The 45,707-nt window shown below is 59.7% G+C and carries 33 protein-coding genes and 3 pseudogenes; 23 read left to right on the plus strand and 13 right to left on the minus strand.

Going from position 1 to position 45,707, the window contains the following annotated elements; translation table 11 throughout:
- The first annotated feature begins 898 nt into the window (after nucleotides 1-898).
- Nucleotides 899-1,342: a Rieske (2Fe-2S) protein gene (locus J3489_RS06510; RefSeq protein WP_206996886.1), complete on the plus strand. Its 444-nt coding sequence runs from the start codon at nucleotides 899-901 to the stop codon at nucleotides 1,340-1,342.
- A 268-nt stretch (nucleotides 1,343-1,610) separates the two neighbouring features.
- On the opposite strand, the gene J3489_RS06515 is transcribed toward J3489_RS06510, so the two are convergent.
- Nucleotides 1,611-1,751, minus strand: coding sequence for a hypothetical protein (locus J3489_RS06515; protein WP_206996887.1), 141 nt, complete (start codon nucleotides 1,749-1,751; stop codon nucleotides 1,611-1,613).
- 1,008 nt (nucleotides 1,752-2,759) lie between these two features.
- Here J3489_RS06515 and J3489_RS06520 point away from each other — a divergent pair.
- Genes J3489_RS06520 through J3489_RS06530 form a run of 3 tightly spaced genes read left to right on the plus strand, consistent with a single transcriptional unit; the run spans nucleotide 2,760 to nucleotide 7,307 of the window.
- Nucleotides 2,760-3,905, plus strand: coding sequence for an acyl-CoA dehydrogenase family protein (locus J3489_RS06520; RefSeq protein ID WP_242539811.1), 1,146 nt, complete (start codon nucleotides 2,760-2,762; stop codon nucleotides 3,903-3,905).
- A 21-nt stretch (nucleotides 3,906-3,926) separates the two neighbouring features.
- Nucleotides 3,927-5,135 carry an acetyl-CoA C-acetyltransferase gene (locus J3489_RS06525; protein WP_206996889.1) on the plus strand — a complete coding sequence of 403 codons (1,209 nt, stop codon included), beginning with the start codon at nucleotides 3,927-3,929 and terminating at the stop codon, nucleotides 5,133-5,135.
- A 6-nt stretch (nucleotides 5,136-5,141) separates the two neighbouring features.
- Complete coding sequence (locus J3489_RS06530) at nucleotides 5,142-7,307, plus strand: 3-hydroxyacyl-CoA dehydrogenase NAD-binding domain-containing protein (RefSeq protein ID WP_206996890.1); 2,166 nt, start codon at nucleotides 5,142-5,144, stop codon at nucleotides 7,305-7,307.
- Nucleotides 7,308-7,332: 25 nt separating this feature from the next.
- Here J3489_RS06530 and J3489_RS06535 read toward each other — a convergent pair.
- A pseudogene (locus tag J3489_RS06535) lies at nucleotides 7,333-7,557 on the minus strand (transposase); the annotation flags it as partial.
- A 173-nt stretch (nucleotides 7,558-7,730) separates the two neighbouring features.
- Between J3489_RS06535 and J3489_RS06540 the strand changes: the two are divergent.
- From J3489_RS06540 to J3489_RS06600, 13 genes and pseudogenes are all read left to right on the plus strand, one after another.
- Nucleotides 7,731-9,482, plus strand: a complete 1,752-nt coding sequence (locus J3489_RS06540) for a methylmalonyl-CoA mutase family protein (protein ID WP_206996891.1) — start codon at nucleotides 7,731-7,733, stop codon at nucleotides 9,480-9,482.
- Complete coding sequence (locus J3489_RS06545) at nucleotides 9,469-10,260, plus strand: enoyl-CoA hydratase/isomerase family protein (RefSeq protein ID WP_206996892.1); 792 nt, start codon at nucleotides 9,469-9,471, stop codon at nucleotides 10,258-10,260. Before J3489_RS06540 ends, J3489_RS06545 begins: the two co-directional genes overlap by 14 nt.
- An 11-nt stretch (nucleotides 10,261-10,271) precedes the next feature.
- Entirely contained in the window at nucleotides 10,272-10,700 is a 429-nt protein-coding gene (locus J3489_RS06550) for a cobalamin B12-binding domain-containing protein (protein WP_206996893.1), read from the plus strand.
- Complete coding sequence (locus J3489_RS06555; RefSeq protein WP_206996894.1) at nucleotides 10,697-11,959, plus strand: CaiB/BaiF CoA transferase family protein; 1,263 nt, start codon at nucleotides 10,697-10,699, stop codon at nucleotides 11,957-11,959. Before J3489_RS06550 ends, J3489_RS06555 begins: the two co-directional genes overlap by 4 nt.
- Entirely contained in the window at nucleotides 11,943-13,367 is a 1,425-nt protein-coding gene (locus J3489_RS06560; RefSeq protein WP_206996895.1) for an MmgE/PrpD family protein, read from the plus strand. Before J3489_RS06555 ends, J3489_RS06560 begins: the two co-directional genes overlap by 17 nt.
- A 53-nt stretch (nucleotides 13,368-13,420) precedes the next feature.
- Nucleotides 13,421-13,942: a hydantoinase/oxoprolinase N-terminal domain-containing protein gene (locus J3489_RS06565; RefSeq protein WP_206996896.1), complete on the plus strand. Its 522-nt coding sequence runs from the start codon at nucleotides 13,421-13,423 to the stop codon at nucleotides 13,940-13,942.
- Nucleotides 13,943-13,965: 23 nt separating this feature from the next.
- The gene (gene meaB / locus J3489_RS06570) at nucleotides 13,966-14,910 is read left to right on the plus strand and encodes a methylmalonyl Co-A mutase-associated GTPase MeaB (protein ID WP_206996897.1); all 945 of its coding nucleotides are present in this window, start codon (nucleotides 13,966-13,968) and stop codon (nucleotides 14,908-14,910) included.
- 211 nt (nucleotides 14,911-15,121) lie between these two features.
- Nucleotides 15,122-15,922, plus strand: coding sequence for a crotonase/enoyl-CoA hydratase family protein (locus tag J3489_RS06575; RefSeq protein ID WP_206996898.1), 801 nt, complete (start codon nucleotides 15,122-15,124; stop codon nucleotides 15,920-15,922).
- A gap of 12 nt (nucleotides 15,923-15,934) precedes the next feature.
- On the plus strand, nucleotides 15,935-17,077 hold the full coding sequence (locus J3489_RS06580; protein WP_206996899.1) for an acyl-CoA dehydrogenase family protein: 1,143 nt from the start codon (nucleotides 15,935-15,937) through the stop codon (nucleotides 17,075-17,077).
- The gene (locus J3489_RS06585) at nucleotides 17,074-18,189 is read left to right on the plus strand and encodes an acyl-CoA dehydrogenase family protein (RefSeq protein ID WP_206996900.1); all 1,116 of its coding nucleotides are present in this window, start codon (nucleotides 17,074-17,076) and stop codon (nucleotides 18,187-18,189) included. The genes J3489_RS06580 and J3489_RS06585 overlap by 4 nt, the downstream gene beginning before the upstream one ends.
- 428 nt (nucleotides 18,190-18,617) lie before the next feature.
- Complete coding sequence (locus J3489_RS06590) at nucleotides 18,618-19,751, plus strand: porin (RefSeq protein WP_206996901.1); 1,134 nt, start codon at nucleotides 18,618-18,620, stop codon at nucleotides 19,749-19,751.
- A gap of 227 nt (nucleotides 19,752-19,978) precedes the next feature.
- Nucleotides 19,979-20,596, plus strand: a pseudogene (locus J3489_RS06595) (electron transfer flavoprotein subunit beta/FixA family protein).
- 13 nt (nucleotides 20,597-20,609) lie between these two features.
- The gene (locus tag J3489_RS06600; RefSeq protein WP_206996902.1) at nucleotides 20,610-21,557 is read left to right on the plus strand and encodes an electron transfer flavoprotein subunit alpha/FixB family protein; all 948 of its coding nucleotides are present in this window, start codon (nucleotides 20,610-20,612) and stop codon (nucleotides 21,555-21,557) included.
- A gap of 317 nt (nucleotides 21,558-21,874) precedes the next feature.
- On the opposite strand, the gene J3489_RS06605 is transcribed toward J3489_RS06600, so the two are convergent.
- The gene (locus tag J3489_RS06605) at nucleotides 21,875-22,084 is read right to left on the minus strand and encodes a hypothetical protein (protein ID WP_206996959.1); all 210 of its coding nucleotides are present in this window, start codon (nucleotides 22,082-22,084) and stop codon (nucleotides 21,875-21,877) included.
- A 1,015-nt stretch (nucleotides 22,085-23,099) separates the two neighbouring features.
- Here J3489_RS06605 and J3489_RS06610 point away from each other — a divergent pair.
- Nucleotides 23,100-23,990, plus strand: coding sequence for an AraC family transcriptional regulator (locus tag J3489_RS06610; protein ID WP_206996903.1), 891 nt, complete (start codon nucleotides 23,100-23,102; stop codon nucleotides 23,988-23,990).
- Between the two features lie 670 nt (nucleotides 23,991-24,660).
- Here the strand turns inward: J3489_RS06610 and J3489_RS06615 are convergent.
- Nucleotides 24,661-24,894, minus strand: a complete 234-nt coding sequence (locus tag J3489_RS06615) for a hypothetical protein (protein ID WP_206996904.1) — start codon at nucleotides 24,892-24,894, stop codon at nucleotides 24,661-24,663.
- Between the two features lie 853 nt (nucleotides 24,895-25,747).
- Here J3489_RS06615 and J3489_RS06620 point away from each other — a divergent pair.
- The 4 genes from J3489_RS06620 (at nucleotide 25,748) to J3489_RS06635 (ending at nucleotide 32,689) form a co-directional block, all read left to right on the plus strand.
- Entirely contained in the window at nucleotides 25,748-26,644 is an 897-nt protein-coding gene (locus tag J3489_RS06620; RefSeq protein ID WP_206996905.1) for an NmrA family NAD(P)-binding protein, read from the plus strand.
- Nucleotides 26,645-26,823: 179 nt separating this feature from the next.
- Complete coding sequence (locus J3489_RS06625; RefSeq protein ID WP_206996955.1) at nucleotides 26,824-27,954, plus strand: efflux RND transporter periplasmic adaptor subunit; 1,131 nt, start codon at nucleotides 26,824-26,826, stop codon at nucleotides 27,952-27,954.
- A 12-nt stretch (nucleotides 27,955-27,966) separates the two neighbouring features.
- Complete coding sequence (locus J3489_RS06630; RefSeq protein WP_206996906.1) at nucleotides 27,967-31,128, plus strand: efflux RND transporter permease subunit; 3,162 nt, start codon at nucleotides 27,967-27,969, stop codon at nucleotides 31,126-31,128.
- 94 nt (nucleotides 31,129-31,222) lie between these two features.
- Nucleotides 31,223-32,689 carry an efflux transporter outer membrane subunit gene (locus J3489_RS06635; RefSeq protein ID WP_206996956.1) on the plus strand — a complete coding sequence of 489 codons (1,467 nt, stop codon included), beginning with the start codon at nucleotides 31,223-31,225 and terminating at the stop codon, nucleotides 32,687-32,689.
- 144 nt (nucleotides 32,690-32,833) lie between these two features.
- Here J3489_RS06635 and J3489_RS06640 read toward each other — a convergent pair whose 3' ends face one another.
- From J3489_RS06640 to J3489_RS06680, 9 genes and pseudogenes are all read right to left on the minus strand, one after another.
- Nucleotides 32,834-34,405 (minus strand): DHA2 family efflux MFS transporter permease subunit, encoded by a 1,572-nt coding sequence (locus tag J3489_RS06640; protein WP_206996907.1) that lies wholly within the window; start codon nucleotides 34,403-34,405, stop codon nucleotides 32,834-32,836.
- Nucleotides 34,406-34,946: 541 nt separating this feature from the next.
- Entirely contained in the window at nucleotides 34,947-37,241 is a 2,295-nt protein-coding gene (locus J3489_RS06645) for a putative bifunctional diguanylate cyclase/phosphodiesterase (RefSeq protein ID WP_206996908.1), read from the minus strand.
- Nucleotides 37,238-37,531, minus strand: a complete 294-nt coding sequence (locus tag J3489_RS06650; RefSeq protein WP_206996909.1) for a hypothetical protein — start codon at nucleotides 37,529-37,531, stop codon at nucleotides 37,238-37,240. The genes J3489_RS06645 and J3489_RS06650 overlap by 4 nt, the downstream gene beginning before the upstream one ends.
- A gap of 214 nt (nucleotides 37,532-37,745) precedes the next feature.
- On the minus strand, nucleotides 37,746-38,636 hold the full coding sequence (locus J3489_RS06655) for an AraC family transcriptional regulator (protein WP_206996910.1): 891 nt from the start codon (nucleotides 38,634-38,636) through the stop codon (nucleotides 37,746-37,748).
- A 719-nt stretch (nucleotides 38,637-39,355) separates the two neighbouring features.
- Nucleotides 39,356-40,726 (minus strand): amidase, encoded by a 1,371-nt coding sequence (locus tag J3489_RS06660; RefSeq protein ID WP_206996911.1) that lies wholly within the window; start codon nucleotides 40,724-40,726, stop codon nucleotides 39,356-39,358.
- A gap of 148 nt (nucleotides 40,727-40,874) precedes the next feature.
- Nucleotides 40,875-41,510, minus strand: coding sequence for a glutathione S-transferase family protein (locus tag J3489_RS06665; protein WP_206996912.1), 636 nt, complete (start codon nucleotides 41,508-41,510; stop codon nucleotides 40,875-40,877).
- 148 nt (nucleotides 41,511-41,658) lie between these two features.
- Nucleotides 41,659-42,729, minus strand: coding sequence for a phenylacetaldoxime dehydratase family protein (locus tag J3489_RS06670; protein ID WP_206996913.1), 1,071 nt, complete (start codon nucleotides 42,727-42,729; stop codon nucleotides 41,659-41,661).
- On the minus strand, nucleotides 42,726-43,688 hold the full coding sequence (locus J3489_RS06675; protein ID WP_206996914.1) for a nitrilase-related carbon-nitrogen hydrolase: 963 nt from the start codon (nucleotides 43,686-43,688) through the stop codon (nucleotides 42,726-42,728). Before J3489_RS06675 ends, J3489_RS06670 begins: the two co-directional genes overlap by 4 nt.
- 31 nt (nucleotides 43,689-43,719) lie before the next feature.
- Nucleotides 43,720-45,142: pseudogene (locus J3489_RS06680) on the minus strand (MFS transporter).
- Between the two features lie 176 nt (nucleotides 45,143-45,318).
- On the opposite strand from J3489_RS06680, the gene J3489_RS06685 reads away from it, so the two are divergent.
- On the plus strand, nucleotides 45,319-45,606 hold the full coding sequence (locus J3489_RS06685; RefSeq protein WP_206996915.1) for a hypothetical protein: 288 nt from the start codon (nucleotides 45,319-45,321) through the stop codon (nucleotides 45,604-45,606).
- Nucleotides 45,607-45,707 lie beyond the last annotated feature (101 nt).

Below are 45,707 nucleotides of genomic sequence, written 5' to 3' on the forward strand. Positions count from 1 at the left end.
ACGGAATCCTGAACCTCGCTGAGAATTTGACACGATGTTCCGAAAGTACAATACTGCGTAAAAGCAAGCGCTTAGTAACGCAATGTACGGGCCTGCCCCTCAATGGCGGCTCTGAGCCGCGGCGTAACCGACTTTAAGCTTAATCCGCGTACCTTGAGGTACGGCAGGTCCATACATGATGTATAGGTATCCTTAACATTCATAGCGAGCCTGAAGACACCGAGACTTATTGCGCGCTATATGACTGGCCAGATCGTGTGCGTAGATAGCGGCGCCGATGCGTTGTTCCGTCCCTCGTACGTTTAAAGCTACGGCCCCTACGACTGCATCTTTCGACGGCCCCCCTTCTTGCTCAGGAATCGATATGCCGGATATAGAACTCGTCTTCGACGACTATCGCGGTATCGCGACGATACGAGCTCCGCCTGTTCCGCAAGTGAGTAACGGTATGTGTTGCAGGCAAGTAAGCCGCCGCGCTTTCAGGGAAAGTGAGCGCGAGGTAGAAGTCACAATTTAACGCTTGTTGGTTGCCTGTTCGTAAAGACCCTCACAGATTCACCCACGGTACTGGGTCTTTGGTGACGCAACATGCGGCGCATCTAATGCGGCATCAAGCGCAATGAAGGAGAAGTCGATGGCTCGTGCTGGAAAGTCGCTGCGTTTAATGGTTGAACACTGGCTCGCCCCGGAGCCCCCGAATCGGTGTCGCGTCACTCAGTTTAAAAACAGGCACTCCACAGGGGAATGCTATGTATGCGTCGAGACATTCAACGCGACGGGGCGGGTTGCAATGTTCTTCTTTCGTCACCAAGACGGCACATGGCGCATATTCCCGCCTAGTCGAGAAAGGCCAACTATGCGCGCAAATTATTGAATCGGGACCCTCTAAGGTTGAAACATGACCGACGGTAAATCAACAAACGAGCAGGCAAGGGTGGTCCGGTCAGGGCCTATTCAAATGGTACCCACACACGGCGCTATGACTGAATCATGCTTCTACCATGTCGCTGAAATCGGCGAATTTACGAGCGCGAACCCGCTTCGTAAGGAAGTAAACGGGTGGCCCCTACTGATCGTCCGCGACGGAGAGGAGATCCACGCTTTTCGCAATCTCTGCACCCATGCCTGGGCTCCGATGAACGCAGCGCGGATCAGTGAAGGTGCGATCATCTGTCCCTTTCATGGTGCCAAGTTCGACGTGCGCACCGGCCGATGTCTGGACAGCGGGCTTGCATGCATGTCCGGTGGTGGCCTCGCCCCGCTCACCCGGGTCAAGACCAGGTTGGTCGGCGATCGCGTCGAGGCGGCGATATCCGCTTCCAGGGGGCGATGCCGTCGATGATCCGTCGCAAACGACGGCTAAAGCCTATCAAGTACCCACGGATACCGACACTTCGGTTGCATCAATGCCCCGAGAGTTGTGCCTAATCCTGTAAACGGACGCAGAGGCGATCTATCTGCGGCTAGCATGGGAGGCCTGGTACAGATCCCGGAACGGTTTCATTGCCCATCATGAGATTCCATGCCTGCAAGGAAATTTCCCAGCTGGTCGCCCGTCATGCAAAACGGCTCAAAAAAACAGGGGAATCTTGGATGCAAGCGTATCGCATTTATTCCGGCAGAAAGGCCAACATGCCGTCGATGGTGGCGCCCGGCACCCTATGAACACTTTCGGGCGTCGGCTCGCCATCAATCCAATCGGGGTGGTAGGGGATGGCCACGCGCTGGAACTGGACTCGGTTGGTCGGCATGACACGGGCTCCGCAAAGCAATGCCGACAGCTTCTCAGCCCACATGCTCACCAGGTGAGCATGGTCGAGCTTGGTGCCTAATCAGTTGCAGTTTTGGCTAACGCGTCGACATCGTGAGCATGGTTCGCGCGACAGTGGTGACCATCCCAAGCATGAGGGCTTTGTGTTCAAGCAGCCGCAAGGGGTGCGGTTCGGGCCGGGATAGGCGCCCATTCTTGATCGATCTGCCGGCGTGAACTCCCATGCCGTTTCTCCAAAGGTGGACGGGTTTCTAAGCGATTGCTTTGGATCGTAGAGGGTTATCGGCTCGCTGTCAGTTGCTGTCGCTTACGGCAACGGCGGCGACAAACCCAGGCGCGCCGTGCACGCCCGGCGACGTTCAAGGTGACTTGTTCTTGCTCGCATGAGCCGTGTTGGCCTTTCATCGGGCTGCCTGCGCGCGATGCTGGCCAGCACAACGCAGATGACCTTGGCATGAGGGCTCCGTGCGGCCACCGTGGCGGCGTGATCTGCAGGCTGACAGGCGGGAAACCGGACGAGGACTAGGGTAAATTCGGAGTGCTGAACCTCGCTGAGAATTTGACACCATGTTCCGAACGTACCATACTGCTGGAAAGCAAGCGCTTAGTCATAGAGAGGCTTTGATGGCAGGAATATTTGGTGGGTCGAGTTTTGGGTTCCCTGCCGCCGGTCGCCGTGGTGCCCGGAGCCGTTGTGAATCGTCTTCCCGTGGTGCTCAAACAAGGGGCTCGCGTGCAAACGAGAGATATCGAGAACCTTTCGCCGGCGATGCGCGCGGGCAAGCGTTCGGCGTGTTTGGGTGGGATGGTTTCGGAATGGGCGCAGGGTCGCCCTTCGTCCGAGGCATGGTCAAACCCGTTGGCGCGACTGTCTCGTTCGGTGGACGGATCGTCGATGCCGAGCGCGGCCGGGTAAGTGGCGGTCGTGCTTCGCCGCCGTCGACTGAGTGCTTCGTGTACTGAGAACAGCCGAATGGCAGGATTTCAAATGAATACGCTCGACCCCGGCATTTCAGAGGAACTTGAGGCATTCAGGTCGACCGTGAAAAAATTCATAACGACTGAAGTTGCGCCGAACCGGCAAAGATGGCGGCAGCAGCGCTGCGTGGACCGCCAAGCTTGGATTAAAGCCGGTCAGGCTGGACTTCTCGGAGTCAGTATTCCAATGGAGTTCGGTGGCGGTGGAGGCTCCTTCCGCCATGAGACGGTGATCATGGAGGAGTTTGCGCGTATCGGGTTCCTCGATTTCTATATTCCCCTCCACAACGCGATCGTCGCTCCCTACTTCGTGCGATTCGCGTCGCCAGCACAAAGGGAGCGCTGGCTGCCCACGTTTTCGAGTGGTGAATGCATCCTTGGAATTGCCATGACGGAGCCTGGCACCGGTTCGGATCTCCAAGCCATTCGGACCACTGCTCGGCGCGACGGTTGCTGCTACGTCATTCAGGGCCAAAAGTCGCTAATCAGCAACGGGCAATCGGCCGATCTAATCCTGGTCGCAGCAAAGACGGATCCCGCGAGGAAGGGTAAGGGGATCTCGCTTCTGGTGGTTGAACCGGGCAAGGTCGAAGGTTTTCGGCGCGGGCGCACCCTTGAGAAGGCTGGATTGCACGCCCAAGACACGGCTGAATTATTTTTTGATGATGTGCGGGTGCCCGAGGAAAACCTGCTTGGCGAAGTTCCTGACCAGGGATTCGCACAGTTGATGGACAGCCTGCCTCAGGAACGCCTCGTCATCGCGGTTCAAGCAGTCGCATCGATGGTCGCGGCGCTTGACGAGACGATAAGCTACGTGAAGGGGCGAACGGCATTTAACGAGCGGATATTCGATTTTCAGAACACGCGCTTTGTCCTGGCGGAGTGCGCCACTGCGACTCAGGTCGGAAAAGCGTTCGTTGAAAAGTGTGTGGCGCAGCTGGTCGATGGCCAATTGGATCCGTCGCTGGCGGCGATGGCAAAGCTATGGGCAACGGAACAGCACTTCCATCTTGTGGATCGCTGTCTGCAGCTGTTCGGCGGTTACGGTTACCTCTCTGAGTACCCAATTTCGCAAATGTGGGCCGATGCCCGTGTGCAGCGAATCTTCGGTGGAACGAGTGAGATTATGAAAGAGTTGATTGGCCGCGGTCTCTGAGTTTCAAGTACTGGAGTTGATATGAGTGATTGTTTCATTTTCGACCATGTCAGGACGCCGCGGGGGCGTGGGCGCGCGGACGGCGCCTTACATGAGGTCGCCCCTGTCCGGCTTGTCAGCGCGGTCCTTCAGGCGTTGCAGGAGCGGGTCGACCTACCGACGCACCTCGTGGACGACGTCATCATGGGTTGCGTAGAGCCCGTTGGCGAGCAGGCGACCAACATTGCCAGGCTTGGGGTGTTGTGCGCGGGATATGCTCAAAGTGTTGGTGGTATCCACGTGAATCGCTTCTGCGCGTCGGCACTGGATGCGATCAACATGGCGGCCGCCCAAATAATGGCCGGGCAGACGGATTTGATGGTGGCAGGTGGTGTGGAGTCCATGTCGCGGGTTGGCATGGGTGCTTCCGCGGGGGCTTGGTCGTCCGACCCTTCTGTTGCAATCCAGTCGTATTTCACACCTCAGGGCATCGGCGCGGATCTGATCGCGACTAAATGGGGATTCTCTCGTGAGATGCTGGATGGCTTCGCCGCGCGCAGCCACCAGCGCGCGGCCCGCGCCTGGGACGAAGGCAGGTTCGAGAAGTCGGTGGTGCCGGTGCGTGATATTTTGGGTTCGGTGTTGTTGGAACGCGATGAGCACATCAGGCCGACAACAACGGTGCAGTCCCTGGCCACGCTTAAGCCCGCGTTCGAACGAGTTGGTACCGAAATGGGTTTCGATGCGGTCGCGCTCCAGCGATACCCGGAGGTAGATCGCATCATCCACCTTCATCACGCAGGCAACTCCTCGGGCATTTGTGATGGCGCCGGGGGCGTACTGCTGGGTACAGCGGAGGCCGGTAAAGCAATTGGAGTGCGTCCGCGAGCTCGCATACGCTCATTCGCGGCTGTCGGCTCCGAGCCCTGCATCATGTTGACTGCCCCAGAGGCGGCGACGCGTAAGGCATTGGCGCGTGCCGGCATGGAACCAAAGAACGTTGACTTGTTCGAGATCAATGAAGCGTTCGCGTCCGTCGTGCTGCTGTACGCACAGCTACTCGAAATTGACCAAGAACGGCTGAATGTCAATGGCGGCGCCATTGCCATGGGGCATCCGCTCGGCGCCAGCGGCGCCATCATCCTTGGGACTGTCTTGGACGAACTCGAACGTCGAAACCTCTCCACGGCCGTGGTGACTTTGTGCGCCGGGGCAGGGTTGGGAACGGCCACGGTAATTGAAAGGATGTGAGTCGATATGAGCAATATTCGCTTCGAGATTCTTGAAGGCGGGATCGCGGTGATTGCCTGGGACGACTCGGATCGTTCCATGAACGTGCTTTATCCGCAAGCGTTGCGCGACTTCGAGGCCGCGGTGGACCGCGTGAGCGCCGATCCCGCGATCCGCGCCGCCATCGTTACCAGTGACAAGCCCAGCTTCATTGCCGGGGCTGATCTCGACTGGTTCCTTTCCCTGCAGAGCGAGGCCGCACGTGCCGACCCGGAACTAGGCTCGCAACTCATATTCAAGACGTTGTACGACACCTCGCTCGTGTTCCGGCGCTTGGAGAAATGTGGCAAGCCCTTTGTTGCCGCGATTAACGGGACGGCATTAGGGGGCGGATTCGAGCTCTGTCTGGCGTGCCATCGGCGGATCGTGGCCAACGACGAATCAATCCAGATCGGATTGCCGGAGTCCAAGGTTGGATTGTTCCCGGGAGCCGGCGGTACGCAGAGACTACCGCGCATGATCGGCCCGTTGCCCGCTTTGTCGCTGCTGCTTGATGGACGAGTACTCAGCCCCCGCGCCGCCTTGGCTCAGGGGTTGGTGGACGAGGTGGTCCCGCGTGAGAGTCTGATGTCAGTCGCATTGGAGTGGGCGCGCCAGGCGACTGAGGCGGACGCCCGCAAACCGTGGGACTTGCCGGGCTATCGGCCACCTGGAGACGATCCGACAAGCGCATTGGGAGCGGTTCACTTCTCGGTTGCGATCGCGCAGCAACGAAAGCGCACACTCGGCAACTATCCAGCGTCTGATGCAATCCTGAAAGCGGTATACGACGGGCTTTTGGTGCCGCTGGACGTCGCCTTAAAAATCGAGTGCCAGTATCTCACGAAGGTCATGCTCGACCCGGTTTCACTCAGCATGATTCGAACTCAGTTCGTGAGCCGCCGCGACGCCAACAAGCTTACGCGTCGTCCTCCAGCCCCGCCCACTCTTGTACGGAAGATTGGCGTCCTCGGCGCCGGGGGCATGATGGGTGCGGGCATCGCTCATGTGGCCGCGCGGGCCGGACTGGAGGTTGTCCTCCTCGACGTCGATGCCGCCGCGGCCGCCCAGGGCAAGGCCAAGACGGAGCGGCAGCATGCCCGAGCAATCGCGGCCGGGTCGATGACGCCACAGGAATCGCAAAACATTCTGGGCCGGATGCATGCATCCGACGACTATGGGCTGCTCGCCGATGCCGATCTTGTCATCGAGGCGGTGTTCGAAAATCGCGATATCAAGCGTGATGTCTTCAGTCGCGCACGTCGTGTCATGCGATCGGACGCCGTCCTGGCGTCGAATACTTCCACGCTGCCCATCAGCGGACTTGCTGAATTGTCCGGGCGCACCGACGATTTCATTGGCCTGCACTTTTTCTCCCCGGTTGAGAAGATGCCGTTGGTCGAGATCATCAAGGGCAAAGGCACCGTCAGTCGAACCTTGGCTCTCGGCATGGATTTCGTAAGGCAGTTGCGTAAGACGCCCATCGTCGTAAACGACAGCCGTGGGTTCTACACCAGCCGCGTATTTGCGACCTATGTAAATGAGGGTATGGGCATGCTGTCCGAAGGCGTCAACCCGTCGCTGATAGAGAACGCTGGCCGGGCGATCGGGATGCCGGTTTCGCCTCTGGCATTGTGCGACGAGGTTGCCATCGATCTTCTGTACAAAATTAACAATCAGACCAAGTCCGACCTGGGCGCGAAGTACGTGCCCGTCGTTGGCGAGGATGTGATCGAGACCATGGTCGAAACCTTCAAGCGCGTGGGAAGGAAGGGTGGCGCTGGCTTTTATGACTACCCGAGCGAGGGGACCAAGGTGCTATGGCCGGAGTTGAAAACGCACTTTCCGCAGGCGACAGTGCAGCCATCGTTCGAAGAAGTAAAGAATCGGTTGCTTGTGATCCAGTCGCTAGAGGCTGCTCGCTGCTACGAAGAGCGGGTCATCGATGATCCACGCGACGCGGACGTAGGTGCCGTTCTTGGCTGGAATTTCGCAATTTGGACCGGCGGGCCGATTTCGTACATTGACATGCAAGGCGTCCAAGAGTTTGTGGATATCTGTGACGATCTGGCAAGCAAGTATGGAGACCGCTTCGCCCCGAATAATCTGTTGCGTGGCATGGCGGCAAAGCGCGAACGGTTCTACGCAAATTAATCCGCCGAAGCTTCGGTCCTCCTGATTAGCGATGAACCTCAGCAACCCGGATAACCGAATCCCGGATCGGGTCGGTGGCCACGGCGGCTCTGGCGAGCCGTCCGAGGATCGATCTCAGGTCGTACCTCCGGTTGAAGCGGTATTGCACTTCTGCCAAATAGCGCGCGGCGTACTTTGCGAACTTGATCGCGTGGTAGGTGCCGGACATGGCGGTCTTCAGGTTTCCGAGCAGCATGTTGACTGCCGTAAAACTGCGTGAGAACGATGCCACGATTACCGACACATCGGTTACATCGATCCCCCGAGACTTGTGCCTAATCTTGCATACAGGGGCACAGGGGGCGCTCTGTGGCTAACATGGAACGAGTGAGGCTTCATCTGTATTTTCACCTTCCCAAAGCCCCAAGTATTGGAGAGTACGCAATGCCCAAGACTGACCCCATCACGCCATCTTCTCCAAGGAGGGACGAGATCAAGGATCGCCTGCGCCAATGGCGCGAAGGAACGCTGCCGAAGGGTATGACGTCGCTGGGACTTGATGGGAGCGAGGAAGTTGGCGAGCCGGGCACGCCGCTGCTATTGGAGGGGCATGATTTCCTGCAAGATGTCGGATTGCCGGGCGAGTATCCGTTTACGAGCTGGCTCTACCCGACTCGGGCTCTCAGCGGTGGCAAGGAGACCCGTACCCACCGTGCCGGGCGCTATTCCGGATACGGCACTTCTGGCGACTGCAGAGACTATTACCGTGACATGCGTGCCAAAGGCTTTGCCATCGGTGGTGCCAATATAGCTTCAGATCTTCCAAGCCAACTCGGTTGGGATTCAGACAATCCCCGAGCCATTGGGGAAGTCGGCCGGGTTGGTGTGGCGATAGACAGCTTGCGTGACTTCGAAGTGCTGTTCGAGGCGTTTAGGGACGAGTTTGAGATCGACAGAATTTCAACCAATTGGACGATAAACGCGCCGGCAATCGTTTACGTCGCGTTTTATTGTGCTCTGGCGATCAAGCGCGGCATCGCGCTCGATAAGCTTCGTTGCACACCGCAGAACGACATCCTGAAAGAGTATTGTGGGCGCGGGCAATACATTTTTCCGCCCAGGCCGTCGATGCGGCTCATCCGCGATGTCATCGTCTTCATGCACGAGCGCATGCCTCGCTCAAATCCTATCAGCATCTGCGCCGAGCATATTCGCTATGCCGGAGCAACTACAGTTCAGTCTTTCGCGTTTGCGTTTGCTAACGCGAAGGAGTACGTGCGTACGGGAATCCGAGCAGGTTTGCCTGTCGATAGTTTCGTGAAGCGGTTTACATATCGTGGCTTCGGTGACTCCACGTTGAATTTCCTGTACGGCATAGCCGCTCCGCGCGCGGCGAGGCGGATCTGGGCGAGGATCATGCGAGAGGAGTTTCACGCCCGGGAGGATCGCAGTTGCATCCTAAGGGGGGGGGAGCACGCCTGGGGAAACTCGTACATGCGCATGACTGATGTGCGCCCTGTCAACAACATCGCACGCGCGACGATCGAGGCGATTATTCAGGCTACTGCGAGCGGCGAGATTGCAGGGGGAGTCCCGTTCGACGAGCCTCTGGGGCTTGGGCATAGCCTCGAGGCCCAACAGGTCTCTCGTGATATTGCCCGGATAGTTCAGCATGAAGCGCAGTTGAGCGAGTGCCTTGATCCCTTTGCCGGTTCTTACGTCATCGAATCCCTCACAAACAAGATCGAAGAAGAAACCGTCACTGAACTCGAAAACGTCGAGCGCCTTGGTGGTGCAATTGCTGCCATTGAAACGGGCTACTATCGGACGCAGGTCTCTGCGTCGGCGTGGGAAGCTCAACGTCTTATCGAATCGGGTGAAAACATTTGGGTGGGCGTGAACCGGTTCAACGGGCCGGAAGAAATCGACACCAACGTGAGCAGAACGCCGGAGTATCGAGCATCGACCATAGACACGGCGGAGGAAAGGCAGCTGAAGGACCTCCGGGAGCTCCGTCAGCATAGGGACCACAAGGCCGTAGCCTCGTCCCTGACGGCATTGGCCGGGGCCGCGCGAGACGAGCAAACCAATCTGCTTCCGCATTTGATTGACTGCGCGCTAGCGTACGCGACTATTGGCGAAATCTGTGACGTGCTACGCGACGTTTTTGGGGAGGCAGCAAGTGGCGCCTACTGAATTCGACGTGGCTACGAGTCCGGCATCCGAGTTGATCTCGGATTTGCGAAGCCGCCGTCTGCGCTTGATTTTGAATCGACCCAATGCGAGGAATGCGCTGACTCCAGCTCTCCTGGACGGGATTTCACGCATCGTTTCTGCCACGGAAGCGAACGAGGATATCGACTTGGTGACGCTTGAGGGCGCCGGGCAGCAAGCGTTTTCCGCTGGCTTTGATATCAAGGTAATGGCGTCTGGCGGTGTTGATCCCAAGAGAGACTACGTGGGCGATGCGGTGAATGCCATACGTAGCTGCCCGGCGCCGACCATTGCCCTGATCGATGGCTATTGTTTCGGTGCGGGGCTCGACTTGGCACTCGCGTTCGATTTCAGAATCGCGACTGCACGCGCGAGCTTCGCGATCCCGGCAAATCGTCTTGGAACCGTCTACGACCCCAAGGGCGTTAGCCGCATCATTGGTGCAACGGGTGCGGCTACTGCACGCCGGCTTTTTATTCTCGGAAAACGGTTTGATGCAAACGAGGCAATGGCTGCCGGGTTGATATCACTTGTGGTTGATGAAGGTGGACTTGAGCAAGCCGTCGCGGACTGGGCGGACATGACCGGTCAGTCGAGGTACGCGGTTCGTTCGCATAAGCGCATCATCCAGACTCTTCTCGCACAGGCCGATCGATCAGACGAGTTTTGGATGCCGCTTCAGGCACTTCGGGCGAAGGCGCTCGATGGGAAAGAGCGACACCAAGCCATCAATACTTTCATCAATCGCGGAAAGCGCTAGGCGGAGTTGCTATGCCTGAAACTGATATTGCATCAAGACCCATTCGTGTCCTATTCGCGAAGGGGGGGCTCGATGCTCATGAACGAGGCATCCATGTTGTGGTGCTCGGATTGCGAGACATGGGATTCGAGGTGATCTACCTGGGATTGCGACGCTCGCCCGAAGAGATCGTGCGTGCTGCTTCCGATGAGGATGTGGACGTTGTCGGAATCAGCTCGTTGTCCGGAAGTCATAGGAAATTTGTCGGAACCACGTTGCGCTTGCTTCGCGAATCCAACATCTCGTGTGGCGTTGTTCTCGGAGGCCTGATTCCTCCTGAGGATCGAGTCGCTCTCATTGATGAGGGCGTTGACATTGTTTTTCCTCCCGGGACCCTGGTACAGGATATCGCGGAGCAATTGCGAGCATTGGTTGTGAACAAGAGGATTCGACAGCAATGAACAAGTATTCCGACGAAGCGAAAAATGCCACCTCGGGCGACTCAAAGAAGATCCGTGGGCCGCTCCATGGGATCACTGTCGTTGATTTGAGTTGGCATTTGGCGGGCCCCTATTGCACTCTGATCCTGTCGGATCTGGGAGCGCGCGTCATCAAGGTGGAGCCGCCCAGCGCCCACGGCGGGTACGACCCATCAGGATTCGCGCGTCATAAGTTTGGGGATGAAGATGCCCATTACATGGCGTTGAATCGGAACAAACAGAGCGTCGTTATCGATCTCAAGTCAAAAGAAGGTCGCGCCGCGTTCGAATCGTTGGTGGCGAAGGCGGACGTTGTCTTCAACAACTTTCGTGCCGGAGTTATGCGGCGACTGCGGCTCGACTATGAGAATTTGCGCAAGGTCAATCCGTCGATTATCTGTGCCTCGTTGAGTTCGTTCGGAAAGGATGGACCCTATGCGAGCCGACCCGGCGTGGACCTCGTCGTTCAGGCTCTGTCCGGGGGCATGAGTATAACCGGCGAGATCGGACGTGGGCCCGTCAGGGCAGGAATACCGCTGGGAGATCTGGCAGGCGGAATGTGGGCGGCGATTTCCATCATTTCTGCAGTCCGGTCGCGTGAAAAGGGACTCTCCAAAGGAATGGATTTGGATGTCTCGCTCCTGGATGGCCAGGTCGCGATGCTTCCTTATATGGCTGCATACCATTTCCTTGACGGTTATATACCGGGCCCTCAAGGATCTGGTGGGCACGCCCCGACGTACAGGGCTTTCCAATGCGCCGATGGCCGTTATGTCGTCATCGCCGTGTCAGACCAGAAGTATTGGGAGCGTCTGTCAAAGGCGATTAATGATCCGCGGATCATGGATAGCCGCTTCGCTACACCTCACAGCCGTCAAGCCCATCGGCAAGACTTGGAATCGATTCTGGAAGAAGACTTCCTGCGCTTTGCGAGCGCTGAGTGGTGCGACCGGCTCACCAAGGCGGACGTGGGGCACAGTCGCGTCAATCGACTGGACGAGGCGCTGAGCGATCCGCAAGTCGTGCACCGGGGGATGATCATCCCCATTCAACATCGATCGGGGGCGATTCACCGGTTTGTCGCGACACCCACGAGGTTTCCTGAGTTTGAAATGGAACACACGCCGGCGCCCTTGATCGGTGAGGATACCGATACCGTCCTTCGAGAATTCGGCTTGTCTTCCGAAGCGATCGAGGTGATCTTGAAGCAAAAGGAGGCGACCCATGCCAAGCAGTGGTAACGCACGTCAAGGCTCGAGTCAGAATCCCTTGGAGGCACTTGCCAGGTTCGCTGCCATCGATCTCCGACCGGAGCGGAAGTCCGTCATGCACGCAACCGCCCGCGCGATCATTGATTTCTTTGGAATGCTTATTTCAGGCACGGTTAGTGAGGAGGCGATACCCATTCGTAACTATGCCAGGAGTACATGGCAGCCTGGTGAATCTACGGCGCTAGGATTGAGCGGGCATTTCGGGGCTGAGTGTGCCGCTTTCATCAATGGCGCTACCGCGCACATTCTCGACTGGGATGATTGTCTTGAACCTTTCGGAGGACACCCTACAGCGGTAGTACTCCCCGTACTGATCGCGCTGTCAGAGTCGGGGAGTGTCAGCACGCGGGAGATCTTCGAGGGCTATATCGCCGCAGTCGAGGCAGCCGCCGCATTGGGTCGGTGTCTGAACTGGACTCACTACGAGCGAGGTTGGCACCCGACGGCCACGCTTGGAATTTTTGGGGCGACGATTGCTGCAGCCAGGCTATTGAAACTTAACTTCGAAATGACCACGCGAGCGCTTGCGATCGCCGCTTCCTTGGCGTCCGGAATTAAAGGGAATTTTGGGACGGCAATGAAATCTGTCCAGGTCGGATTGGCCGCCAGCAAGGGAATCATGGCGGCCAAACTGGCGGCCGCCGGCGTTTCGGCGAATGAGGGAATATTTCAAGGCGCCCACTCCTTTCCCTCGGTTTTCGATGGGACGCCAATCGTCGACTGGAGCCCGCTACAGCGCATCGGCATGGATTGGGCTTTGCTCTCACCGGGGCTGATTTTCAAGCTCTACCCTTGCTGTGGAAGCACTCATGCGTCTATCGATGCAATCCTGAGTCTGCGGAGTCAATTCGATATCGATTGGAAGCGGACCCGCGAGATCGAAATTGGCGTGCACCCGCGTCGATTACCGCACGTGAACCGGCCTCGGCCCAAAACTGGCCTGGAGGGAAAATTCAGTCTTCAGTACACGGCCGCCGTTGCGCTTGTGGACGGAGAAGTACGACCCGACCACTTTCTTAAAGAAGCCTTCGATGATCAGCGCGTGCAGAGTTTGCTGGAGCGCGTCGTCGTGAAAGAGCTGCCGCCCGCCGAACAGACGATCGTCGAGGGGCGGGATGATTGCTATGCCGCCACGGTGCGCGTTTTCACGGACGAAGCCGAGTATTTGTTGCATGTCGATGCGCCGAGCGGATCAATCCCAGAATTTCCGGTCTCCGATAGTGAACTCGAGCGGAAGTTCAGGTCCGCCGTTTCTCCGGTAATCGGCCGGGACAATGTCGACCCGCTGTGGGGCCAAATGAACGACTGGTTGATCGGCAAGACGGGCACGCAAGCATTCTTGAATCACGTCAATCGATTGATTCTTAAGAACAACTGAATCAAATGATCGACGGCGATTTACCTAGGAACAATGAGTAACAAGGTCACGGTATGGTGAAGAAGGTAGAGGCCGATTTCCAGGACGAGGCTGTGTCGCCTGTGTCTCGATGGCTCTGTGGAATTGACGTCGGACGGACGATCACGGCTGCGGCTGCGATAAATCTCGAGACTGGCGCCTGGCGCTATGCCAAGGCGCTGACGACTCGACCTGATTCCTCAGTCGGAGTCCAGAATGCAGTGCGAACAGCTGTCCCGGACCGTACGGGGGAAGGCATCGAGCTTTGCCGCGCCACCACGTTGGCAACCAATGCGTTGATTGAAAGACGTGGCGCAGTAACCGGGCTGGTCACGACTCGCGGATTTGGGGACTTCATAGATATTGGTCGGGAGACTCGCTACGACATCTACGATCTCAAGGTGCCGCTCCTCACCCCTTTGGTGCCGTCGGAACTGCGCTTCGAGATCGATGCCCGCGGCAATCCGGTTGGATCGGGTAGCCGGCGTTGTCGCTGGGCTGATCGTGGCGAGCTTCGTGATGTTCGCCGGCGTGTTCGAGTTTCGGGATTGCAGTGATGCTAGAGAGTATTGAGTCCCTTATGGTTTCGCCCGAAGTCTTGACCAGCGCACGCCGTTTGATTGCGGGCGATTCTCAAATCCTCGCCCGGGCGATTTCCTGGGTAGAGAACGGGTTGGATGTCGGGAGCGATATTTATCAGGAGATTCTTCCTCATTGCGGAAATGCACTGGTCGTTGGTGTGACGGGCCCGCCAGGCTCCGGAAAATCCACATTAGTGGGTTCATACGTGAGCGTATTGCGCAATCTTGGACGAAAGGTGGCTGTAGTCGCAATTGACCCCTCCAGTCCACTAACGGGCGGCGCGTTGTTGGGCGACCGGATTCGAATGTCAAAACACGCTGAGGATCGAGGTGTTTTCATCCGGTCATTGGGATCGAGAGGCGATCTCGGCGGTATGACGTGTTCAACGTATCAGATCGTGGATCTGATCGACGCGGCGGGTTGGGACGTCATTATCGTTGAGACGGTCGGCGCGGGTCAGTCCGACTCGGATGTCGCTGCCCTGGCAGATGTCAGCGTGGTCCTTTGTGCTCCGGGTGCGGGTGACCAGGTCCAAGCGTTGAAGGCCGGCGTATTGGAGGTGGCAGATGTATTGGTCGTCAATAAGTCAGATATGCCCCAAGCGATGCTGACTTCTCAGCAGCTAAGGACGATGCTCGAAACCCGGAGGATCACGGGAGGAAAGGTTGCCGAGTTCGTGAACACAACGGCGATTCTTAACCAAGGTTTGTCGGAGTTTCACGATGCGATCACCCGAGTTGCCCAAAGGGAAGTTGGCCATCCAAAACTTCGAGTCCAAGAACGAGCCAGGCGCACGCTGCTTTCCAAGGCTGCGAAGGTATCGCGGGACAGGATTCTTAAGTTGGCAGGATCTGAAGTTGAGAAGATCTGTTCCGACTATTTGGCGGGAAGGATGTCGCAAAGCGAATCTGTCGAGCGATTGATATTCCTGTGTACGGGATGAGGCTACTAGAACTCTAGGAGGTCGATCTCAACACGAGCGGATAAGTGACCGAGCGCGCCAACGCCGCGGGTAGGCAACGAAGTGGCAAAGGCATTTTGGACAACGCCGAGTTCGGCGACGTTGCCGTGGCTGTGGATACGGGCTGGCCATCGATAGTGGCGTTGCTTGTCCTGAATTCCAGTCAGGGGACCATTTGCATTCAGGAGACTTCATGACCGGCTTTCTGCTCGAGACGCGTGACGACGCCGTTGTCACGCTCACCATGAACCGTCCCGAGGAGCGCAATGCGCTGACCGAGGAGCACCAGATGCTGGAGTTCGTCGACGCTTGCGAGCGCATTCGCCGTGACCTCACGGTGGGGGCCGTGGTGCTCACGGGCGCCGGCAGTGCCTTCTGCGCCGGTGGCAACCTCAAGAACATGCGCGACAAGAAGGGCTTCTCGGCCGGCTCGCCGTCGGACATCCGCGAGGCTTACAGGAACAGTATTCAGCGCATTCCGCTGGCGCTGTACGAGCTGGACGTGCCGACCATCGCCGCGATCAACGGGCCGGCCATCGGCGCCGGCCTGGACATCGCCTGCATGTGCGACATGCGCATCGCCTCCGACCGCGCAAAGTTCGCCAGCAGCTTCGTCAAGCTGGGCATCGCTGCCGGCGACGGAGGCGCCTGGCTGCTGTCGCGCGTTATTGGCCAGCCGCTGGCTATTGAGATGATGCTCACCGGAGACACCATCGATGCGCAGCAGGCGCGCGAATACGGCCTGATCGGCCGCGTGGTGCCGCATGGCGAGGTGTTGCCGCAGGCAATGGACCTCGCCCGCCGCATCGCCGCGAACCCGCGGCGCGCGGTGCGGCTGTCCAAGCGGCTGCTGCGTGAGAGCCAGGCGATATCGCTGGCGGCCTCGCTGGAGATGGCGGCGGCCTACCAGGCGCTGGCGCACTACACCAGCGACCACGACGAGGCGGTGCGCGCCTTTCTCGAGAAGCGCGAGCCGATATTCACCGGTCAATAAACCTGGATCACCATGCACTTCGACGACGTCCCCGACCTGAGCCCCTATGAGGCTACGCGCGAGCGCGTGCGTGAGTTCTTGGCCGTGCATGCGCGACAGGGCACCTTCGTGCCCTGGAAGACCACTTGGAGCACTTTCGACGCCTCCTTCACCCGCAGCGCCGGCGAGCACGGCTTCATCGGCATGACGTGGCCGCAACACGTGGGTGGCTGCCAGCGCTCTGCGCTGGAGCGCTATGTGGTGGCCGAGGAGATGCTGGCCGCCGGCGCACCTTGCGGCGCGCACTGGATCGCCGATCGCCAGTCCGGCCCGCAGATCCTGCGCCACGGCAGCGACCGTGCACGCCAGGAGATTCTGCCGCGCATCGCGCGAGGGGAATGCTGGTTCGGCATCGGCATGAGCGAGCCCGACGTCGGCTCGGACCTGGCGTCGGTGCGCACGCGCGCCGACAAGGCGCCCGGCGGCTGGCGCATCAACGGCAGCAAGATCTGGACGACCAACGCGCATCAGGTGCACTACATCATCGCACTCGTGCGCACCGAGCAGGCCACCGCGCGCAAGCATGACGGGTTAACGCAGCTCATCGTGGACATGGATGCGCCCGGCATCACGGTGCGGCCGGTGCGCGACCTTTCGGGGCACCACGAGTTCAATCAGGTGCACTTTGACGACTGCTTCGTCCCCGACGACATGGTGGTCGGCGCGCCGGGGCAGGGCTGGCAGATGGTCACCTCGGAGCTGTCGCTCGAGCGCTCGGGGCCTGACCGCTTCCTCAGTGCCTACCAGTTGCTGGACGCGCTGGTCGAGCGCATCGGGCCCGAGCCGCAGCCGCACCAAGCCATGCTGGTCGGCAAGCTGGTGAGCCAGCTCACGGCGCTGCGCCGCATGTCGATCTCGGTGGCCGGCATGCTGGAGGCCGGTCACAACCCGGCCGTGGAAGCTGCCCTGGTCAAGGACTTGGGCACGACTTTCGAGCAGCAAACGGCCGAGCTGGCGCGCCTGGCGGTAGAGGCGCAACCGCGGCAGCACGCGGCCGCAGATCCTTATGCCGAAGCTCTGGCGCAGGTGATGCTCACCTCGCCAAGCTTCACGTTGCGCGGCGGCACGCGCGAGATCCTCCGCGGCGTTATCGCACGCGGATTGGGGCTGCGATGATCGACATCATGACGCAAGAGAACGACGAGGTCGCCGCCATCGTGCTGGACCAGGCTGCGCGCCTGTTCCAGGGCGAGGTGACGCGGCAGTTGCTGGCGGACGCAGATGAGGGCGCCTGGCAGCAGGCGCTGTGGCAGCAGGTGGCGGCCGCAGGCCTGCAGTTGGCGCTGGTGCCCGAAGCGGATGGCGGTGCCGGGCTGTCGCTGTCCGTGGGCCTGGCCGTAATGCGCCGGGCAGCCCAGTGCGCGTTGCCCTTGCCGTTGGGCGAGACCATGCTGGCGCACGCGCTGTGGGCGGCCGCCGGCGGCGAACTGGCCGACGACGTTCACGAGCAGCCGGCGACCCTGGCACCAGAGCCGGGATCCGAGAACGGCGGCCTGCGCATGACCCTGCGCCGCGATGCGGATGGCTGGCAATTGAGCGGAGCGCTGCAGGGCGTGCCCTGGCCGGAGCAGTCGTCGTTCGTGCTGCTGTGCGCGCGCGAAGAAGGTGCCCAGACGATGCTGGTGCGGCTGCCTTGCGCCGGACTGCCCTGGGCGCTCGATGCCAACCTCGCGCACGAGCCGCGGGGCAACTGCACGCTTGATGGCCACGCGGTGGCCGCGGCCGACGTCCGTCCGGCACCGCTCGACCTGCGCGACGCCGGCCTGCAGCCGCACGGCGCGCTGCTGCGCGCCTGGCAACTGTCGGGCGCCATGCAGCGCTGTTTCGACCTGGCGCTGGCCTATTCGCGCGAGCGTGTGCAGTTCGGCAAGACCATCTCCGCCTACACGCCGGTGCAGACCATGCTGGTGGAGATGGCGGGGCACATCGCCGCTGCCGGCGTGGCCTGCGAGGGAGCGGCAAAGATGGCCGGCGAAGACTTCCTTCGCGCCGTCGCCGTCGCCAAGTCGCGCGCCGGCGAAGCGGCCGGCGTAGTTGCCGCGCATGCCCACCAGGTGCACGGCGCCATCGGTTACACGCAGGACCACGGACTGCACCATTTCACGCGCAGGCTCTGGTCCTGGCGCGACGAGTTCGGTAGCGAGGCGCACTGGAACCGCCGCCTAGGAGCGGCCGTGTGCGCGCAGGGCGGCGCCGCGCTGTGGCGCGCACTGGTGCGCAGCGCATGACCCGTCGAACGGTATTGACATCGGCCTGCTTCACTCGTTTTGAACGATGCCGGCGAAAGCCGGTACGCCACAGGTGCCAGCGGCAGCGCACGATCGGGAGTTGCTGGCACTCTGGCGCGATGACCATCCAAGGGGGATGAATGAATGCCGTAATGCAAGAAATTGGGCGCACCGGGATGTCCTTCGTATCGACGAAACGGCCGAGCGGAAGCCAGCGCGCGACTGCGGTTATAAAACACTCCGACGTATTCGAACAGGGCCCGTTGTGGCCTCGCGGTTTCCACGCTGATCGTTTCGATCGCTTCACGAATCGACCGAGGAAACGCCTCGAAAAAAGGCGCCAGGATTGCCTCTAACTACTGACCCACAAAAAATCGTTTGAAGAGCCGGTATTAATCGGCCTTAACCATTGAAGAGGAGACGTGTCCGTGAAATCCCTTAATAAGCGGTTTTCTTTATTTGTACTGCTAATTATTTATGCAAATGCAGCGTATGCACAAGGCAGTGTCACCTTGTACGGCCTCATGGATGCCGGCGTGAATTACATCAGCAATGATCGTGGCAAAGCCAACTGGACGCAGACCAACGGCATGGTAAATGGCAATCGTTGGGGCCTGAAAGGTGCCGAAGACCTTGGCAGCGGCATGAAAGCGCTATTTCAGCTGGAGAATGGCTTCTCCGGCAGCGGAACATTGGCGCAAGGTGGTCGCTTATTTGGTCGCTACGCTTGGGTCGGGCTGAGCAGTGACACGTACGGCATGGTCACGATGGGTCGCCAGATCGATCTAACTGTTGAGTATATCGAGCCACTCAGCAGCCTTGCGTTCACGGGAATCGCACATCCGTTCGATAACGACAACATGCTTAACGAGGTCCGCCTCAACAACGCGATCAAATATACGAGCCCCAACTTGGGCGGGTTTAAATTCGGGGCACAGTACGCGTTCAGCAACAGCGCCGACGGCTTTGCCGCCAATCGGGGCTGGGGTCTTGGCGCGGGTTACACGAGAGGGCCGCTCGCCTTGGGTGTATCGTACTTGCACCTCAATGCGCCGGACTCGAATACGTCCGGGGCCGTTGTCGGGGATTACATTAATGAAAATGTCACGACCACGTCGGCGCTGCAACAAAACGGGCTCCCGTCCGCTGTATTGCGGGAGCAGGTCTGGGCCGCCGGCGTCAACTATCAACTCAGTACAGTAAGACTCGGCTTCGTGTATAGCCATTCGATGCGCAACTCGGCGGCAGACACGCTCAAGTTCGACAACTACGATGTGAACGTGACCTATCAGATCACCTCGGCGTTCTTCCTCTCGGGCAGCTACACCTTCACGGATGGCAAACTGGACCCGATCGGAGCAGAGCCGAAATACCACCAGGCGTCGCTCATGTTCGACTATTTTCTGTCCAAGCGCACCGACGTTTATTTGCTGAGCGTTTATCAGCACGCGGCAGGCGCAGCGACTATCGCAGCGATTGCGCCCGACGCCTATGGTGGCACTGGCCGGTCGACCAGCAAGAACCAAACGTTGATCCGACTTGGGCTGCGTCACAGATTTTAATTGGATATCGCAGAAACGGACGCGCGCCCGCATTCCCGACTCAAATCGGTGGCGCGTCCGGCAGACGCCAAAAAATGATGCTGGGCGTCACTTTTTGAAAACTGTCAATGCGACTCGGTGCGTGGCGTCAAGGATGAACTGCCTGGGGGGCATCGTCACCGATTAACCAGTTTTCTTTTGTATTTTTGCGAGAAAGTTCAGCAGCATGGGGGGGGCAAGTATCGGATATGCGTGACCGATGCCATAGCCGGATATCTTTGGAGATTTTCGCGAGAGTTCTTGTAGCGGTAATACGCGTAGTCGACTTCAACGTGAAGGTCCGGGTGAAGTCGGACGGCGCGGACCGCGCGATCCTCGTCGAATCGAACGAAGACCTGCAGCCGCTCGCCGTGGCGAAGTTCCTGAAGGCGGTGGTCGATAAGGAAGCGCCGCAGCTCGTCATTCTTGGCAAGCAGGCCATCGACGATGATTAGAGCCAGACCGGCCAGATGCTCGGCGCGCTCGCGAACCGGCCGCAGGCCACGTTCACCTCGAAGGTGACGATCGCCGACGGCAAGGCGACGGTGGCCCGCAAGGTCGACGGCGGAGCCGAGACGCTCACGCTGCCGGCTGTGGTAACGACCGATCTGCGCCTCAATGAGCCACGCCATGTGACGCTGCCCAACATCACGAAGGCGAAGAAAAAGCCGCTCGAAACGGTGAAGCCCGAAGACGTCGGTGTGGATGTAGCGCCGCGTCTGAAGACGCTGAAGGTGGCCGAGCCGCCCAAGCGCAGCGCCGGCGTCATGATGCCAGACGTGAAGACGCTGGTCGAAAAACTGAAGACCGAAGCCAAGGTGCTGTAAGGGGAGCGCAAAGATGACGATTCTGGTAATTGCCGAACATGACAACGCGTCGATCAAGGTTGCGACACTGAACACGGTGGCCGCTGCAGCAGTGACGGCAACACTGATCGACGCGGAAATTCATTTGCTGGTCGCAGGTTATCAGGCGCATGACGCGGCGGAGGCGGCGACGAAGGTCGCGGGCGTGAGCAAGGTGCTGTTGGCCGATGCGCCGCAATTGGCGGACGGTCTCGCGGAAAACCTCGAGGCCACGACGCTCAGCATTGCAAGGGCCTATTCGCACATTCTGGCGCCGGCGACCGCATACGGGAAGAACATTGCGCCGCGCATCGCGGCGAAGCTGGACGTGGCCCAGATTTCCGACATCACCGCAGTTTGCAGTGCGGACACATTCGAGCGGCCGATTTACGCGGGCAACGTAATCGCGACGGTGCAGTCGAGGGATCGGATCAAGGTAATCACGGTGCGCGCAACGAGCTTCGAACCAGTGTCGGCGGAAGGAGGGGCCGCGGCGATTGAGAGGATCGACGCGGCGCCCCACTCAGGCATCTCGCAGTTTGCGAGCCGAGAGGTCACGAAGCTGAACCGCCCGGAACTGACGAGCGCGAAAATGATCGTGTCGGGCGGCCGCGGCCTTGGTAACGGCGAGAACTACATGAAGGTGCTAGAGCCGCTCGCAGACAAGCTCGGTGCAGCACTGGGCGCTTCGCGCGCGGCAGTGGACGCAGGCTATGTGCCGAACGACTACCAGGTGGGGCAGACGGGCAAAATCGTCGCGCCGGAGGTTTACGTGGCCGTCGGCATTTCGGGCGCGATCCAGCACTTGGCCGGTATGAAGGATTCGAAGGTCATCGTCGCGATCAATAAGGATCCTGAAGCACCGATCTTCAGCGTTGCGAACTATGGTCTCGTCGGCGATTTGTTTGCTGTTGTGCCTGATATGGTATCGATGCTTGAATAAAATATCTCGATGGGTATACAAAAAATTGATCCGTCGGCTCCCGCACCATCGCGTAGACCGCCACTCTTACTCCAGCCTAGCGCGGCTTTCTCAATGCAACGCCCCGGTCTGCCACGCATTGGCGCGAAGCCGATGCAAAGCATCAAGCTTGCCTCTAACACCTCGATATACCGCCGTTTGAACCGGCGACGCGGGCATCGCTGCGATAGTCGTGCCCACGTGGTTCGCGCCGATGAGAACACTTGCGCGTGCGGCACACTGCCCAACCTACTGCACGGACTGTAATGGCTAATGAATCCGGCTCATCGTTGGGCCTCTCATCGATGAGCGTTCGTGGCACCGTTTCCGCCGTCTGCTTCGATCAGCCCCTGGTGCTTCGCATTGATCGGCGCCGCGACCAATACCGCCTCGGCGAAGCGTCGCAATGCATCCAGCGTGCCATGCACGCTTCTGTACTCCTGTGTGCCGATACGTGCATCGAGCGTGACAGCCATCCCCGAGGCGACGGCTAGTTCAATAATGTCCATCGTTCATCTCCACCACTTACACGTGGATGCTTCGCAACCGTGGCGTGTCATTGAACTGCGCCGCGCCCTGGTGTCGATTCGCACTTAAGCGAAAAGTCCACGGTTTCCTCTCGGGTCTGGTCAGTCCAAAGACAATGTCGGTTTCTTTGGCGCGGGAGGAAAAACAGTCCATGAGCCGTCGTCCAGCCGGAAGAAAAAGACCCTCAACGCACCCCTCGCTCCGGTTGCCTCCAAGCATACGCAGCGGCCGGATAACGACTGCTTGCGCGGCGATCGCGCTAGCCGATAGCTGCCCCCCGACGCGAGACCAAGCCACTTGTCGATGAGCCAACGCAACGACTGTCCGCCCGTACCCATTTCTGCCTCCTGCTGCCTATTGCCGAATCGCTCGCTACCATTTGCGGCCTCGACCGGGTGGCAACACAGCTTGGGTTTTTTCGTGTCGCACCGGCCGGAAAAATGAAATTTAGCTCGGCTTCTCGCTCATGGAACGATTGTTTTTATCTTTATGGAATTCGCGAAAGCCATTTTTGCGAAGCTTGATATTCCCCCACGCGAACGGGAGATCATTGCGCTTGCCGTGAGCTATTGTCGAAAGTGGTGTTCGGGGTCCGCGGAGCAACGGAACAGGGAAGTCAGCTAAGCGTGTTCATAAGAGGGTCGTCCAGCGAACACCTGCGCCGCTGGCTTCGGCTCGATACAGATCAAGGTTGCTGACGTCTCGTTAAGATGGTCCGATAAATTTATCGATCAACGTCTCCTAATCGTACGTCCGCCTTGTTCCACAGGGCTATTCATGTGAAGATCTTGGCTTAACCGAGTTCGCTGTTCCGTTGCTCCCCGGACCCTGAAACCCGTGAGAATCGGCAGTACGGGAACGATGCCACGGATACCGATGCACCGGTTACATCAATCGCCCGAAAGTTGTGCCTGATCCTGCAAGCAGACACCCAAATGGTTCGATCTGCCGCTACCATGGGATGGTTCAACTTCCGGATCGGCATTGTTGCCTACCATGAGTATCCAAACCTTCAGGGAAATTGCCCGGCTGCTCGCCCGTCATGCGAAAGACGAAGGTCGAAGCACCACGCCTATCGACAGCCTGGTGGTAGGACGGTACACATCCCGTTCACCGTCGATCCATTGCCCGCAATCGCCGATATTCGGGATGGTGGTACAGGGCAGAATGAGCATCGAACTTGGTGGGACGATCCAAAATTTCGGGTTGGGTGACTATCTGTTTGTGTCGTTCGATGTTCCCGTGGCGTTTCGGGTGATAGAGGCTAGCGAGGAACAGCCGTGTCTTGGACTAGGTATGGCGATTACCCCGGAGCGTCTACACGAAGTGCTCGCGAGGGTGGACTTGCCGCCACACCCCACGGCAACCGAAGGAGCATGCAGTGTCATTGTCGCCCGTGCGAGCCTCGACTTGCTGGATGCGACGCTTCGCCTGTTGCGCCTGCTGGATGCTCCGGGCGACATCCGGCCGATGACGCCCCTTATCGAGCAGGAGATCATTTACCGGCTTTTATCCGGGCCGCATGGCGCACGCGTGCTGCAACTGGCCGTAGCCGACAGTCCGGCCAACGGGGTGGCCAAGGCGATCGCCTGGCTGCGTAAGCACTACATGCAACCGCTGCGGATCGCGGAGCTTGCCGGCCAGGTCGGGATGAGCGAGTCCTCATTGCATCATCATTTCAAGGCAATCACCCACCTCACGCCGATGCAGTACCAAAAGCAACTCCGACTGCACGAAGCACGTCGACTAATACAGATCGAGCGTCGGAACATCGGCAGCGCCGGCTACGCAGTCGGCTATCAGAGCCGCTCGCAGTTCAGTCGTGAATACAGTCGGCTATACGGGGTATCGCCGCAGCAGCACATGGATGGCAGCAGTACGACCTAACGGAGGGGTTGCGCCCTCGTTGATCCCGAAAACTTCCGGGCAGCTCGGCAGGCTCCAGCATGGCTCTCTGGTGGGCTGAAGCAAGAAAGCCACGATCTGAACGTCGCCGTGGGGCCTCAGCCCGAGACAGCGTCGCACTGCGAATCCGCGACAAGTTGCATCGTAAGATGTTCTAGCGCCGCTGCCGTACGGCCATCTCGCAGTTCGCCGGCTTCGTCGAATGCTTGACATGCGTGCCGTACCAAGACTGTGGAAAGGAACGCCGCCTGAATCCGGCGTCGAGGAATGGGTACGGCTCCGCCTGCAGCGACTAGCAGCAGGAAATGCCGCGCTAACGGTATTGAACCTAACTGCGTCTGAGTGCGTGTCGCGTGCTCGTAATGCCGACGCCATTCAAGGCTAGTCGAATTAGGAAAGTCTGCCCAGACTAGGCTGCCGAGCAGCCGTTCCTTGAACAACCGAAACAGCGCCTCGGCTTGCGAGTTCACGCATGTGAAGCAATACTGATTGTCAATCGCCATGACGGCGTCGCTAATGCTGTCGAGGATCACGCTTTCGAGCGGTTGCGCGCGGGGCGGATTGCTGTTCCCGTCGGCGAATGCGGCACGCTTCGTACCCAGACACACAGACACATCTTCACCTGCAACGCGAAACACCGACCACTGAATCGTCAGCGGCGTGTCCTTACCGCACCGGTGCCTGAGTTCGATCGCTTGTAACGCTTCTCCTCCGACCAGCCGAGTGCGTCGCCGGCGCCGAGACTTGCCTGCAGGAGAACGCCCGATCCGTTCACCGTGCAGACGATATCCGGCGAACTCGCGAATGCGTCGTACAGAGAAAGCTCATCAACGCGGCACCCTTGCAAGGGCACGCCATTGCGCAACTGATAGTGAGTCGACTGCATGACAGCCGACATCTTTAAAATAGGTCATTTGAATGCATGATCCGATGGGTCGTCTTGACCGTTGGTGCCGCGTTACAAACGGCAACCTCGCGCGTTCGCGGCCGGATTGCGGCATCAATCGGGCCGCGCTACCAATAGGTTGAAAAGAGCCATCCCAGTGTAAGGATGCCGGCGAGGATAACTAACACGCTCAGAATCTGCCTAAGTGATTCCGGCATCCGTTATCTCCGTGCCGACTACGTGCTGGTCCGTGCCCGGACCATAAGCCTTTGTGTAAGGGAAGAAGGAGGCGAATTGCGGCACTCGGGCTCCTTGCTCGTTGAATGCTTGCGCAGCCACCCTCGGCTTCGTGTCGCTGACTCTGTTCGCGAGGAACCGGCTCAACGCTCAGCAAGCGAAGGAGACGGTTGCATAACTCGGGGCTTTGGGAAGGTGAAAATACAGATGAAGCCTCACTCCTTCCATGTTAGCCGCAGAGCGTCCCCTATGCCTGCGTGTGCAGGATCAGGCACAACTCTCGGGGAATCGATGTAACCGATGTGTCGGCAATCGTGGCATCGTTCTCATGCAGCTTGCACAAGTTTTGCTGCATACCGCTGCCGCGTTTTCCGAGCGCGTCAGTTTCATTTTCCACATCACTGCGCACACGAATAGTCAATGAAGCGAACTATCACTTCGCCAGCTTCGCCCGAACCGTCAGCCGGGCACCCACCGCTGACCGCTACTAGGTCGCATTCGCCAATTACTTTTGAGCGACGGTGACAGTGCGCTTGATGCATGACCAGCGTATGTACCCCACCTTCGCTGAAATGGCTCATCACTCGCTGACCAAACTACTGTAAGAGAAATTCAAATGAGTAATTCAAACAATCCGCTTGTATTGGGCGCGACTGGGCAAGTAGGAAAACTCGTCGCAATGAATTTAAGAAGTAGAGGTGCGAATTTTTTGGTGGGGACGCGAAGAAAAACAGATCTGGAGGCGCTTGCAGAACAATATGGAGCGTCTCGCTATATCGATCTCGATGATCCGAGAACTTTCGATGAGGCGTTGAAAGATGTCACTGGAGTTTTCCTTATAAATGGATATACAGTCGACATGCTCGTGCAGAGCAAAACACTGATTGATGCGGCCAGTCGGAACGGAGTGAGTCATATTGTGCATCTGGGCGCATTTACGCGAGAGCACGACACATACCTACCGGTTTTTGCTTGGCATCAGATGATCGAAACGTATCTTCGCGACAGCGGTGTTGCGTGGACGAATTTACATCCCAATATGTTCATGCAGAATTTGCTAGCGTTGTGGCGGGTCAACGGTGGTCGGTACAGCGTATACACTTCCAAACCCATTGGGTTTGCCGCCTTGGAAGATGTAGCAGAAGCTGCAGCAGTCATTCTCATGGAAGGTCCGGAAAAACACCATGGAAGGGACTATTGGTTTTCAGCAGATGCACTTGATCCGCAGCAAGTGGCTGAAACACTAACCGCGGCTACGGGTTATAAGTTCACAGCAGAGGTTCGTGATCACGAACTTCTTCTGAAGGAAATGGTACTGCCAGCGGTTTCAACCTTCGAATCAGCCTATGCAAAGGGAGGAATCGAATTGTTTCGCGAGGTCGAGCACGGAAGAATGGCCTACATCGGAAGCGTGGCAGACGATACGAAAAGAATTCTAGGTCGCGAGCCGTTGATGCTCCGGGATTGGGCAAAGCTGCACGCCGATGAGTTGTTGGAAATTGCGAGCAGCTAATTTTCTAATTTCCATTTTGATTTGAGTTCGGCCGTGCGTCGTGTAAAGAGCGGCCCACTTGATGGACTAAAGCGCGGCGAACTGTGCACCGATTTCAAGTCAAGGAGAAGTTCGTGCCTTACTCCCCGCGTTATCGCGCGCTGTTGCGCGCGGGATTTTACTTTTTTGCCGCCGCCGCCATGGCCGCGGTTCTCCCAGCCTGTGGCAACAGCAGCGCGAAGGCGGGGGCGCCGCCGCCGGCCGAGGTCAGCGCGGCTCAGGTCGTGGTCAAACCCGTGCGCCAGTGGGACGAATTCACCGGCCGCATCGCCGCCACAGACGCGGTCGAAGTACGCGCCCGGGTCAGCGGCTACATCGAACAGATCGCGTTCAAGGAAGGCGCCGAGGTCAAGGCTGGCGATCTGCTGTTCGTGATCGACTCGCGCCCGTACAAGGCCGCCTACGACAGCGCGGCGGCGCAGCTCGAACGTGCGCGCGCGGCGGCGCAACTGGCGCGCGCGCAAGAGCAGCGCGCACGGACGCTGATCGCAGCCAACGCGATTTCGCGCGAGGAAGTCGACACGCGCGACGCCGCCCTGGCCCAGGGCGACGCCGACGTGCACGCGGCCGAGGCGGCGCTGGCCACGGCCAAGCTCAATCTCGGCTTCACCGAAGTGCGCTCGCCGATCGCCGGGCGCGTCAGCCGCGCCATGCTGACGGTCGGCAATCTGGCCCAGGCTGACCAGAGCGTGCTGACCAGCGTGGTCTCGCAGGACCCGGTCTATGTCTACTTCCAGCCGGACGAGCAGACCTATCTGCGCTACGCGGCACTCGCGCGCAAAGGCCAGCGGCCGGATGCGGCCAATCCGGTGCGCGTCGGCCTTGCCGACGACACGGGCTTTCCGTATTCCGGCACGGTCAACTTCGTCAACAACCAGGTCGACTCGGCCACCGGCACGATCAACCTGCGCGCGGTGGTGCCGAATCCCGACCGCGTGTTCACCCCGGGTCTGTACGCGCGCGTGCAGCTCGAGGGCAGCGCCGAATTCAGGGCGATGCTGATCGACGACAAGGCGATCATGACCGACCAGGACCGCAAGTACGTCTATGTGGTCGGCCCGAAGCACGAGGCCATGCGCAAGGACGTCACGCTCGGCGGCTTCGCCGACGGACTGCGCATCGTGCAGTCCGGGCTCGCGCCGAACGACATGGTCATCGTCGCCGGCCTGCAGAAGATCTTCTTCCCGGGCGCGCCGGTGAACGCCAGCAAGGTGGCGATGGGCGCGCCGCCGGCGCCGCCTGCGGCGCTGTCCCCGATCGCAGCGAAGTAAGGAAAGCGCGCCATGAATATTTCCAAATTCTTCATCGATCGCCCGATCTTCGCGGCGGTGCTGTCCATCGTCATCTTTGTCGCCGGCCTGATCGCGATCCCGCTGCTGCCGATCAGCGAATACCCCGATGTGGTGCCGCCGACCGTGATCGTGAAGGCGACCTATCCCGGCGCCAATCCCAAGGTGATCGCCGAAACCGTCGCGGTACCTCTGGAGGAGCAGATCAACGGCGCCGACCACATGATGTACATGAAATCGGTAGCCGGTTCCGACGGCGTCTTGCAGATAACGATCACGTTCGAGCCAGGCACCGATCCTAGCCAGGCCCAGGTCGACATACAGAACCGCGTGGCCCAGGCGCTGTCGCGCCTGCCTTCCGAAGTGGTCGCGCTCGGCGTGACTACGCAGAAGCAATCGCCGAGCTTCGCCGTCCTGGTCACACCGTACTCTCCGGACGGCCGCTACGATGCGCTCTACCTGCGCAACTACGCCAACATCAAGATCAAGGACGAACTCGCGCGCCTGCCCGGCGTTGGTCAGATACAAATGTTCGGCGGCGGCGACTACGCGATGCGCGTTTGGCTCGATCCGAACAAGGTCGCCTCGCGCGGCCTGACTGCAGGCGACGTGCTGCGCGCGATGCGGGATCAGAACATCCAGGTCTCGGCCGGCCAGCTCGGCGCCGAACCGCTCAAGGGCGGCAGCGATTTCCTGATCGCGATCAATGCGCAGGGCCGCCTGCATTCGGCTGAGGAGTTCGGCAACATCGTGCTCAAGACCGGCGCCAACGGCGAGGTCGTGCGCCTCGCCGACGTCGCACGCATCGAACTCGGCTCCAGCGACTACACCTTGCGGGGGGCGCTCGACGGCAGGTACACCACGGCAATCGCTGTGTTCCAGGCACCTGGCGCCAACGTGCTGGCCGTACGCGATGAGGTGATCGCGAAGATGGACGAACTGGCCAAGCAGTTCCCGCCCGGCATGACCTACCGCTCGGACTACGACAGCACGATCTTCGTGCGCGATTCGATCAAGTCCGTGGTGCACACGCTGGGCGAGGCGATCCTGTTGGTCGTGCTGGTGGTGATCCTGTTCCTGCAGACCTGGCGCGCCTCGATCATTCCTCTGATCGCGGTGCCGGTGTCGGTGGTCGGCACCTTCGCCGTGCTGTATGTGCTCGGCTTCTCGATCAACACGCTGACCTTGTTCGGCCTCGTGCTGGCGATCGGCATCGTCGTCGACGACGCGATCGTCGTGGTCGAGAACGTCGAGCGCAATATCGAGGAAGGGCGCACGCCGCTGGAAGCCGCGCACCAAGCGATGAAAGAGGTCTCCGGACCAATCGTGGCGATCGCGCTGGTGCTGTGCGCGGTGTTCGTGCCGATGGCCTTCCTGACCGGCGTGACCGGTACCTTCTACAAGCAGTTCGCGGTGACCATCGCGATCTCGACGGTGATCTCGGCGATCAACTCGTTGACCTTGTCGCCGGCGCTCGCGGCCAAGCTGCTGCACGCGCACGGCGCGCCCAAGGATGCGATCTCGCGCGGGATCGAGCGCGCGTTCGGCTGGGTGTTCGGCCCATTCAACCGTTTCTTCAAGGCGAGTTCGGACAAGTATCAGGGCTCGGTGTCGCGCATCCTCAAGCGCCGCGGCGTGGCGTTCGCGGTCTATGCAGTGCTGCTCGCGGGCACCGGCCTGATGTTCAACACCGTGCCGCGCGGTTTTATCCCGACCCAGGACAAGCTCTACCTGATCGCCGGCGTGAGGCTGCCGGAGGGCGCTTCGATCAGCCGCTCCGACACGGTGGTGAAGCAAATGGTCAAAATGGCCCTGGAGACCGAAGGCGTTGCTCACGTGGTTTCGTTCGCCGGCCTGAACCCGACCCAGTTCACCAACACGCCTAACTACGCCATAGCCTTTGTGATCCTGAAGAAGTTCGATGAGCGCCACGTCAGCGCCAAGCAGATCGCCGACGCGATCCAGGCCAAGCTCAACACGATCCAGCAAGGCCTGGCCTTCGTGATGATGCCGCCGCCGATCCTCGGCCTCGGCAACGGTGCCGGCTATTCGCTGTTCGTCGAGGATCGCGCCGGCAGCGGCTATGGCGAGTTGCAGCAAGCCGTGGGCGCGTTGCAAGGTGCGTTGATGAAGGTGCCGGGTATGGGCTTCCCGTTCTCGGGCTACCAGTCCAACGTGCCGCAGCTCGACGTGGATGTCGACCGCGTCAAGGCCAAGACCCAGGGCGTGGCGCTGAGCGACCTGTTCGAGACCTTGCAGGTCTATCTCGGCTCGACTTACGTCAACGATTTCAATCTGTTCGGCCGTACCTGGAGTGTGTATGCGCAGGCCGATGGCGACTACCGCAAAAAGATCGGGGACCTTGTCAACCTGAAGACGCGCAACGCGCAGGGCGACATGGTGCCCATCGGCTCGATGGTGAGCATCAAGCAGAGCTATGGCCCCGATCCGGTGATCCGCTACAACGGTTATCCGGCCGCCGATTTCGTCGGCGACGCCGATCCGGCTCAGCTTTCCTCCGCGCAGGTCATGGACAAGATCACCGAGGTTGCCGGCAAGGTACTGCCGAAAGGGATGAGCATCGAGTGGTCCGACCTGAGTTTCCAGGAAGCCTCCCAGGGCAAGGCCTCGTTGCTCGTGTTCCCGGTCTCCATTCTGCTGGCCTTCCTCGTGCTCGCTGCGCTGTACGAGAGCTGGGTGCTGCCGCTCGCGGTGATCCTGATCGTGCCGATGTGCATGCTCTCGGCGCTGGCCGGTGTCAAGCTCTTCGGCGGCGACAACAATACCTTCGTGCAGGTCGGCCTGGTGGTGCTGATGGGCCTGGCGTGCAAGAACGCGATCCTGATCGTGGAATTCGCGCGAGAGCTGGAATTCCAGGGCAAGGGCATCGTCGAAGCCGCGCTCGAAGCCTGCCGCCTGCGCCTTCGCCCGATCGTGATGACCTCGGTGGCCTTCATCGCCGGCACCGTTCCGCTGGTGCTCTCGCACGGTGCCGGCGCGGAGGTGCGCTCGGCCACCGGCATCACCGTGTTCGCCGGGATGATCGGCGTGACCCTGTTCGGTCTGTTCCTCACGCCGGTGTTCTACGTCGGCCTGCGCAAGCTGTCCGGCCGCAAGCTGGTCCAGCATGGCAAGGGCAGCATGGCGCATGGATAAAGCCCGGCAAGTGCCTGGATCGCTGCTCGGATCGCCGGTGCAGGCGCATCCGGGTGGTGGGCCGAAAAAAAATTTCCCTGGAGATGCAAACGCCATGCGCAGCTCAACTCTGTCCCTGCTGATCGCCGCCAGCCTGACCGTGGCCGGCTGCGCGGTCGGCCCCGATTACCAGCGCTCCGACCTGCCTGTGCCCGAACAGTACGCGCGCAAGGAGGCTGCGCCCACGTCGAGCGCCGCCGGCACCGCTGCGCCGGCCCCGGCCGACATGCAGTTCTGGCAGGCGTTCGGCGATCCGCAGTTGACCCAACTCGTCGAACAGGCGCTGGCGGCGAACAACGATCTGCGCAGTGCGCTGGCGAACTATGATCGCGCCGCCGCGCTGTTGCGCGAGGCCAAGTTCGACTACGTGCCGACCATTACCGCCAGCGCGCAGGGCGGGCATCAGACGCTGAGCGAGGTGCAGGCCGTGCCCGGTGCGCCACGCTCGTTCCGCAGTTATGAAGTCGAGGCGAACGCGAGCTGGGAACTCGATCTGTGGGGCCGCGTGCGCCGCGAAGTGGAGTCGGCGCGCGCCGACACCGCCGCCAGCCGCGCCGATCTCGCCGCCTTGCAGGTGTCGATCGCCGGCGAGACCGCAAGCACCTACGTGCAACTGCGCGGTCTGCAGGAGCGCTTGCGCGTGGCGCGCGAGAACGCCGACAACCAGCGCGAAACATTGAACCTCGTCGAAGCACGATACAAAGCCGGCAGCGACACCGACTACGAGCTTGCGCTCGCGCGCTCCCAGTTCGAGACCACCTCCTCGCGCGCGCCCGCGCTCGAGGCACAGGTGGCGGTGGCCGAGCATCGCCTCGCCGTGCTGACCGGCCGCCCGCCCGAGGCGCTGATCGCCGAACTCGATGCGCCCAAGCCGCTGCCGGCCCTGCCCGCGGACATCGATCCCGGCACGCCGGCCGACCTGATCCGTCGCCGTCCCGACATCGCCGCGGCGGAAGAACGATTGCACTCGGCGACCGCGCAGGTCGGGGTCGCCACGGCCGACTTGTTCCCGAAGTTTTCCTTAAGCGGGCTGATCGGCACGCAGGCGTTCGCCCCCAGCGCACTGTTTCACGGCGGTACCGGCATGAATTCGGCCTTCCTCGGCATCGACTGGTCCTTTCTCGACATCGGCCGCGTGCGCGCGCGCATCGCCGCGAGCCGCGCCGATGCGGCCGGCTTGCTCGCGCAGTACCAGCAGACCGTGCTGCTCGCGCTGGAGGACACCGAGAACGCGCTGATCCGCGACGCGCGCACACGCAGCGAGGACGCGCAGCTCGAGCGCGCCGCGCGCGACAGCGCGGAGGCGGCACAGCTGGCCCGCGTGCGCTACCAGGCCGGGATCATAGGTCTGTTCGAAACGCTCGACGCCGAACGCCAAATGCTCTCCGCCGAGGATGCTGCAGCCGACAGCCGCACGCGCAGCGCCACGGCCGCGGTCGCGCTCTATCAGGCGCTGGCCGGCGGCTGGCCGCAGAAACTGCCGGAAGCGGAAAAGCTGTCCTCGACGGCTTTGTCACGTTGACGCTGTGTAGTCTTGAGATACGGCGATGAAATCGACGAAATCGCTTTGTCACGGCGCGGCAGCTCATGCGGTCGATCTCGCCTCGAAAGCGGCATCACGAAGCAGGCCGTGGTCGATGGCGGCACTTCAACAATGGATCGATTTTTAATGTGCTGCCGACGCTGCACCGGAATCCCCTCGCGTGACCGGACGCGTTATCCATACGAGCGGGATGATGAGGATGAAAATGAACGTCGAAATGTAAAAGAAATCATCAAGGCCCATGACTGCGGCCTGGTTGGTCACGGTCGCGTCAAACAGCGCCAGCGCAGAATCTTGACTGATGTGCAGCCCATTCTGGATGGATTCAATGGCGTTGGTGAATACAGGATTGTCGACGCTTGCCTGTTCGCTAAGGCGGACGTGATGGAGTATCGTCCGGTCGTTCCACACGGTGCCGGATATCGAGGTCCCGATCGCACCGCAAAAGATGCGGACGAAATTCGACAAGCCTGCCGCCGCAGGAATACGTTCGGGAGGAAGGCCGGACAGGATGATCGAAACAAGCGGGACAAACCACAGCACAGTTGGGATACCCTGCAGGAGAGTCGGCAGCACGAGGTGTATCGTGTCCACGTTGCTCACGTATTGCGTTCGCATGAAAAAGACGCCGGCAAATCCGATGAAAGCCGCAGTGGCCACGGTGCGAGGGTCGATCTTGTTGAGCACGCGCCCCATGAAAGGTGAGAGGATCACAGTAAAGATGCCAACGGGCGCGGTCACCAGGCCCGCGTCGAACGCACTGTACCCAAGATAACTCTGCATCCACTGCGGCAGCAGCACGAGATTGCCGAAATACGCTGCATAGGAGACCGAAACGGCTATCGTGCCGCCGCTGAAATTGCGCAAGGCAAAGAGGCGCACGTCAACAACGGGGTTCTCGTCTGTCAGCTCCCATATCAGGAAGAATGCGAAACCGATGACGGCCGCTATGCCCAGCGCCACAATGAACGGCGATCTAAACCAATCCAGATCCTTACCCTTGTCGAGCATCACCTGAAGCGAGCCGACCCATGCCACTAGCAGAAGCAGTCCCACCACATCGATAGGAAGCTTCTTCGTCGGCGTTTCCCGGGGCCGATAGATGATCCACGTTACGGCCGAGGCAGCGATTCCCACCGGGATATTGACGTAGAAGATCCATGACCAGCTGTAATTGTCTGTGATCCATCCTCCCAGGATAGGCCCGGCAATCGGCCCCACCGTTGCAGTCATCGCCCACAGCGCCAGTGCCAGGCCGGCCTTGGCCTTGGGATATGAGCTCAGCAAGACGGATTGCGACAGGGGAATCAATGGGCCGGCCACTACGCCCTGCAGGACTCTTGCCGCGAGCAGGAACGGCAGGCTGGACGCAATTCCGCAAAGCCACGAGGCCAGAACAAACATCAGGATGGATCCGACGAGGAGGCGAACCTGTCCGAAGCGCTGCGTGAACCAGCCGGTCAGCGGCATCGAGACTGCATTGGCGGCGGCAAAGATCGTAATGACCCACGTACCTTCATCGACGGACACTCCAAGGTTGCCGGAGATCGTCGGTATCGCGACGTTGGCGATCGATACATCGAGCGCGGACATGAACGTGGCCAGCGCGACAACGATGGTTGCGATGACCAGCTTGCCGCCTGTCAGCGGTGGAATCCCGGTTGTCGGCCCGCGTGAATCAGGTTCTTGCGCCATCGACTATAACGCGTGTAAGACGTGACTTGAAAATGAAACTGAAGTAATCGGAAAGCGCTGCTCCGGCATGCGGCGAACCCGTGAGAATCGGCAGCACGGGAACGATGCCACGGATACCGATGTATCGGTTACATCAATCCCCCGAGAGTTGTGCCTGATCCTGCAAGCAGACAAGATCGAGCGTCGGAACATCGGCAGCGCCGGCTACGCAGTCGGCTATCAGAGCCGCTCGCAGTTCAGTCGTGAATACAGTCGGCTATACGGGGTATCGCCGCCGCAGCACATGGATGGCAGCAGTACGACATAACGGAGGGGTAGTCGGGCGTGGACACCAGCTTGTCGAGCGCCCGAAGCCCGCGCCCAAGCGCATCCCGATTTTCATATTCTTCAAATTCACTACATTTTCCCCGTTGCCGTCAGGCAAAAAAAGCTTGTCAGCCCGCTTGCGATGAACTACGCACCGAAACGTGGAGATCCTCGCCTCGAGAAGCCTCGAGAATACTCACCGGAATTCATGATGCAAGAATGTTATTCGCGCTCGTCACGTTGAGCAGGTCGCGCGCAGCCATCCCGCCACTTCGTTGGCCGGCATCGGCCGGCTTATCAGGTAGCCCTGGATCGCATCGCACCCCAGCTCACGCAGATACTCGCACTGGTCGTCCCGCTCAATGCCCTCGGCCACGACACTCAGTTTGAATTTGTGTCCGAGCGCAATGACCGCGCCCGCAATGGCGGTGTCGTTCGAATCGTGCGGCAGGCCGCGCACGAAGGTCTGGTCGAGCTTGATGCTGTCCACTGGCAACCGCTTCAGGTAGGCGAGCGAAGAATATCCCGTGCCGAAGTCGTCGATCGACAGGTGCACGCCCAGTTCACGGATCTGTTCGAGCAGGGGGACTGCCTGCGGCTGCATCAACGCGCTTTCGGTGATTTCAAGGCGCAACCGCTCTGCGGCCAGACCGGTAGCTTGCAAGGTCTGCCGCACCTGCTGCGGGAAGCCCTCGTCGACCAGCTGGCGCGCCGACACATTGACTGCCACCGAGAGTGGGCATGGCCAGCCCATTGCCTCCTCGCAAGCGCGCCTGAGCGCAAACAGGCCAAGCGTGCGGATCAGGCCGGTTTCCTCGGCCAGCGGGATGAAGCGGTTAGGCGAGACATTGCCGAGTTCCGGATGCGACCAGCGCATCAAGGCTTCGAAGCCCGTGATGCGCTGGGACGCCAAATGATAGATGGGCTGAAAAACCAGTGAGAGTTCGTCTTGCTTGAGGGCCCGAGCCAAACTGGCCTCCAAGACCAGACGCTCGTGCTGGAGCGCATCCGCGCGGGCCGAACAAAACTGGAAATTGTTCTCGCCATTCAGTTTGACGCGGTACATGGCAATGTCCGCACTCCTGAGCAAGGTCACCGCATCTGTGCCATCGTCCGGAAAGATCCCCACGCCGATACTGGCACCGAGCCGATATTCCCGCCCTTGAAGTCCGAATGGCTCGCCGGTGCGACGCAGCACTTTGCGCGCCAAATGTGCAAGCACTTCTGCGTCGCCTCCATAGTCCAGCACCAGCACGGCGAATTCGTCACCGCCCAGCCGAGCTACCGCGTCTGTCGCGCGAAAGCAGCCGCGCAGGCGCTGCGAGAACTGTCGCAGGAGGGCGTCGCCGGCGTCGTGGCCCAAAGTGTCGTTAATTCGCTTGAAGCCGTCCAGGTCAATGAACAGCAACGCCACCTGCTGTTTGTCTCGCTGCGCCCGCGCGATCGCCTGGCGCAGCCGTTCGTTGAACGAGGTGCGGTTCAGGAGACCGGTGTGTTGATCGTAGCTGGCGAGGTAGCGGATGCGCTCGTCGGAGCGCCTGCGCTGAATGAATTGCCCGATCTGCGCGCCCAGCGTGCGACTGATCGCCGGCAAGGATGCGTCCGGCTGGCGGGAAAAGCGGCTAAAGAATTCCAGCACGCCGATTACACGCCCGTCACCTCGCACCGGGAAAGCGAAAGCGCCGCGCAGACCGATCTCGATGGCGCATTCGCGGCGCAAAAGACTCTGATCCCTGTTGACATCGGTAACCCAGCGGGCCTCGCCGCTGCTAAACACCTCGCCGATCAGACCCGTGCCTGGTGGAAATGAGACGCGCCGTGAGGCTTCTTCAAACGCGCCATAGGCTTTGCGGTCAACGCTCAAGCCTCTGAGCAGGCGCATCTGGTTCGTCGCTTCATCCAGCGACCAATACGCGCCCCATTCCCATCCGAGCGTCTGGCAGATGATGCGAATGATCTTGCCCGCGATCCGCGGAAGTGCATCGGTGCCGGCCAGCAGGCGGGCAACCTCCAGCTCTACGCGCTGCTGCATCTGGATGCGCTTGAGCGACGTGATATCGCACAGTACGCCACGCAACCGGCGCGGAACGTTGCCATCGGGTCCGCCGATCAACCGCAACCATCGCAGGCCGCCATCTTCGCGCACCACTCGGACTTGTGCGTCGAACGCCTTTCCCTGGGTAAATGCAGCGCGCACCATTTCGGTGATGCGCCGGCGATCGTCGGCGTGTAAGTTGGTGCGGTAGTCAGGCAGGGCCTGCCCGGATGGTGATGCAGCAAGGCCTAGCAGGCGGCGCGCTTCCTCGGAGAAGTCCGGACCCTTGGCCAGCAGGTCGAACGACCACATGCCGAAATGCGCCATCCGCTCGGCCTCGGTCAGAGCAGCGATTCGCTCTCGCAGGTGAGCTTCGCGTTTAGCGAGCTCTTTATTTAGGTGTTCAGCTTCCGACGGGGCCGAGTCTGCAGGTCCGGCCGTCCCCAACCTGATGGCTATGCGCAGCGGGGCGGGTTCGATTGAATCGAGCGTCATGGCAAGACGCCTTCTGGTCTTGTTTTTACTGCGTCGGCATTGATCGCCAAGACCTGCTCGATAATCCGATGATCGTCTTGTGTCAACGAGTCGGAATGAAACTGTTGGAGGTCCTGCAGGGCGCTCTGCAATCGAATCCTGGCAAGCCGGTCGGTGGTCAATATCGGCCATGCATGCATGAGATATGCAAGTGGAATGACCCTTCTTCGCTCGCACCAACCATCAAAGAGATAGAGGCACAACCGATCCATTTCTTCTGCGTCATCCTGCTTTGAATAGATCCGTGTCATTTCTCTCACTTCCGCGGAATACGGACAACGTCGCCTCAAAGCTCCCAGATCAGTGCCCCGTGCCGATCACCGAGCGCGGCGGGTTGGGTAATGAAAGAACTCTGGGATATGTGGATCTACGAAACCGCCACGGCCTTCAATCTCCCATCGCGCCTGTACACCAGTTCCGACTTTAGCTCGGAACCTGAAGGAGCTCGCGAGGAGCTTCCTCCGTTCATGCATGAGTGCTGCCATTCATGTGGTGCTGCGGTGATACCCCGTATAGCCGGCTGTATTCACGACTGAACTGCGATCGGCTCTGATAACCGACTGCGTAGCCGGCGCTGCCGATGTTCCGGCGCTCGATCTGTATTAGCCGACGTGCCTCGTAAAGTCGGAGTTGCTTTTGGTACTGCATGGGCGTAAGGCCGGTAATTGCCTTGAAGTGGTGGTGCAATGAGGACTCGCTCATCCCGACCTGGTCGGCAAGTTCCGGGATGCGCAGCGGTTGCGCGTAGTGCTTGCGCAGCCAGGCGATCGCCTTGGCTACCCCGTTGGCTGGACTGCCGGCCACGGCCAGTTGCAGCAGGCGTTCGCCGTGCGGCCCGGATAAAAGCCGGTAAATGATCTCCTGCTCGATAAGGGGCGCCATCGGCTGGATGTCGCCGGGAGCATCCAGCAGGCGCAACAGGCGAAGCGTCGCATCCAGCAAGTCGAGGCTCGCACGGGCGACAATGACACTGCATGCTCCTTCGGTTGCCGTGGGGTGTGGCGGCAAGTCCACCCTCGCGAGCACTTCGTGTAGACGCTCCGGGGTAATCGCCATACCTAGTCCAAGACACGGCTGTTCCTCGCTAGCCTCTATCACCCGAAACGCCACGGGAACATCGAACGACACAAATAGGTAGTCGTCGACACCGTAATGTTCGACGTGTCCACCGATTTCGATGCTCTTCCGACCCTGTACCACCATCCCGAACACCGGCGATTGCGCGCAATGGATCGACGGTGAGCGGGAGGTGTACCGCGCTACTACCAGGCTGTCGATAGGCGTAGCGTTGGCACCTTCGTCTTTTGCATGACGGGCGACCAGCTGGGAAATTTCCTTGAAGGCATCGAATCTCATGGCGGGCAACGAAACCGATCCGGGCTTTGTACCAGTCTCCCATGGTAGCTGCAGATAGATTCACCCGTGCGTCCGTATGCAGGATTAGGCACAACTCTCGGGGTATTGATGCAACCGATGCGTCGGTATCCGTGGCATCGTTCGCACGCCGTCGATTCTCAATGGTCTCACTGCAAGTCACTGCCGAGCTTCGCGAGGGCGCTTCTCTTCCATGTCCAGGTGTTGAAGTTCGCTAATTCCGCTAATGATGTCCGTTGGTGCGCGACGCGGCCTAACCAGCTTCCGAAGGCTTCTTCATAGAATGGTCTCGGAGCAATCGGCGTCAATTCTCTTCATCCGGCCCGCCTCGGATCTCGGCCAATGAATTCGGCGTGCGGCGGGCCACGGAATCACTGCCTGCTCAATGGCTAGCATAGCGCCTCGCTTGAATAAGCGATGTAATCGGCCACGTTTGCCAGATTCGGGGGCTTTCAGCATCCCATTTTGGTCGTCGGGGCGAACCCGAAACGCGAATCGGATTGGTCTCAAACTCATTTGAGCGGTGACGTTGGACATGCTGGCTCCATCCTTCTTGCGGGGTGGGTCGATATCGCGTTTCCTTGGGCCTGTGACCTGTTACAAAACCCCTGATCTTTGGCAGAGCAAATGCCATTGGGTGTTTCCTGCCTAATCTACAGGTGCCATGCAATAGCCAGAGGACGAGGACGTGATTCTGTAGCTTATCCGACGATTTCTGATTCAATTGCGAGCCCTAGCTGGAGCAGTTTTTCGTCATCGCTTTGCCGACGCATAAGCTGAACACTAGTTGGAAGGCCCAGTGAGTCTTTGCCTGTTGGCATCGCAATGGCAGGGGTATCGAGGAAGCTACCCAGCATCGTGAGCGCGAGCGTCGTGAGGTTCACTCGTGCAAACAGGTCAGAGTCCTTCTCGAGATCTGCAATCGGTGGGGCTACGTGCGCTACAGTCGGCATGGCTACAGTCGCATCGCCGATCTCGGCGGCAAAAGACCTCATCAACTGTGCGCGGTGCTCTCTCAGTTCGGTCAGCCGTCCGGATGGAACGTAGCGATTTGCTTCCAGGCGCGCGCGAACTCGTTGATCGATGCGTTTTGCGTCCGGGGAGTCGAGCAGAGCACGATGCAGCGCAAAAGCTTCCAAACCGCCTGGCCATCCTTGGTCGCGAATAAGGGCGTAGATGTCAGCAAACGACGGAAGTTCACGCTCTTCGATTACAGCGCCGTTGCGCTTGAGGTTACTCAAGAATGCCCGGAAATTTCCTTCGACTTCTGCGGTTACACCGTAACGCGAAGTGAGCGAGGGATCGACGATGAATATCTTTTCCTCGAGGCTTGTAGGCGACGAGCTATCGGGACAGACGCCCCCCAGGACGTTGTCGAACGCGACGCAATCTGTGACCGTTTGAGCGAGTGGGCCAATCGTGTCGAAGGATGGTGCGAGGTTGATTGAATCTCGTCCGTCATATCTGATGCGGCTCGCTCGGTATCCCGTCAGGCCGTTCAGCGCACTCGGTACTCGGATTGAACCGCCCGTGTCTGTCCCAACCGCGATTGGAACGATGCCCATAGCGACAGCGATCGCAGAGCCAGAGGACGAACCACCGGGTACTCGGGTTCCGTGGTCAAGATACGGATTGGTCGGCGTTCCGAAGTGCGGATTCAGGCCTAAGCCCGAGAATGCGAATTCACTGAGCCCCGTCTTGCCGATGCACACCAACCCGGCGGCCGACGCGCTTGCCACCAGCGGCGCGTCTGCGGTTGCAGCAGGGCGCTCGGAGAAAACCTTTGAGCCGGCCGTCGTGACGGTTCCAGCAATATTGAACAAGTCTTTCCACGCGATCGGGACACCGTCGAGCGCCGACAGCGGGACGCCTTTCCGCCAGCGTTCTGCAGAAGCTTCGGCTTCGCGCAGTGCGCGTTCCGGCGTGACGCTGAGGAACACGGACGGCACCTCTGCCGCCTTCGCCAACGCGCGCTTTGCAACTTCGACGGGATTGTTCTTTCCGTCGGCGTACGACTGCGCTATTTCCAGACCGGTCGGGAAACGGTGTTGCTGCGGGCTTTCTTTTTTCATTCGTCGGACTCCATGTAAATGTGCGCTGCTTCAGCGAATGCGATGATTTTGCTGCCGCGAACGCGTTGAGTGAGCCGCAGTGCGAGTGCGCACCAAAACCGCGGATTGGCTTCCCCCTATTTCTATGATCGCAAATAGGTCGCGCACGTTACGCCGGCGGCGCTTTCGGCATCGGGACGAAGCCAGGAAGCAGCTCAACAAGCCTGATCCAGTTTCTGATGTTCGGATACGGCTCAAGTGACAACCCACCTTCAGGTGCATGGGCGATGTAAGTGTAGGCCGAGATATCCGCCAATGTTGGATGGTCGCCAATTGCGAAAGGGGTCGTCGACAATATCCCGTCTAGCACACGAAACAGTTTTGTCGCGATTCCGACTGCGGTTCCCATCGGGACCAGTTCCTCGTTATAGACCTTTAGTCGACGTGCCGCGCATGGCCCAAAAGCGATTTGCCCGGCCGCAAGCGAAAACCATTGCTGCACGGTCGCGCTACCTACCGGGTCGGTAGGCAACCAGGAATCGGGGGCATATTTCTTGGCCAGGTAGACGAGAATTGCATTCGAGTCAAAGATGACGACGTCATCATCGATGATGACCGGTACTTGAGCAAACGGATTCCGAGCGAGGAACTCGGGCTTGCGCAAATCTCCGCTCGTCGGGTCGATGTCAATTATTTCAAAGGGCAAATTGAGAATCGACAGGAAGAGCTGGACACGGTGACCGTGCCCGGAGTATGTCATTGAATAGAGTTGAATCGGCCTGGTTGGTTTTCTGACTGCTTGCATGGTGTGCCTTATCGCCGGCCTCTGCCGTAACGATATTTCATGCGTCGTTCGACGTCGGGTTGCAAAAAATCGCACGCACCTGCGCGCCGCGTGCGATTTGGGAATGAGTCGGTCTATACCGGCAGGTGCTCTCTGCGACTTCGAACAATCAGTTTGACGGGGGAGGATTACCCCACACATTCGCAAACCGCAGCAGGCCGGTGCCGGGGTGGCAGTTTATGTACTCCAGGGATGGAGTCGTTCCCAGGACAAAGACCTCATGCCAAGTCACTACTTGCCTATCGGCGCCGTACTTCCTGCGCATTGCAAGAGCGTGTTTGAAAATGTCCAGATGGCTCTTGTGCTCTGCTGCCCATCGTTCCAGCTGGGCCAGCGCGAGAAAGTAGCCATGCTTCGACGTCTCCCTCAATTCCTGTCCATCCTTGTCCAGATGTACGATTGCCCGCAGGGACAGGTAGCCAGTGGTTTCCGGATGCTCCTTCAGGTAGGCCATGCCCGTCTCGAGCTTGGGCTGCAGATTCTGATAGTAGTCGTCGAGCTGTTCACCTTCCGCTTTCTGCCAAACCTGTCCGGATCTGATGCTTACCACGTTCGGTGGGACATCGACGCGTACCCGCCTTACCGGTCCTCCTGCATAGTTGCCTTCCGGCGTCGTTTCGCCATAGGGCGAGTTAAGCGGATCGATCGCCGAAATGGGCAGACGGTCACGCATCGCGCCGAAATAGCCGGCCGTGTACATCGGCTCCAGCGCGGCTTGGCGCGTGCGCGCCAAGCCCGCGTGGTAGTACGGCTCGGAGAAGATGGTCTCCATGCGATCGTACGGGACCGTGAGTGTCTCGCGCCAGTAGCCGACGGCTTCCTGCTCTCGCTCTGTTGACCTGAACCAGGCGTTGAAGCTATCCACATGCTTCCAGAGCGCATACCGGACGATATCGGTCCAGTATGCTACGACGATCGAGTTAACCATTCCGGCCTCGTCCGTCTGACGCATCTCCTCGAAGCTGTCGGGCCCGTAAGCACTGTCAAAGGCCCGGCGCATTCTCTGAAAAAAAGCGCGCTCGGCTGCCATGTCCGACGCCTGGCGCTGTACGGCGATGTAGTCAGAGACGATCGTCGTTACAGGGGCTTGCCAGCGGACGTGAAACTTGGGCGCCGCTGGTTTGAATTCACCAGGGCGCCTTGCCGCGATGGTTCGGGGGTATTCGAAGTGGAAGCTCATTTTGCACACTCGATTTTCGAGAATCCGTCGTAGTCGGTGTCAACAGTCGTCTGGCTCGATTCATTGACCAGCAGGCGGAACACGTCCGGGCGCGCGTAGTGGCCGACCGCATCCATATCAAATTTGGCGCGCGGGATGTCATCGAGATCGATGTCAGCGACGAGGATCGTCTCTTCGTCGAAATTCGGTCCGGCGATGACCGTGCCAAACGGATCGATGATGCAACTGCCGCCAACCGACACCACCGCGTCCTGGGCTAGATCCTGGAACGCCGGGTAATCGGCGGGATAATCCGAGCGGCGCGCGAACTGATTGCTCGACAGAACAAAACAGCGGCCTTCGAGCGCCACATGACGCATCGTGGGCAGCCAGGTTTCACGGCCGTCCGCCGTCGGCGCACACCAGAGTTCGATACCTTTCCCGTACAGGGCCGTCCGATACAACGGCATGTAGTTTTCCCAGCAGATCGCGGCGCCCACTTTGCCTATGGCCGTGTCATAGACCGGCATTGTCGAGCCATCGCCGCGGCCCCAAACCAGGCGCTCCGCGCCCGTGGGGCCGAGCTTGCGATGCTTGCCGAGAAACGCCCCGTCCGGTCCGAAGAACAGCGCCGTGCAATAGAGCGTGCCGCCGTCGCGCTCGATCACGCCAATCACCAACTGCACGCGGTTCTCACGCGCGATATCCGAGAGCGCATCGACGGCGGGGCCGGGCACATCCACCGAACTGTCCCAGTAACGCCGATACCACTCGCGCCCTTCCCAATCGCGATGTCCGATCACCGTATTGAAATTCAGCCCACGCGGATAGGCAGACAAAAAAGCCTCCGGAAACACGACCAACTTTGCGCCTTTCACGCTCGCGTCCTGAGTCAGGTCGCGCACTTTGGCGAGGCTCGACTGGAGATCGAAGGAAACGGGCGCTGCCTGTACGACGGCGACTTTCAGCTTTCTGCTCATGATGAATCGACTCCTTGGAATAGAGATGTTGTCAGTGGGTGGCGAGGGTGGGTTCGGGTGCTTCTTCTCCGGTGGCGGATTCGCGCAGGAATAGCCCGCCGATGACGACGCTCAGTCCCGCGAAAACGACGGGATACCAGAGGCCGAAGTAGATGTCGCCGGTCGCGGTGACCATTGCGAACGCGACAGCCGGAAAAAAGCCACCGAAAATGCCGTTGCCGAGGTGATACGGAAACGACAGCGCCGTGTAGCGCACACGGACGGGAAACATCTCGACAAGCGCGGCGGCCAGCGGCGCGTAGACCATCGAGAAGTACGCACACAGGATGACGAGCATCAGTACGACCATCGGACGATTGATGCGAGCGGGGTCGGCTTGTTCGCGATAGCCTGCGTGAATCAGTGCTGCGTGCAAAGCTGCGAGATCGAAGCCCGCGAGCGTTGTCGCGCCGATACTGACGGACGGCTGCACCGCCGATGTCTCGACCATGTTCGAGTAGGGCACGCCGGATTTCGCTAGCGCCGCCTTGATCTTGTCGCACGCGCCGCTCGGCGGGTGCGTGCCAAGCAAATCAATCTGAAGCCCGCACGCGCCAGGCGCAGCATGCACCGTGACGGGATTTGTCGCCGCGGCCGCTTCGAGAGCGGGATTGGCGTAATGCGTGATCCCGCGAAACACGGGAACGAAGGTGAACGTCGCGAGCAGACAGCCGGTGAGAATGACCTTCTTTCTGCCGATCTTGTCGGACAGCGCGGCGGCGAGCCACATCATCGGCAGGCTGACGACGAGTGCTGCGCACGCGAGCAGGCTCGCCGTGCCGATGTCGACCCGCAGCGTCTGCGTGAGAAAGAAGAAACTGTAGGTCTGCGCGGTGTAGAGCACGGTCGTGACGCCCATCACCAAGCCGAACAGCGCGATGAGCATCGCCTTCACGTTGGTCCAGCTGCCGAAGGCCTCGCGGATCGGCTGCTTCGAGGTCTTGCCTTCGGCCTTCATGCGGGCATAAACGGGTGACTCATGCAGCGAGGTGCGGATGTAGATCGAAATCGCGAGCCGCCATACTCGCCGCCGAGACCAAGGCCCTGCAGTACGCGCAGGGTGCGGCAATGCCCACCTGCGCATAGCTCGGCAAAAGGCCCACACAGAATGTCGAACCACCCATCAGTACGATGGTCACGAGGAATGTGTACTTGCGGCCAATCTTGTCGCCGAGCCGGCCGAATATCAGCGCGCCGAGCGGCCGCACCGCAAAGCCGACGCCAAAGGCGATCAGCGCGAAAAGATAGGCGCTCGAACTGGACAGCGGTGCGAAGAACTGCTTCGAAAAAACCGAAGCAACGGCTCCATACAGAAAGAAGTCGTACCACTCGAACAGCGTGCCGAGCGTCGATCCGATGATGACGAGCTTCTCTCGCGAAGGCTCGTGCTGTGCGTTGATGATTTGCGTCTCCATGACTCTCCTTTGTGCCGGGATTTATCGATCCGGCAGACGGGAGTCATGCTAGGGAGCGCTGGATGGCGTGTCAAAATCGTTCGGTGATTAACCGCCATAATGCTGCTAAGCGCATGATTTATCGCGACATTTTCTGTACTATTGGAGCGAACTAAACCGCGTCTCATGCGGGTCTGTTGGCCCGCGAAGCCGGGCATCTGAAACAGCGCACTGTTCAACATGACGGCGCGCAACGCCTTGCTCTGACATTCAAGCGTGTCGTTGAGCACGGCCTTGATCCCTTCGATGCCGGCCGCCTGGAACGCGTTTCAGCCCGATTCGTTCGCCTGAATGGTACGGAAAAAACGTATACAAATCAATTGGATAACAACGTTTATAAAGCTCTTGAACGATTATTTAGGACGCGCGCCGGAGGCCCGATCAGCATTCGTCTCAGTCAATTCGTTGACGCGCGGAGTCGATGAGCCACATTGACCCGAAGCTGGCGATCAGCGGACCTGCTGAGCGGCCGGTTTGCGCGCTTACATCCTATGCATTCCTATTGGAGTGATCTCATGCTCGAGTG

This window comes from Trinickia mobilis (assembly GCF_017315705.1).
Lineage (GTDB): Bacteria > Pseudomonadota > Gammaproteobacteria > Burkholderiales > Burkholderiaceae > Trinickia_A > Trinickia_A mobilis.

Bases quoted from the DNA above. Each gene is read 5' to 3' on its own strand.
- J3489_RS06510 (WP_206996886.1), top strand. From the start codon at position 899: ATGACCGACGGTAAATCAACAAACGAGCAGGCAAGGGTGGTCCGGTCA.
- J3489_RS06515 (WP_206996887.1), bottom strand. From the start codon at position 1,751: ATGCCGACCAACCGAGTCCAGTTCCAGCGCGTGGCCATCCCCTACCAC.
- J3489_RS06520 (WP_242539811.1), top strand. From the start codon at position 2,760: ATGAATACGCTCGACCCCGGCATTTCAGAGGAACTTGAGGCATTCAGG.
- J3489_RS06525 (WP_206996889.1), top strand. From the start codon at position 3,927: ATGAGTGATTGTTTCATTTTCGACCATGTCAGGACGCCGCGGGGGCGT.
- J3489_RS06530 (WP_206996890.1), top strand. From the start codon at position 5,142: ATGAGCAATATTCGCTTCGAGATTCTTGAAGGCGGGATCGCGGTGATT.
- J3489_RS06540 (WP_206996891.1), top strand. From the start codon at position 7,731: ATGCCCAAGACTGACCCCATCACGCCATCTTCTCCAAGGAGGGACGAG.
- J3489_RS06550 (WP_206996893.1), top strand. From the start codon at position 10,272: ATGCCTGAAACTGATATTGCATCAAGACCCATTCGTGTCCTATTCGCG.
- J3489_RS06555 (WP_206996894.1), top strand. From the start codon at position 10,697: ATGAACAAGTATTCCGACGAAGCGAAAAATGCCACCTCGGGCGACTCA.
- J3489_RS06560 (WP_206996895.1), top strand. From the start codon at position 11,943: ATGCCAAGCAGTGGTAACGCACGTCAAGGCTCGAGTCAGAATCCCTTG.
- J3489_RS06565 (WP_206996896.1), top strand. From the start codon at position 13,421: ATGGTGAAGAAGGTAGAGGCCGATTTCCAGGACGAGGCTGTGTCGCCT.
- meaB (WP_206996897.1), top strand. From the start codon at position 13,966: ATGGTTTCGCCCGAAGTCTTGACCAGCGCACGCCGTTTGATTGCGGGC.
- J3489_RS06575 (WP_206996898.1), top strand. From the start codon at position 15,122: ATGACCGGCTTTCTGCTCGAGACGCGTGACGACGCCGTTGTCACGCTC.
- J3489_RS06580 (WP_206996899.1), top strand. From the start codon at position 15,935: ATGCACTTCGACGACGTCCCCGACCTGAGCCCCTATGAGGCTACGCGC.
- J3489_RS06585 (WP_206996900.1), top strand. From the start codon at position 17,074: ATGATCGACATCATGACGCAAGAGAACGACGAGGTCGCCGCCATCGTG.
- J3489_RS06600 (WP_206996902.1), top strand. From the start codon at position 20,610: ATGACGATTCTGGTAATTGCCGAACATGACAACGCGTCGATCAAGGTT.
- J3489_RS06605 (WP_206996959.1), bottom strand. From the start codon at position 22,084: ATGGACATTATTGAACTAGCCGTCGCCTCGGGGATGGCTGTCACGCTC.
- J3489_RS06610 (WP_206996903.1), top strand. From the start codon at position 23,100: ATGAGTATCCAAACCTTCAGGGAAATTGCCCGGCTGCTCGCCCGTCAT.
- J3489_RS06615 (WP_206996904.1), bottom strand. From the start codon at position 24,894: ATGCAGTCGACTCACTATCAGTTGCGCAATGGCGTGCCCTTGCAAGGG.
- J3489_RS06620 (WP_206996905.1), top strand. From the start codon at position 25,748: ATGAGTAATTCAAACAATCCGCTTGTATTGGGCGCGACTGGGCAAGTA.
- J3489_RS06625 (WP_206996955.1), top strand. From the start codon at position 26,824: ATGGCCGCGGTTCTCCCAGCCTGTGGCAACAGCAGCGCGAAGGCGGGG.
- J3489_RS06630 (WP_206996906.1), top strand. From the start codon at position 27,967: ATGAATATTTCCAAATTCTTCATCGATCGCCCGATCTTCGCGGCGGTG.
- J3489_RS06635 (WP_206996956.1), top strand. From the start codon at position 31,223: ATGCGCAGCTCAACTCTGTCCCTGCTGATCGCCGCCAGCCTGACCGTG.
- J3489_RS06640 (WP_206996907.1), bottom strand. From the start codon at position 34,405: ATGGCGCAAGAACCTGATTCACGCGGGCCGACAACCGGGATTCCACCG.
- J3489_RS06645 (WP_206996908.1), bottom strand. From the start codon at position 37,241: ATGACGCTCGATTCAATCGAACCCGCCCCGCTGCGCATAGCCATCAGG.
- J3489_RS06650 (WP_206996909.1), bottom strand. From the start codon at position 37,531: ATGACACGGATCTATTCAAAGCAGGATGACGCAGAAGAAATGGATCGG.
- J3489_RS06655 (WP_206996910.1), bottom strand. From the start codon at position 38,636: ATGAGATTCGATGCCTTCAAGGAAATTTCCCAGCTGGTCGCCCGTCAT.
- J3489_RS06660 (WP_206996911.1), bottom strand. From the start codon at position 40,726: ATGAAAAAAGAAAGCCCGCAGCAACACCGTTTCCCGACCGGTCTGGAA.
- J3489_RS06665 (WP_206996912.1), bottom strand. From the start codon at position 41,510: ATGCAAGCAGTCAGAAAACCAACCAGGCCGATTCAACTCTATTCAATG.
- J3489_RS06670 (WP_206996913.1), bottom strand. From the start codon at position 42,729: ATGAGCTTCCACTTCGAATACCCCCGAACCATCGCGGCAAGGCGCCCT.
- J3489_RS06675 (WP_206996914.1), bottom strand. From the start codon at position 43,688: ATGAGCAGAAAGCTGAAAGTCGCCGTCGTACAGGCAGCGCCCGTTTCC.